The sequence below is a fragment of the Kitasatospora sp. NPDC101176 genome, assembly GCF_044768035.1.
Classification (GTDB): domain Bacteria; phylum Actinomycetota; class Actinomycetes; order Streptomycetales; family Streptomycetaceae; genus Kitasatospora.
In genome coordinates this window covers 162,659-220,329 of record NZ_JBIWPA010000010.1, presented here as the reverse complement: position 1 = coordinate 220,329, position 57,671 = coordinate 162,659, and the positions used below count along the sequence as shown (strand labels likewise).

The following is a 57,671-nucleotide window of genomic DNA, read 5'->3' as shown; positions in this document are numbered from 1 at the left end:
GCATCGCGATGCGTCTTCTTCGCAGTGAGAGTGCGGGCAGGGAGACGCCGCGCCGGAGTGGCTGCCGGGGTACGCAGTGCGGACCTCGTCGCCGTGTGCCCAGATCGGGCCGCCGGGGGTGCGGGGCGGCCGGTCGGCGGAGGTCCGCCGTCGGGGGCGGTCGGGGTCATCCTCGCACCCCGCGCCGGGCGCCCCGTCGCCGGGTCGGTGGGCGGCCGGTCGGCCTGCCCTCACGCGGGGGCCGGGGCGTCCGGCGGACCTCAGGCCTCGACCCGGTACCAGCCGTCGCCGCTGCGGAACCAGAGCGTCCCGTCCCGGCCGTGGGCGGGCCCCGGGTCGATCCCGCCGGGCAGCCGCAGCCGCCGTCCGCCGGTCCGCTTCCACTGCGTGCCGACCAGCAGGTGCCGGGTCAGCTCGCCGCTCCTGGAGAGGAAGACGCCCTCGCGGCCGCGGACGGCGAATCCGGCCGGCAGCCGCACGGGGCAGGGCACCGTCGTGGCCGAGCCGTCCACCGGGTCGATCCGGGTGAGGTAGCTGCCCGAGGAGCTCGGGTACCAGGCCAGCCAGGCGTGGCGGCCTTCGGTGGCGCCGGCGAGGCCCTCCAGCGGGTAGTCCGGCAGGCGGTCCTGCGGGCGGTCCCGGGGGCTCCACACCGGCCAGCCCCTGGTGTCGGCGGCCCGCAGCCCCGGGATCGCCATCGGGTGGTCGCCGTAGATGCCCTCGTCCCCGTACGCCATCCAGATCCGGCCGTCCCGGTCGGTCACCAGCGCGCGGACGTCGTCGCCGAGGAGCAGTTCGCGGCTCGGCGACCCGTCGGCGCCGTACACCACGCCGTTGGGCAGCCAGTCCTCGCCGTCCCGGCCCGACCGGGCGTCGGTCAGGAGGATCCGGTGGCCCGGAAGGAGCGCCAAGTGGTCCGGCGAGGCCCCGACGCCGGTGAGCGGCACCCGCCACTCGCCGTGCCGGCCCAGCACCACGACCTCGCCGTCGAACGGCAGCCTGATGAACGGCCAGGCCCCGGGCGGCGTCGCGTGCTGCTCCGGCACCACCAGGACGGCCAGTTCGCCGTCCGGCCCGACCGTCCAGGTCAGGGCCCGGCGGCCGGCCCGGCGTTCCGCCTCGGGCAGCCGCCAGACCTCGACCGGGTGCCGGTTCGTCGCCACCGGACCTCCGACCCGCGCCGCGAACGCGCAGGACAGCGGCGGACGGACGCTCATCGGGCGGGTCACCTCTGGCAGTCGGGAGGAGGGTCAGCAGGTCAGCGGGGCGGGAGCCACTGTACCGGGGGGTGCGTCACCGGTCCGACGGCCCTTAGAGTCGGGCCCATGGCCTCGAACGACCGCAGCCGTGCGGCAACCACGCTCGACCCCGCAAAGATGATCGCCGACGCCCGCCGGGCGCTCTTCACCATGGTCGGTGTGCTGGCGGCGATCTGGCTGATCCAACTCGTGAACTGGATGGACGACTACCACCTCGGCCGGCAGTTCGGCGTCGTCCCGCAGGATCCGAGCCGGCTGCCGAACATCGTCACCGCGCCGTTCCTGCACTGGAACTGGGCGCACCTGGAGGCCAACTCGGGCCCGCTGTTCGTGTTCGGCTTCCTGGCGGCCTACCGCGGCGTGAAGAAGTTCCTCGGCCTGACCCTGCTGGTCGCACTGACCAGCGAACTGACCGCCTGGGTCTTCGACAGCCCGGACTCGGTCGGCGCCGGGGCGAGCGGCGTGGTGTTCGGCTACTTCGGCTACGTGGTGCTGCGCGGGGTCGTGGACCGCAACCTGGTCGACACGCTGATCGGCGTCGTCCTCGGCGCCTCGTTCGCCTACATGGTGACCGCCGCCCTGCCCGGCGTCGCCCCGGGCATCAGCTGGTCCGCCCACCTGGGCGGTCTGGTCGGCGGCCTGGCCGGCGCCTGGATCTTCCGCGACCGCGCCCCGCGAACGGCGACCACCCCCGTGCCCGCGCCCGCGTCGGCCTCCCGGGCCGGTTCCGGGGCCGTCGCCGGGCGGGCCGCGGCCGATCCGGGCGGCCCCAACGCCGCCCTGCTCAAGGAACTGGACGACCTCGGCCTCTAGGCCGCGCCTGACGAGTCCCGCCCGGCCCCCCGGTCTCCCGCCCGGTCGTCAGGGGTTGACCGCCAGCACCACGTAAGCGGCCAGCACCGCGAGGTGGACCGCGCCCTGCAACGGGGTGGCCCGGCCCGGGACGACGGTCAGGGTGCCGAGCACCACGGTCAGCGTCAGCAGCACCAGGTGCGCCGGGCCGAGGCCGAGGACGAGCGGGCCGGTGAGCCAGTACGAGGCGATGGCGACGGCCGGGATGGTGAGGCCGATGCTGGCGAGCGCCGAGCCGAGGGCCAGGTTGAGGCTGGTCTGCACCCGGTTGCGCAGGGCCGCGCGCAGCGCCGCGATGGTCTCCGGCAGCAGCACCATCAGGGCGATCACCACACCGACCACCGAGTGCGGCAGCCCGGCGTCGTCCACCGCGGACTCGATGGTCGGTGAGACGCCCTTGGCGAGCCCGACGACGGAGACCAGGGCGACGCCGAGCAGCAGCAGGCTGACGCCGGCGGCGGCGGGGGTCGGCGGGTGGGCGTGGTCCTCCTCCTCCAGCACCCGGCCCTCGGGGGTGACGGGCAGGAAGTAGTCCCGGTGCCGGACGGTCTGGGTGGCCACGAACAGCCCGTACACCACGATCGAGGCGGTGCTCGCGTAGATCAGCTGGGTGGTCGAGAACTGCGGCCCGGGGGTGCTGGTGGTGAAGGTCGGCAGCACCAGGCTGAGCGTCGCCAGGGTGGCGATGCAGGCCAGCGCCGCGCCGGTGCCCTCGGCGTTGAAGACCGCGGTGCGGTGCTTGACCGCGGCGACCAGGATGGACAGCCCGAGGATGCCGTTGCAGGTGATCATCACGGCGGCGAAGACGGTGTCACGGGCCAGGGTGGCGGACTTGTCCCCGCCGTCGGCCATCAGCGTCACGATCAGCGCGACCTCGATCACGGTGACCGCGACGGCGAGCACCAGGGATCCGAAGGGCTCCCCCGACCAGTGCGCGATGACCTCGGCGTGGTGCACGGCGGCCAGGACGGCGGCCACCAGGAAGCAGGCGACCACACCCACCACCCAGCCGGGCAGGTCCCGGTGCCAGGTCAGGGCGAGGACGACGAACGACACCACCGGGACGACGACGGTCCATCGCGCGGAGGCCGCGCGGAGCTGCGTGATCATGCGCCGAGGATCCCAGACCGGGGGCCCGTCACCCGGGTGCCCGCGCCGGGGTACGGGGGGATGTGACCCGGCTCATCCCGCTTCGTCCGTTCACCCGCCGTAGTCGGCCAGGTACCGGAGCACCTTGTCGACGTGCGGGCGGACGCGCTCGGGGACGCCGCCGGCGGTGGCCACCGTCTTGTCGCTGGTCCGGTAGGCCGCGGCGACCAGCGCCGGCAGGTCGCGGGTGTAGCCGCGGTGCTTGAGCTGCTGGTCCAGCCAGCAGACGTAGTTGCCCATGGCCGCGATGGCGTCCCCCGGGTCGAGGTACGACTTCGGGCCGGGGTGGTTCGCGGCCTTCGCCCACGCCTCGAAGACCGCGGGCGTCCACATCGCGATGCCGTACTCGCCGGTCTCCGGCCGCGCCGCGTTCGGGTCGAAGCCGCTCTCGGCCTTCAGCATGGCGGCCAGCAGCGCCGGGGTGATCTCCGGTTCGGGGCAGCGCCGGGCGGCGTCCTCGATCATGCCCCGGTAGGCCTCCGGCACGTCGGAGCCGGCCGGGATCGCCCCGGGGGGTGGCGCGGCCCGGTGGGCGGCCGGGGTGAGCGGCTCCGGCGCCCCGGTCAGCGCGAGCACCGCCACGGCACAGGCCAGCAGGCCGGCGAGGGCGCGCAGGGCGGCGCGGCGGCGGACGGGCGGACGGGCGGCGGCCCGGGCGACCAGCGCCGCGAGGTCGGTGCGGGCCCGTTCCTCCCTCCCGGGCGCCAGGCAGGCGGTGACCACGGCCCGCCACGGCCGGGGCAGCGACGCGTCCAGCCGCAGCGGCGCCGCACCGCGCGCGTACGCCTGGGCGGCCAGCGAGCGGGCCCGGGCGGTGGCGCCCAGGAAGGGGTGCAGGCCGCCGGTGAGCAGCTGGTGGGCGATCACCCCGAAGGCCCAGACGTCGGCGCTGGGGCGCAGCGCGACGCCGCGCGCCCCGGTGCGCTCGGACCACCACTCGGGCGGGACGTGGTCGGGCGAGCCGAGCGGCGGGGCGTAGGCGTGGGTGCCCTCGAGTTCGGCGGTGAGGCCGAAGTCGGCGATCTTGGCGGTGCCGTCGGCGAGCAGCAGGATGTTGGCCGGTTTGAGGTCCCCGTGCACCCAGCCGGCGCGGTGCATGTGGGTCAGCCCGGCGCAGACCTCGGCCAGCAGGCGCTCGGCCCCGGGGACGGGAACGCCGGGGCGGGCGGTGGCCAGCACGTCCTGCAGGCTGCGGGCGGCACGCTCCATCACCAGGGCGACGGCGCCGTCGAGGCCGGGGTGGTCGGGGTCGTCGACGACCGCGACCGCGAGGGTGCGGATCAGGTGGGGGTGGTCGGCGCGACGACTGAAACGCAGCTCGCTGCGGGCGATCTGGGCCATGGTCCGGCGCTGGCCCGGGCTGAGCCGGGCGGGGCTGAGCAGTTTGACGGCGGCCGGGGTTCCGTCGGGGCCCTCCGCGGCGTAGACGCTGCCCCAGGCACCGGCGCCGAGCAGGGCGCCGGTGCGGTAGCCGGCGAACCGGTAGCCGGCCGGGACTTCGAAGGTCGGGGCGTCGTACGGCTGGGGGTCGCAGGGCTGGGCGTCGCGGGGCTGGGCGTCGGGCGGGCCTCCCTCGGGCGGCGGCGTGTCGGGTTTCACGGCGGGTCGGTCCTCACGGCGGGTCGGTCCTCAGGGGCGCCGGGGCGGGAGCAGGGCCAGGTGCTCCTCCCGGACGAGGTCGAACTTCAGTGCCAGGGCCGCGAGTTCCTCGCGCTTGCCGCCGCCCGGCGCCTCCTCGTAGGGCTCGCGCAGGCGCAGTTTCGTCCACACCAGGTAGTCGATGTGGTAGTTGACCGCCGAGCGGGTCAGTCCACGGCAGGAGGGCAGCGCGCGCAGCCGGGCCAGCACGTCGGTCACCCCGGGGACGGCGGCGGCGGAGGGTGAGCGCAGCCTGGGCTCGCAGAGCGCGAGCAGCACCAGGAAGTACTTGGCGGTCGGGTCGAGGGCGAACGGGCTGACGGTGCGTTCGCCCTCGGAGCCGCCGGCGTCCTCGACTCCGCCGCCCGCCGACCGTCCGGGGGCGGCGCCGCCCGGGCCGGGGGCCAGGTAGGCGTGCTGCGGGGCGAAGACCTTGAACGAGACGGGTTCGCCGAGCGCGGGCAGCAGCACCCGGGAGAACTCGAACGGGACGGGTGCGCCGAGCCGCCCCGGCGCCACCTTGACGTGCTCGCCCGCGCCCTCCAGGTTCTCCACGACGTAGGTGGCCGTGGTGCTGAAGTTGGAGAGCAGCCAGTAGTCCTCGGCGGCGGTGACCTCTCCCGCGCGGCGCGAGACACCCTGGTCCGCGAGCGGGATGGGGGCCGGCCGGCCCGGCTCGCCGCGCCCGAAGACCGCGGCCTCACCGGGCCCCATCCGCAGCAGTTCGGGGGCCCGGCCGGGCGCCACCACCGCTGCCGGGTCGGGAAGTTGGACGATGACCGTGTCCACGCAGACACCTCCGTCGGTCGGGTCGATGGTATCCGCCCTTTCCGCTCCGATGGCAGTTCGCCACCCGGACGGGTGAAGGAGCCGGACCACCGCGACGGGCGGGGCGCCGACGAACTGATCGTTCGTCAGTCGGCGATCTGTCCGCGTGCTGAACACTGCGAGAACGGTTGCAGCACGTAGTTGAATGGTCACCTTGAGTGTGACGTAACACACACGAAACATGTTCACGTTCTGTGCAAGACTCATCCCAAGGAGTGAGACACCCTTAATTTCCAAGGAGGTTCATATCATGCGCGCTCGGATCGCAGCCGTGATGGTGGCGACGGCAGGGATCGCGGGTCTCTCGGCCGGACCGGCCCTGGCGACCCCGACGACGGCCGAGACCGGCACCGTGGCCTGCGCCGCCGTGCTCAACCAGCCGTGCATCTCGCACCAGGCCGACGGTGAGGGCTTCGTCGGCACGGCCCAGGTGTCGGCCGCCCCGGGGCAGTTGACGGTCCTCCGGGTCGAGGTCCGCACCCAGAAGGCCTGGGGCAGCCCGTGGGAGACGGCCACGTCGACCACCGCGGTCCGCCTCGGCTCGGTGAAGGCGACCACCCCGCGCGTCGTCACCAACGACCTGAAGATGATCTGCGCCACCGCCGGCCCCGCGCTGGACGCCGCGCAGCAGGTCACCACCTGTACCAACCCGTTCTGATCCTTCGCCAACCCCCGTTTGGCGAAAGGGATCCGGAACGCGGGGGCGGCACTCGGCCACCCCACGGGCCTCAGGGCCGGCCACCGTACGCGGTGGCCGGCCCGTTCGGCGTTCCGGCCCGCCCCCGGGCCCGTGCGCGTCAGCGCTTGCGGAGCCAGTCCGCGAAGGCCGCCAGGGCCGGGGCCGGGTCGCGGCGGCCGAGGCCGATCCGGAAGCGGTCGACCGGCGTGGGCGTCAGCTCGGAGCGGAAGATCCCGGCGGGCAGCAGCAGGACGCCCGCCTGCTCGACCAGCGCCGTGCAGAACTCCTCGACCCCGTCCGCGCCGAGGTAGCGCGGGTAGGCGACACAGCCGCCGTCCGGGGCGCGCCACTCGAAGAGGTCGGCGAACTCGGCGAAGAAGGCGTCGAACTGCGGGACGTTCTCCGCGATGATCGCGCGGTTGCGCTCCAGGATCCGCTCCCGGTTGTTCAGCGCGATCCGGGCCAGCACCTCGCTCGGGGCGGAGTTGCAGATCGTGGTGTAGTGCTTGGCCCGCTCCAGCCGGGAGCGCAACTCCGCGTCCCGGCAGGCGATCCAGCCGATCCGCAGGCCGGGCAGGCCGAGCGCCTTGGAGGTGACGTTGAGCGAGAGGGCGCGCTCGGAGAGGTCGGCGGCCTGCGGCAGGGCGCGGGCCCGGTCGCGCTCGAGGCCGCGGTAGACCTCGTCGGAGAAGAGCCGGATGCCGTGTTCCTCGCACAGCTGCGCCAGCCGCGTGAAGTCGGCGGCGTCGATCACCTTCCCGGTGGGGTTGTTGGGGAAGTTGACCGACACCACCCGGGTGTTCGGGCGCAGCGCGGCCTCGACGGCGTCCAGGTCGAGCGCCCAGTCCCGCGCCGCGTCGAGGGCGACCCCGGTCACCTCGCAGAGGGAGAGCGGGATGGTCTCGGCGGACTGGTAGTTAGGGGTGAGCACCACGGCGTGGTCGCCCGGTTCGAGGAGCACCTGCATGGCGAGGTTGAGCCCCTCCTGGGCTCCCCCGAAGCAGATCACGTCGTCGGCGTCCACCTGCTCGTACGTCCCGGCGATCGCCCGGCGCAGCCCCGGGTCGCCGAAGGTCTCGGTGTAGCCGAGGGCGAGGGTGTCCCACGCCTCCCGGTCCTCGGGGCCGGCCAGGGCGAGCAGCTCGGCCATCGTCATGGTCTGGGCGTCGGAGGCGGTGAGGTGGTGCCGCGCGGTGAACTCCCAGCGGGAGAAGTGGGTCTCGAGTCGGAAGTCGGGGAGCCTGGTCATGGCTGGTCGCTCGCTCTCGTGCGGTGGTGCGCTGGTGCAGGGGTGTCCCCGGGTCCGGCGTTCCCGGGTTCGGCGTCACGGGGTTCGGCGTTCCGGGATTCGGTGTTCCTGAGTTCGGCGAGCAGGGTGTAGACGGTCGAGCGGGACACCCGGAGCGCGGTGGCGACGGCGGGGGCGGCCCGGCGGACGGCGAGGACCCCGGCCTGGTCGAGTTCGCGCAGCACCGCGAGCCGGTCCTCGCGCCCGAAGCGCTCGAGCGGGCGGCCGTGCGCACGCACGTATCCGCCGATCACGTCGTTCATCCGTTCCGTCCAGTCCCGTTCGAACAGCGGCTCGGGGCGGGGGGCGGTGGGCGCGGCGAAGCCGGCCAGCAGGGCGGCGGCCTGTTCCAGCGGGCCCCGGTCGAGGTTGACGCAGAGCACCGCCGAGGGCCGCCCGGCGTCGTCGCGCAGCACGGCGCTGACGGAGGAGAGCCGGCGGCCGTCGGGCAGCAGCTTCTCGTAGGGGCCGTAGACGTCGGGGGCGGACGGGTCGAGGGCGTCGAGTTCGCCGAGCAGCGACGGGTCTCCGGGGGCGCGTGCGGTCATCGGGTTCCACACGGCCAGCACCCGGTCCGCGGCGGCGTCGTGCAGCACCACCTCGGCGTAGGGGCCGAGCAGCAGGGCCACGGCGCGGCAGGCGGGGGCCCAGGTGCGGATCCGCGGGTCGGCGGCGTCGGCGGCTGCGGCGGGTTCGGCGGTCATGTTCGGACTGTACGTCCAGTCCGGACGTTTCGTCCAGGCGTGCGGGCACGGGCCCCGGGGGTGCGACGGCTGCGGGAACGGCGGAGGGCCCCGCCCGTGGGTACGGGCGGGGCCCTCCGCGCTTCGACGGCGGCCGGTCAGCGGCTACGGGTCAGCGGCAGCCGGCCGGTGGCCGGCGGTCAGCGGCTACGGGTGTCAGCGGCAGGTGATCAGCAGACCGAGGACGGCGGTGCAGCTACGGGTGTCCCGGCTGGTGGCCGGGGACGGGTCGGCGGGCACGCCGGCGGTGCGGGCCACCGTGACGTCGAAGGTGCGGACCAGGCTGAGCAGGCCGACCGAGACCGAGAAGTGCCGGGTGGTGCTCGCGCCCTTGGCCAGCGGGGCGGTCACCGCGCAGGTGAGCTTGGTGCCCGCGACGGTGCAGTCGCTCGAGGTCGCGGCGAGGCCGACGGGGAGGTCGGCGGAGACGGTGGCCGAGGTCAGCGGGTCGGGGCCCTGACCGGTCAGGGTGACGGTGTAGTCGACCCGGCTGCCGAGCAGACCGCTCACCGGGGTCGCGGTGAGGGCGACACCGAGGTGGGCGCTGGGGGCCGTGTAGGTGAACCGGTCGCCGGCGACGGCGGCGCTGGTGCCGCCGGGCGTGGTGACCCGGACGTCCACCGGACCGGTCACCGTGGTGGCGGGGGCGGTGGCGGTGCAGCTGGTCCTGGTGCAGCTGAACCTGGTGGCGGCACCGGCCGCGCCGAAGGTCACCGCGGTGGCGCCGTTGAGGTCGGTGCCGGTCACGGTCACGGCGGTGCCGCCGACCCCGGAGCCGCCGGCCGGGCTGATCGCGGTGACGGCGGGCACCGGCAGCGGGAAGTTCAGCACGTCGACGGCGCTGCCGTTGAAGTCGGCCAGGTAGCCGTGCCGCCCGTCGGGGGCGACGGCCAGGGTGTAGGGGTTCGCCCCGACGGGCACGGTCGCGGTGACGGTCCGGCTCGCGGTGTCCACCACGCTCACGGTGTCGTCGTCGTAGTTGGACACGTACGCGGCGGTGCCGTCCGGGGAGATCGCGACGGCGTACGGGCCGGAGCCGACCGCCACCGTTCCGGTCAGCGTGTTGGCGGCGGTGTCGAGGACGGCGGCGGTGGCGTCGTCGGCGTCGGCCGCCCAGAGCCGGGTGCCGTCCGGGCTGAGGGCGAGCCCGAAGACGCTGTGGCCGACGGGGACGGTGGCGCTCACCGTGCCGGTCGCGGTGTCGACCACGTTCACCGCCTTGGCGCCGGAGGCCGCGACGTAGAGGCGCTTGCCGTCGGCGGAGAGGGCGAGTCCGTGCGGTTCCGCGCCGACCGGGACGGTCGAGGTGACGGTGGCGGTGGCGGTGTCCAGCACGCTGACGGTGCCGGCCCCGGCGTTGCTGACGTAGGCGCGCGTGCCGTCGGCGGACAGGGCCAGGCCCCACGGCTGGGCGCCGACCGGGACGGTGGCGGTGACGGTGTTGCCCGTGGTGTCCACCACGCTGACGGTGCCGTCGAGGTGGTGGGTCAGGTAGGCGCGGTGCCCGTCCGGGGAGACCGCGACCGCGTAGGAGCCGCTGCCCGCGGTGAACGTGCCGGACACCGCCCTGGTCGCGGTGTCCAGCACGCTCACCGTGCCGGTGCTCTGGCTGGTGACGTAGGCCCGGCCGCCGTCCGGCGTGAGCGCGACGCCCGCCGGGTAGTCCGCCACCGCCACGTGGGCGGCGACGGTCGGCGGCGGCGTCACGGCCTCGGCGGTGACGGGCTGCGACAGCAGCGCGGCCGTGGGGGGGGGGGGGGGGGGGCGCCCCCCCCCGCCCGGGGGGGGGGGGGGGGGGGGGGGGGGGCCCGGGCCGGGGGGGGGGGGGGCTGCCCCCGCGGGGGGGCGGGGGCGGGGTTTAGCGCGCCCCCGCCCGTCCGGGTGCGCCGGGGTGCACGGGCTGTTCTCACGGGTCTCTCCAGGATGGTCGGTCAAGGAAACGCAACGCCGGTCGCTCCGGCGCCCCCCGCGGTTCCGGAACCGCACGAAGCGTAGAAGCACCCCTGACCGACCGTCAGGGGCTGATCGGTAATGTCGCCAACTGTTCAGATTCGATCGATTCGACCCACCCGGTCCGACCCCGACCCGATCCTGAACCGTTCCCGGTCCGGTCCCGGCGCGATCCCGATCCGCCCCCGCCCGATCCCGCTCCGCCGTCGACCCGGTCGGGATCGTGCAGGAAATTGGAGTTCCGGAATCGCATTCGCTAGCGTTCCGCACGTGAGGCTGACCAAGAGCACCGACATCGCCCTCCGGATCGCCATGCGACTGGCCGTCCTGGGCGAGGAGGCCAACCCGACCACCCGCGAGGTGGCCGCGTCGGTCGGGGTGCCCTACACCCACGCGGCGAAGGTGGTCAGCCGGCTGCAGCACCTCGGGGTCCTGGAGGCCCGACGCGGGCGCGGCGGCGGGCTGATGCTCACCTTCGCCGGACGCACCGGCTCGCTCGGACTCCTGCTGCGCGAGCTGGAGGGGGTCGGCGACGTGGTCGGCTGCGAGGACGACCCGCCGTGCCCGCTGCGGGCCGCCTGCCGGCTCCGCGGTGCGTTGCGGACGGCACAGGAGGCCTTCTTCGCCACCCTCGACCCGCTCAGCATCGACGACCTGGTGGCCTCCCCCACCGGGCCGGTCCTGCTCGGCCTCACCAGCAGACCCACCGACTGATCCGCCCCGGGCCCCGCGCACCCGCGCTCGGCCTTTAATACGCATATCAGATACCAGTTTGGAGCCCGACTGATGCTGTCCGCCAAGTCCGCCGAGGTCGTCGAGGCCACCCTGCCCGCCGTGGGCGGTGCCATCGGGGACATCACCCCGCTCTTCTACGAGCGGATGTTCGCCGCCCACCCCGAGCTGCTGCGCGACCTGTTCAACCGGGGCAACCAGGCCAACGGCACCCAGCGGCAGGCCCTCGCCGGATCGATAGCCGCCTTCGCGACCGCCCTGATCGCCCACCCGGACCAGCGGCCCGACGCGATGCTCGCCCGGATCGCGCACAAGCACGTGTCCGTCGGCATCCGCAACGACCAGTACCGGATCGTCCACGAGCACCTGTTCGCCGCGATCGTCGACGTGCTCGGCGAGGCCGTCACCCCGGAGGTCGCCGCCGCCTGGGACGAGGTGTACTGGCTGATGGCGAACGCCCTGGTGGCCGTCGAGGACCGGCTGCGCGCCGAGGTCGCCGCCGGCGGCGACCCGGCCGACCTCTGGCGCCCCTACACCGTCGTCGCCCGCTACCAGGAGACCGACACCGTCACCACCTTCCTGGTCCGCCCCGCCGACGGCCGGCCCGCGCCCGTCGCCCGCCCCGGCCAGTACGTCTCGGTCCGCACCGAACTCGCCGACGGCGCCCACCAGATCCGCCAGTACAGCCTCTCCGGCACCGCCGACGGCGCGCTGCGCTTCAGCGTCAAGCGCGAGCCCGGCGGCGAGGTCTCCGCCCACCTGCAGGACCACCTGCACACCGGCGGCGCCGTCGAACTCTCCCCGCCGCTCGGCGACATCGCCCTCGCCGACGGCGACGGGCCGGTGCTGCTCGCCTCCGCCGGCATCGGCAACACCCCGATGACCGCGATGCTCCACCACCTCGCCGCCACCGGCTCCCCCCGCACCGTCGTCTCGGTGCACGGCGACCGCGACCAGCTCAGCCACGCCTTCCGCGCCGACCTCGCCCAGCTCACCGCCAAGCTGCCGAACGCCACCGCCCACGTCTTCTACGAGCAGCCGCTCGGCGAGTGGCCGGCCGAGCGCACCGGGCTGGTCGACCTCTCCACCGTCGAGGTCCCGGCCGGCACCACCGCCTACCTGTGCGGACCGCTGCCCTTCCTGCGCACCGTCCGCGAGCAGCTGCTGGCGGCGGGCGTCCCCGCCGCCGACATCCACTACGAGGTGTTCGGTCCGGACCTCTGGCTCGTCTGAGGCCCCGCCGCACGCGGCCCGCTCGGGACGGATCCCGGGCGGGCCGCCGCCGCGCCGCCGGCCGTGCCGCCCCGGACGCCGGGCCGCCCGCGGCCGACGGCGCAGTCGGCCGACGGCGCCCGCGATCACGACGGCCGGAGCTCCAGCGTGCAGCACTTCGCCCCGCCGCCGCCCTTCAGCAGCTCCGAGACGTCCACCGGCACCGGTTCGTAGCCGGCCTCGGCGAGCCGCCCGGCCAGGTTCTTCGCGGTCTCGGGCAGCAGCACCCGGCGGCCGTCCGAGACGGCGTTGAGGCCGAACACCTCGGCGTCGGCCCGGTCGGCGAGGATCGCGTCCGGGTACAGGGTGCGCAGCACGGCCCGGCTGTCCGCGTCGAAGGCCTCCGGGTAGTACATGACGTGGTCGTCGGCGAGCACCGCCAGCGCCGTGTCCAGGTGGTAGAAGCGCGGATCGACCAGGGTCAGGCTGACCACCGGGACCCCGAACAGCGCGCCCGCCTCGGCGTGCGCGGCCCGCGAGGTGCGGAAGCCCGAGCCGGCGAGCACCCGGCGGCCGACCACCAGGTGGTCGCCCTCGCCCTCGTTGACGTGCCCGGCGCGGCGCACCTCCTGGTAGCCGTTCGCCCGGAACCAGGCCTGGTAGGCCGTGGACTCGGCGGCCCGCTCCGGGTACCGGAAGGTCGCGACCAGGGCCCGGCCGTCCAGCACGGTCGCGCCGTTGGCGGCGTACACCATGTCGGGCAGGCCGGGCACCGGGTCGATCAGCTCGACGGTGTGGCCGAGGCGCCGGTACAACCGGTGGAGCCGCTCCCACTGGCGCAGCGCGAGCGCGGTGTCGGTGGGCTGCGCCGGGTCCATCCACGGGTTGATGGCGTAGTCCACGGTGAAGTGCGTCGGCCGGCACATCAGGTAGCGCCGCGGCCGGGCGGTGCGCTCCGGGGTCTGGGTGGGCATTCCTCCACCGTCCTTGGGTGCGGGGGGTTCGGGGCGGTCCGTGGTTCGGAAGACCGTTCGACAGGCGGCTGCCCCGGCGGCGCCGTTCGCACACCCGCGCGGACGCCCCCGGCTGGCGCAACCCCCCGCGCACCCGGCGCGAGCCCCGGCGCACGGGCCGCGGTGACCGGGCCGTCGCGCACGGGCCGCGGTGACCGGGCCGTCGCGCACGGGCCGCGGTGAAGGGGCCGCGACGCGTCAGGTGCCGCGGGCGGACGCACCCCGCCCCACCGCGCGACCTGCACACCGCGCGACCTCCACGCTCTGCACCGCGCTACCAGCGCACCGCGGCGAAGTCCACCGGGGCGGGCCGCAGCGACCGGCAGCGCTCGGCGAGCGCGCGCAGCCGCCGGTCCGCCTCCGCGGCGGGCATCCGGCGCCGCTCACCGTGGCCTGGCAGCAGCCACTCGAAGTGCAGCGCACCCAGGCTGCGGTCCAGCGAGGCGGAGAGCTCCTCGATCGAGTACCAGGTGATGCTCTCGTGCACCTCCATGTCCCCCGTGGTGCGGGACCAGTAGAGGGTGTCACCGGTGAAGCAGTACCGGTCGTCCACCGCGTAGAGCACGCTGCCCCGGGTGTGGCCGGGGAAGGGGCGGGCGGTGACGCCCGGGGCGATCTCCACCGGGTCGAGGCCGCGCAGCACCCGGTCGGCGTCGGGCGCGGCGTCCAGGTCCCCCTCGTGGATCCAGAGCCGGGCACCGAGCCGGTCGGCGTACCGGCGGCCGTGCGCCGCGTGGTCCCGGTGCGTCAGGAGTACGTCGGTGACGGGGCCGAGTGCCTCGTAGCGCGCGGCCAGCGCCTCGGCGAAGCGGGGCGTGTCCACCATCAGCCACCCCGTGGGGCGGCGGCACAGGTAGGAGTTGGCACCCGCGGTGTGACGGGAGTTGTGGCCGAGCAGCAGCACCTCCTCGTCGAGCGCGAGCGGGAAGGGGTCGCCCGCCGGGTCGAGCGGGCCGGCTGCCGGGCGGACGGAACGGGTGGAGCAGGCGTGGGCGGCCGCCAGGAGGCTGCGGTGCTCTGCCTCGTCGCGCGGCTGGCGGACCAGTTCGGAGCGCCCGCGGTGCTCGCGGATCAGCCCGGGGGCGAGCTGCCGGGCGACGTCGCAGTTGGTGCAGCGGTCGTCGACGGTCCAGTCTCCGGGCAGGCCGGAGGAGGCGTTCGGAGTCATGGGTGGATTCCCCTCGTCACGGGACGGCGGCCGGCGACAGGGCCCGGCGGCCGGCGCGATCGCGCTCCTCGAGGATGGTCCGGGCACGCCCGGAAGTGGAAGGGGGCGCGGATCTTGTGCTTTCCGGTGACCGGCGCTCTGGCCGGCGCTCTCACCGGCACGGGGGGTACGTGGCCCATCTCACGCGCCTCCCCGGTCACCTACGGTGGCGTAGGTCACTTGAGAAGGTGAACTATCTACTTCATGCCGAACCTCCAGGAGACCCTTGACCTCAGTTCGTACGCCGCCCTCGGGGACAGCTTCACCGAGGGCCTGAACGACCCCGGAGCGGACGGCGCCTTCGCCGGCTGGGCCGACCGCCTCGCCGGACTGCTCGCCGACGCCCGCCCGCCGGGCGGCTTCCGCTACGCCAACCTGGCGGTCCGCGGCCGACTGCTCGACCAGATCGCCGCCGAACAGGTGCCGCAGGTCCAGCGGCTCCAGCCGGACCTCGCCACCTTCTGCGCCGGCGGCAACGACATCCTCCGCCCCGGCAGCGACCCGGACGAGGTGGCCGAGCGCTTCGAGGCGGCCGTCGTCCGACTCACCGAGGCGGCGGGGACGGTGCTGATCTGCACCGGCTTCGACACCCGGGACGTGCCGCTGCTGAAGCACCTGCGCGGCAAGATCGCCACCTACAACGGGCACATGCGGGCGGTCGCCGACCGCAACGGCTGCCAGGTCGCCGACCTGTGGTCGCTGCGCGCCGTGCAGGACCGGCGCGCCTGGAGCGAGGACCGCCTGCACCTGTCCCCGGAGGGCCACCAGAGGGTCGCCCTGCTCGCCGCCCGCTCGCTGGGGCTGCGCACCGAGCAGGACCCGGAGGCGCCCTGGCCCACCGTCCGGGAGCTGTCCGCCGCCGACCAGCGGCGCGAGAACATCCAGTGGGCCCGCGAGTACCTGCTGCCCTGGGTCGGGCGGCGCCTGCGCGGCGAGTCCTCGGGCGACAACGTCGAGGCCAAGCGGCCCGACCTGCTGCCGCTCTGAGGCTGCGTCAGATCCGGTCGGGTGCTGCGGGCCGCTCGGTCCGCAGCACCCGGCGCCCCCGGTGCGCCCGGCGCCCCCGGAGCGCGCTCAGCGCCCGGTGGACCAGCGCGGCGGACAGCGCGCCGACCAGGTACCAGAACAGGTCCGGCGGGTTGAAGGTCGACCCCAGCACCAGCCGGGCCGGCGTGCTGCGCCGGCCGAGCTCCTCGGGCACGCCGGTGAGCTGCAGGAACTCCACCGCCCAGCTCACCGCGGAGGCCGTCACGGCCGCCCGCCACGGCCGCACCCGCGGCGCGACCAGCACCACCAGCGCGTACACCAGCACCGTGTAGAGCGCGTCCCCGGCGGCCTTCGCGGGCTCCCCGCCGAGCAGCGCCCGCGCCCCCAGCCCGGCCGCCACCGTCAGCCCCGCCGCCGCGCCGGCCGCAGCCCGCACCCGCCCGTCCCCCCGAAGACCGTCCATCCGGCCCACCCTACGGGCCGCCCGCCCCGCCCCTCGACCCCGCTCCCCCGCACGCCGTCAGCACCCCCGCCACGCCCCGGCCGCCACACCTCCACCCACCGGCACCCTCCCCCCAGGAACCACTGCCCCACCCCGGACGTCACTCCCCCTGCACGCCGTCCGCGCAGGTCGCGGACGGGTGGGACGAGAAGGGCGGGCCGGGAGCGGTGACGCAGGTGATAGACGCGGTGGACGGGGTGGGGCTGCCGGGGCGGCGGGCGTTCGCGGTGGCCGGGTTCGCGTCGGGGCAGGACGGCCGGGCCCGCGAGCGCGGGAAGGCGCTGCGGACCAAGGTGCCGCGGGAGCGGCACGCCGAGCTGGTGCCCGTGGCGGGGCGGCCGACGGCCGTCGAGGCGATCGAGGCGTCCAACGCGGGCCGGATCGGCGCGCTGGTGCCGATCCGGGTCGGCCGGATGGCCGCCACGCCGTTCGCGTTCCTGCGCGGTTCGGCCGGTCTGATGGCCGCCGACCTGGTCGGCACGCCGGACACCGGGGTGTCCGCCCAGCTGTGCGGGGACGCGCACGCCGCCAACTTCGGGCTCTACGGCGACGCCCGCGGTCAACTCGTGATGGACATCAACGACTTCGACGAGACCGTGCCCGGCCCGTGGGAGTGGGACCTCAAGCGGCTGGCCGCCAGCCTGGTGCTGGCCGGCCGGGAGACCGGCGCCGGCGAGGGCACCGCGCGCGCCGCCGCCCAGCACGCGGCCGGCTCCTACCGCCGGACCATGCGCACCCTGGCCAAGCTGCCCGCGCTGGACGCCTGGAACGCCGTCGCGGACGAGCAGCTGGTGTCCTTCGCCGACGCCCACGACCTGGCCGACGTGCTGCGCAAGGTCGGCACGAAGGCGCTCGGCAACACCAGTGCCAGATTCGCCGCCCGCAGCACCGAGCGGACGGACGACGGCGGCTGGCGCTTCACCGCCGCTCCGCCGGTGCTCACCGAGGTGCCCGACGCGACCGCCCGGGCCGTCGCCGCCTCGCTCGGCCCCTACGTGTCCACGCTGCCCGCGGAGGTGCGCACCCTGCTGTCCCGCTACCGGGTGCAGGACGTGGCGTTCCGGGTGGTGGGCACCGGCAGCGTCGGCACCCGCTCGTACGTGGTGCTGCTGACCGACCACCGCGACCAGCCGCTGGTGCTCCAGGTGAAGGAGGCCCGGCCCTCCGTGCTGCTGCCCCACCTGCAGCCGGCCGGCCACCCGGCGCCCGGCCGGGACGGGCACGAGGGCCGCCGGGTGGTGCTCGGCCAGAAGCACATGCAGGTGGTCAGCGACACCCTGCTCGGCTGGACGACGGTGGACGGGCTCCCATACCAGGTGCGGCAGTTCCGCAACCGCAAGGGCAGCGTCGACCCCGCCGCGCTGCTGCCGAACCAGCTGGACGACTACGCGCGGATCACCGGGGCCCTGCTGGCCCGGGCACACGCGCACACCGCGGACCCGGCGCTGCTGGCCGGCTACTGCGGCAAGAGCGAGGCACTGGACGAGGCGGTCGCCGCCTTCGCCGTCGCCTACGCGGACCGGACCGAGGCCGACCACGCCGACCTGGTCGCCGCCGTGCGCGCGGGGCGGCTCCCGGCCGAACACGGCGTCTGACGCCCGCTCCGCCGCCCGCGCCCCTCGCCTGCTGACGGCGTCCCGCTGGTGCCGCCCGTCGAGGCCGCCGAAGCCGTCCGGCGCCTCAGCGGGCGAGGAACGGCGCCACCGCCGCGACGAACTCGGCGGGCCGGGCGGCGTGCACCAGGTGCCCGGCCTCGACGGTGACCGACCGGCAGTCCGGGATCCGCCGGGCGAGCTCGACCAGCCCCTCCTGCGGGACGTGGCTGGTCGGGCCGCCGCCGACCACCAGGGTGCGGGCGGTGATCCCGGACAGCCCCTCCCGCCAGGCCGGGTCCGGGCTGTCGATCTGGGCCTTCACGGCGCCGACCACCGCCCAGTCGAAGTGCACCGGGCCGTCCGGCCCGTCCGGCACCGCGGAGGCCGGCCGCGGGTACGGCGCCGGCACGTCCTCCAGGACCAGCCTGGCGACCCGCTCCGGCCGGTGCTGCGCCAGCAGGTGGGCGACCACGCCGCCCATCGAGTGGCCGACCAGGTCGACCCGCGCGAGCCCGAGCGCGTCGAGGAGGGCGAGCACGTCGTCGCGCATCTCCGGCAGCCCGTACCCGGCGGTGCGGCCGCTGTCGCCGTGACCGCGCAGGTCCGGGGCGTACACGCGGTGGCCCGGCGCCAGTGCCGGCAGGACGACGTCCCAGTCGGAGGCGCGCTCGCCGAGCGCGTGCAGCAGCACCAGCGGCGGGCCGTCCACGGGCCCGCTGGTACGGCAGGCGAGTGCCACCTCGGGCAGGTTCACGATCCGGACTTCGTTCATGCCCGCCACCGTACGGGCCGACCGGCCGTCAGCCGACGGCCGTTCGCCCTCGGCGCACCCCGCGTGGTCCGGCCGCGACCTGCGGAGTCGGCTGTCGGACCCTCCGCCTAGGGTGGGTGCAGGTCGACGGTCAATCGGTGATCCGTCGGTGATCAAGGGGGCAGGGCCGTGCGGATCGAACGTCACCGGGTGGACGCGTCGCGGGTGGCTGAGGCGCGCGACGGCTTCGTGAACCGGATCGGGAGGCAGGTCCACTCCTACTCCCGCGCCGGCCTGATGACCACCACCGAGTGGCAGCTGATCGCCGACTCCTTCCTCGACTACCTCGGCGCCCTCTCCACCACCCGGCCCGACCTGGATTCCGCCGAGGCCAAGGCCGTCCTCAAGGACGCCACCGAGGCCGCCGCCGGCGCCGTCTCCTTCGCCGCCTACTACCCGGTCGACGGCTTCCACGTCTTCCTCGACTACCCGAACTTCGGGATGAGCTACGACCGCGAGCACGGGCTCGCGCGCGACCCCCGGCACCTGGTCACCGCCCGGGAGTGGCTGGACGCCTTCTGCCTCGCGATCGTCTCCGACAAGGTCTCCCACCACGGCGAGGCCTTCGGCTGGGCCCGGCAGCTGATGCCGGACGAACCGGTCACCCCCGCCCTCGAACTCGTCGACGGCTTCTTGGCCCACTCCTTCGAGGAAGGCGGCTCCCCGGACTCTGCCGATGCCGACTCCGACTCCGCCGGCGGGGCGCAGCCCGGTCTGCGCGCCCTGCGCGCCCTCACCGACGGGGACCGCGCGGCCTTCGACGCCGCGCTGCTCGCGCTCCTCCAGGACGGCCCGCACGGCACCCGGCCCGCCGGCCTCCTGCCGCTCGTCCCGATCGCCATCGCCGCCCTCGGGTACCGCACCCACGGATGGACCCCGGCCGTCGACACCGACTACCTCCCCCACGCCCTGGTCACCGGGTTCGAGACGCCCGGCCCGCGCGTCCACGGCCTCGGCCGCGACCAGCGCCCCGACGCGGTGGCCCGGCTCGCCGCCGGGCCCGTCGACCTCGACCGTCCGATCCCGGCCCTACCCCTCAGCCCGGACAGCGAGGCGCGGTTCGAGCAGCGCGTCCGGCGGGCGATCACTCCGAAGGAGGGCGAGCCGCTGGACGCGTGGGAGCTCACCGGCGCCCTGCGCTACCAGACCTGGCTCCTCGCGGCACGCGCCTCGGAGTCCGCCGACGCCACCGACGCCCAGCTCGCCGACCTGCGGCTCGGCTCCGGGCTCGGGGCCGCCGCGTTCCGGGCCGCCCTCGCCGAACCGGGCACCGAGGCCGAGGTGAGGGTCGACGGGCGGACGCTCCGCTTCCCCGCCTGCCGGTGCAGCGACTTCGGGCCGGCCTTCTGGGAGACGGCCCTGTCCTACGCGCTGATCACCGGCAGCTCCGAGGACCTCGAACCGCTCGTCCTGGCCGGCCCCACGATCGCCGCCGAGGACCGCTCCCCGTTCGCCTCGTACCGCACCGCCCTGCACGACCACCTGCGCGGCGCGGACCCGCTCCCGGCCACCCGGCGCGCCCTGGAGGAGGTGGAACGCAGCAGGGAGCAGGGCTTCCTCCCGCCCCCGGTCGTCCTGTTCTCCCAGCTCGTCGAGGGCGACGAGAGCAGCTTCAACCTCGCCCTGCTCGACGCGCTGGAAGCCCACCGCGATCACCACTCCGTCGCCGACCGGGCCACCGAGGCCGGTGCCGCGCTCAGCCTCGGGGTCCTCGCCCTCGCCTGCCACGCCCGGCGCAGCCGCGGCTGGTCGATACGCGTCCGGTCGCCCTACCTCCCGCCGCGCCTGCTGACAGCGGCCGGGGCCGGGGCCGTCTGACGCCCCGGGCCGGGCACACCGTCAGCGTCCGAGGCCGGGCAGGAACAGCGGAGAATCCGCCGGGGCCACGGCGTTCAGGGGGCCGGGCGCAGGTCGTCCTGGTCCTTGAGGACGGTCACCTGCTCGCCAGAGTCGACGTACGAGACCACCCCTCGCCACCGGCCGTCGGCGCCTCGCCGCCACTCGGTGAGGAGGCCGCGCACCCACTGCGCGTCCACCCGGACCAGGCAGGGCTTGGCGGTGCTGGTCGGCCGGTACGCGGGGAAGCAGCGGATGCAGGCGCCGCGCCCCTGGGCCATGGCGTCGGCCAGCGCGACGCGGGTGGGCTCGTGCACCTCCTTCCCGAAGCGGGCCGCGCGGGCCTGCCCGTCCGCGAGTGCCTCGCACGCCACCGAGCGGTGGAACACCGAGCCGCCCCGGGTCGTCCAGACGGACGCGGTCAGACCTCGGGGAACCGCTTTGCAGTGACCGCACTGCCCGACTATCAGTCCGTGATCACACCGCTCGTCCGCCATGCCTGCATCGTGCCGCCGGCCCGGCGGAAGATCAATGACACCTCGTCAGGCCACCGTTTCGGGAGCCCGGGCAGGGGTTCGGCGACGGCACGGAAAGAGGTCCCGGCAGCCCCTCGCCCTGCCGGGCGGGGCGCGGGCCGAGCCCGCCGGAGCGGCACGCCCGCATCCGGAGCCCCGGTCAGCCGTCCGGGGTCACCCCGGTCCCGGCCGGCCCGTCCGGGGGCCCGGTGGGCGGCCGTCGGCCGTCGGTCGGGGGCCGGGGCGCGGTCGGCGGTGGGTCCAGGTGCGGGGGCGATCGTATGATGTGCGCGGATCGGGGCCGGTCAACGGCCCACGGGGGCGAGGGGGAACCATGTTCGGCATCATCAGACCGTGCAAGCACCGGCTGTCCGAGCGGCTCCGTGCCTCGTGGATGGCGCACCTGTGCGGGCTCTGCCTCGCCCTGCGCGACGACCACGGCCAGCTCGCCCGCACCGCCACCAACTACGACGGCCTGATCATCTCGGTGCTGGTCGAGGCCCAGGCCGCCCGGGACGACTCCTCCTGGCGGCGCACCGCCGGGCCGTGCCCGCTGCGCGGCATGCGCACCGCCTCCGTCGCCCGGGGCGAGGGTGCCCGGCTCGCCGCCGCCGTCTCGCTCGCCCTCGCCTCGGTCAAGATCCGCGACCACGTCGAGGACCGCGACGGGGTGTTCGCCCGGCGCCCGGTCGCCGCCGGGGCCCGGGCCGTCACCCGCCGGTGGGACCGGAAGAGCGCCGGCAGCGCCTCCGCGATCGGCTTCGACACCGGCGTGCTGCTCGAAGCCGCCTCCCGCCAGGGCGGGTTGGAGCGGACGCTGCGGCCGGGCGGGTCGGTCCTGCTGGTCACCGAGCCCACCGAGACCGCCACCGCGGCCGCGTTCGCGCACACCGCCGTCCTCGCCGGGCGCCCCGGCAACGCCGCCGCGCTCGCCGAGGCCGGGCGGCTCTTCGGCCGGCTCGCCCACCTCCTCGACGCCGCCGAGGACCAGGCCTCCGACGCGGCCAACGGCGCCTGGAACCCGCTCACCGCCACCGGCACCGACCGCGCCGAGGCCGAACGGCTGTGCCGCGACGCCGTCCACGGCATCCGGCTCGCCCTGAGCGAGGTCGAGCTCACCGACCGCGCCCTGGTGCACGCGCTGCTCGCGCACGAGACCGGGCAGGCCGTCGACCGGGTCTTCGGCCCGGCCGCCCACGCCGCCACCTGCCGCACCCGCAACGCCGGCCCCACCGGCGGCGAGCACCCGAACGACGCTCCGTCGCGCCAGGCGCCGCCCGGCCAGGACCCGCTCTCCCCGTGGGTGCCGCAGGGCCCCGGCTTCACCCCGATCGGCGGCAAGCCCCCGCAGCCGCGCAACCTGCTGGCCGGCTGCGCGGTGTGGGCTCTGCTGGCCTGCAGCTGCCAGCTGCTCTGCTGCGAGCACGAGGACCCGTTCAGCCGGGAGCGCCGGGAGGGCTGGTGCCAGCGCAACTGCGACTGCGACTGCGGCGACTGCTGCGACGGTTGTCAGTGCTGCGGTGACTGCTGCGACGGGTGCGACTGCTGCGACGGGTGCTGCTGCGACGGCTGCTGACCCGGCGTCACCCCTTGGTGGTGTGCCGCCCCGACCGCCGGACCGCGCCCGCCACCACGACCGCCGCCGGCCCGGGACGCCCCCGCGGCGCCCCGGGCCGGATCGCTTCCACACCCGTGTCCGTGCCGGCGTCCGAGGCCGCCCCGGCCCCGCACTCCGACCCGAACGGCCCTGGCGACCCGGCCGACCAGGCCGCGGCCTCGCCGCGCACCCAGAGCGGCAGCACCGCGACCGGGCCCCGCGGCAGCCCGTCAGGCGTCACGCCGCGCCGCCTCCCGGTCGGCCGCCAGCGAGCGCTCCAGTCGCGCGAGCAGCTGCCGGAAGCGTTCGGCGTCCTGCTCCGTCATCCGCCCGTCGGGTGCCGCCCCCGGCCACTCTGCCGTGTTCTCGTTCATGCACCCGACGCTAGGCCGCGACGATCAACACACGATAAACACCCGCCCCGGCAGTCCCACCGGGGGCGGACCGGGCCCCTGCCTCCCCCTGCGCAAATTTATTAGGAAAGTTTCCTTACCTTATAGACCGGTGCCCGCCCCGGCACCTACGCTGCTGCCGCGAGCTCGCGCCCCCGCCCCGGCACGCGGTCGACCGTGCCACCCCCCACACACCCTCCGGCGGCTGCGCCCCCCGGAGATCGGAGCACACCCATGCGAGTTTCCCGAACCCGCCGCCTCGCCGCCCTCGCCACCCTGGCCGCGCTGACCGCCGGCCCCGCCTGCACCGCCGGGCCGGCCCAGGCCGCTCCCGCCACCGCCTCCGCCAGCGCCACCGTCACCACCGCCGCCTCAGCGGCCGGCGCGCGGCCGCTCGCGGCCGGAGGCCTCACCGCCGACCAGCGCCGCCGGGCCGACCAGCTGATCAGCATCTTCGAGAACAGCACCACCGAGATCCAGTACGGCTACGCCGAGAACATCGACGACGGCCGCGGCGTCACCGCGGGCCGGGCCGGCTTCACCACCAACGACGGCGACGCGCTCAAGGTCGTCCGCGCGTACACCGCCGTCTCCCCGGACAACCCGCTGGCCCGCTTCATCCCCGAGCTGGAGCGCCTCGCCTCCGCCGGAAGCGGCGACACCAGCGGCCTGCCGGAGGCCGAGTACGTCGCCGCCTGGAAGCGGTCCGCCGAGGACGCCGTCTTCCGGCAGGTCCAGGACGACCAGGTCGAACAGCGCTACTTCACCCCCGCCATGGACCAGGCCGACCGGCTCGGGCTCACCACCGCCCTGGCTCGCGCCGAGCTCTACGACGCCTCCGTCCAGCACGGCAACGGCGGCGAGTACGACGCCCTGCCCGCCCTGATCGCCCGCACCGGCGCAAAGGCCGGCTCCCCCGCCGTCGCGGGCGAGGCCGCCTGGCTGGAGGCCTTCTTCGAGGTCCGCATCGACGACCTGACCAACCCGGCCAACTCCTCCACCGCCGGCGAGTGGCGCAAGTCCGTCGACCGGGTGGAGTGCCTGCGCCGGATCGCCGCCACCGGCAACGTCGACCTGGACGGCCCGCTCGCCGTCACCGCCTTCGGCTCCGCCTACACCGTCGCCTGAGCCACGGACCCGGGGCCCGGTCGTGGGACCGACCCCCCGACCCGCCCGCAGGAACCGAGGCGCAGGCCCTGCCCGGCGGACGCCGGACGGCGGCGGAACGTCGGCTACCCGCGGGTGGCCAGGGCGGCGTCCAGCAGGATGCGCGCGGCCTCCCGGGCGTCCTCGGCCGCGCTCGGGTCGCCGTGCACGGCGGCCGTGGTCATCGCGCCCTCGGCCAGCAGCGCCAGCTGGGTGGCGAGGGCGGGCGGTGCGTCGGCGGCCTCGGCCAGGCCCGCCAGGTAGGCGTTGAACTCCTCCTTGTGGTGCCGGGCGGCCAGCGCGACCGCCGGTGACACGGCACCCAGTTCGCCGAAGGAGTTGACGAACGCGCAGCCCCGGAAGTCGGGTTCGGCGAACCAGCGGCCGAGCCAGTCGAAGACGGCGAGGAGCTGGTCCCGCGGCGTGTCGGCGGCGCCGGCCACGTAGTCGGCGAGGCCGGCCCGCCAGCGGCCGTCCCGCCGTCGCAGGTAGGCGTCGACGAGGTCCCCCTTGGAGGGGAAGTGCTGGTAGAGGCGGCGCATCGTCACGCCGGAGGCGGCCCGGACGGCGTCCATGCCGACCGCCTGGACGCCCTGCCCGTAGAAGAGTTCCTCGGCGGCGTCGAGGATCCGCTCCCGCGCGTCGTCGTGTTCGGTCCGGCGGCCCGGCGACGGCTCCGCCCGCCCGACCGACCGCCCGTTCGCCTGCGCGTCCATCTGCCGTGCCCTTTGCGTGAGAACGATGATTCTCCTAGGGTAGCCACATCGGCGAGAACGCTCGTTCTCACCGATGTCCGCCGACCCGACGTCCGCCGACCCGACGTCCACCCGACCCGAGGAGACTCCCGTGCCCGACCAGCGCCCTCCCCTGCCACCGTTCACCCCGGAGACCGCCCGACAGAAGGTCCGCGCCGCCGAGGACGCCTGGAACACCCGCGACCCCCAGCGCGTCGCCCTCGCGTACACACCCGACAGCCGCTGGCGCAACCGCGCCGAGTTCCTCACCGGACGCGGGCAGATCGCCGAGTTCCTCACCCGCAAGTGGCGCCGCGAACTCGACTACCGGCTCGTCAAGGAACTCTGGGCGCACGACGGCGACCGCATCGCCGTCCGCTTCGCCTACGAGTGGCACGACGACTCCGGCCAGTGGTACCGCTCGTACGGCAACGAGAACTGGGAGTTCGACCGGGACGGCCTGATGGCCCACCGCCACGCCTCCATCAACGACCTGCCGATCGCCGAGGCCGACCGCCGGTTCCACTGGCCGCTCGGCCGCCGGCCCGACGACCACCCGGGCCTCACCGAACTCGGGCTCTGACCGGCCGCGGGCGGCACCCGCGCCCGTCGTAGCCTGGCGGGCATGGCAACGACCGTCATCTACCTCGAAATGACCGACCCCGGAGAACTGCGGGCGGCCCCCGCCGTCGCCGGCCTCGCCCTGGCCCGCGCCGACGGCTCGTCACCCGCCGTCCAGGAGGTCCAGGCCGAGGTCGGCCGGCCGCACGGCTGGCGCAGCGCCCACCGCACCGCACGGGACTGGGCGGCGTACCGCGCCGAACACCCCCGGCGCCAGAGCTGGCTGCTCACCCACCACGGCGGGCCCGCCGGCATCGTCGCCCTGGAACCGCACCCCGACAGGGAGGTGGAGATCACCACCTTCGGCCTGCTGCCCGCGATGGTCGGCCGGGGCCTCGGCGGCTACGCGCTCACCCTGGCACTCCGTCAGGCCTGGGCCACCAGCCCCCTGGGCGGCGGGCCCGCACGCCGGATCTGGCTGCACACCGACTCCGACGACCACCCCAACGCCCTGCCCAATTACCACAAGCGCGGCCTGCGGACCTTCCGGACCGAGGTCCGGGACGCCTGACCGGCGGCCGGGGCCGACCCGCCGGCCGCCCCCTGGGCCGGGCCGGCTGTTCCACGACCGTGACATCCCCCGCACCCGCCCCTGACCCGGCTCTGGGACGCTCCTACTCGAACGCGAACAGCACCCGAGGGGGAACCTGGAATGTCCGTGCGCAACAGATTCGGCACCGCGGCCGCGATCGCCCTGATGACCACCGTCGGCGCCGTGCTGCTCTCCGCCTGCGGCCCCGAGAACTCCGGCTCCGACCCCACCGCCGCCCCCGGCGGCACCGCGTCGGCGACCTCGGCCCCCGGCGGCACGGCGCCGGGCGGCACGGCCCGCCCGAGCAGCACCGCCCCGGGCACCAAGGAGGTCAACGGCACCTCCGCCGCCAACCACCTGACCATCAGCACCGGCACCCGGACCGTCGCGATGAACGGCACCACCGTCGACTTCGGGACGGCCGTGCGGGACCTCGCGTGGTCCCCGGACGGCAAGCGGGCCGCCTTCGTCAACGGCGACGGCGACCTCGTCCTGGCCGGCCCCGACGGCAGCGGGAAGGTCACCCTGGCCCGGAACCCCGGCGGCGAGACGTGGTCCCACCCGACCTGGCAGCACGCCGCGACGAGCCCCGGCGACCTCCCCGAGTCCGCCGCCCGCTTCGACACCGTCGTCTTCTCCGCGGCCAAGGGCGGCGTCCTGCGCCTGGAGAAGATCGCGACCAAGAACGTCGGCGGCACCCCCGAGGTCCTCACCCCGCACAACTCCGAGGGCGGCAACGAGAACATGCCGCAGCCGCCGCAGACCGGCAACACCTGGTCCAACGCGGGTGGCCGGCGCGGCGAGATCGCCTACGCCAACACCCCGGCCGGGGAGGTCTACCTCTACGACGACTACATCCGCCCCGCCACCCGGGACCTCGGCAAGGGCTCCCAGCCCGCGCTCTCCCCCGACGGCGAGCACATCGTCTTCGTCCGTGCCGTGAGCGGGCACGACCACCTGTTCAGCCGCTCCACGCAGTCCGACCAGAAGGCCGAGAAGGACCTCACCCCCGCGGCCACCACCGACTACACCGAGCCCGCGTGGTCCCCCGACGGCCGGACGATCGCGGCCCGCACCCCCGACGGCGTCAGCACCGTCCCCGCCGACGGGTCCGCCGCCCCGGCGCCGGTCTCCACCGTCAAGGGCCTGCCCGCCTACCGCCCCTGAGCCGACCCGTCCGCCTGAGCGGACCCGTCCGCCCCGCCCGGTCCGGTCGCCGAGCCCGTCCCGACCTCCGGGCCCGGCGGAACGACCCGGCCCGACCCGCCGGCCGGACGGCCCGGCCCCGCCAGCTCGGCGCGCAGCGCGGCCAGGTGCTCGTCCGCGGACTCGTGCGGCAGGAACTCGACCACGTCGAGGAAGCGGAACAGCACCCGGGTCTCGGTGACGGCGTACTCGTAGTCGCCGAACCCGACCACCGCGCCCGTGCCGCCCCGCACGGCCCCGCGCACCGCGGCCGCCGTCAGCCCGTCCGGGCCGGCCCCGGTCGTCGCCCGCCGCCGGGCGTTCGGCCGGGCCAGGTACGGGCAGACCATCGCCGCGTACAGCATGCAGGCCCGGTGGCCCGGCCCCTCCATGGTCGGCGCGAGGTTGCGGTACGGCCCGCCCGCGGCGAGCGCCGCGGCGATCGCCGCGCTCTCCGCCGCCCCGACCACCCGCCACACCGGGCCGCGCGGCATGAACCCGCCGCAGACCGAGCAGCGCCGCTGCAGCGCGCAGTCGGCGCTGCGCCCGTGGTCGGTCAGCGCGAACTGCGGCTCGCCCGCGTGCCACGGGGTGATCGCGGGCACCGGGTAGCCCCTGCTGTCCCGGGGCCGTTCCCCCACCGCCGCCGGGATCGGCACAGAATCGAATCGCACCCCCCATCCATACCAGCCCCGCCCGCCGACGGTCGATCCCGCTGCCCGGTGCGGCAAGGAGCGGCGGCCGGGCGCGGGCCTCACTGCGCCCCGGGGGCCTCCTGCGCGAGGAGCACCTTGCGGAGCAGGTCGGACAGGGTGCGGCGCTCCTCCTCGGTCAGCACCCCCAGCAGGCGGCGCTCCTCACGGCCCACCACCTCCAGCGCCTCGTGCCAGGCCGCGCGGCCGGCCGCGGTGAGGACGATGTCGACCTTGCGGCGGTCGGCGGTCGAGGGGGTGCGGACGACGAACCCGCGGCGTTCGAGGGCCTCCAGCCGACCGGTCACGGACGCGGCGGCGAGGTTGAGGTCGGCGCGCAGGTCCGACGGGGCGGCGTGACCCCCGCGGCCGGCGAGGACGTGCAGGGTGTCGAACTCGTGCTTCTGGAGGCCGTAGTCGGCGACGCCGTGCTCGCGGACCCGCCCGAGGTGGCGGGTGAGCTTCGACATCCGGGTGACGGCGGCCTCGATGTCGGGGTCGAGGTGGGGCAGCACCGGGAGCCAGCGTTCGACGTGGCCGTCCGTCCAGTCGCGGGGCGAGGTCGGCTGGTGGTGCGGGTGCTCGGCCATGGGGTGAGTCTACAAAGCGACCCGGGATCCCCCTCCGGGGAGAGTCATGCGGCATCGAAATTTCGGCACAAAAATTTCGTTGCCGAAACTTCGGTACCGAAATACAGTGCTCCGCGTGACCGAACACCCCCTGCGGAACCGTGACTTCCGCCTCCTCTTCACCGGCCGGACGATCTCCACCCTCGGCGACGCCGCCGTCCCCGCCGCACTCGCCATCGCGATCACCCGCGCCACCGGCTCCGCCACGGCGATGGCCCTCGTCCTGGGCTGCGCGATGCTGCCGCGGCTGGCCCTGCTGCCGCTCGGCGGGGTGGTCGGGGACCGCTTCGACCCGCGACGGGTCGCCCTCACCACCGACCTCCTGCGCGCCGCCACCCAGCTGCTCGTCGCCGTCGAACTCGCCGGCGGCACACCGAGCCTGGCGCACATCGCCGCCGCGTCGGCGGTCGCCGGCACCGCCTCCGCCTTCGCGATGCCGACGGCCGCACCGCTGGTCGCGGCGACCGTGGAGGGCGGCCTCCGGCTGCGGGCCAACGCCCTGCTCGCCTCGGCCGGCAGCGCCGCCCGGCTCGGCGGGCCGGCCCTCGCGGGTCTGCTGGTGTACACCGCGGGGCCCGGCTGGGCCTTCGTGCTCGACGGCGCCTCGTTCGCGCTGAGCGCCGCCCTGCTGACCCGCCTCACCGTCCGTCACCAGCCCGGGGAGCGCCGCTCACTGCGCCGGGACCTCGCCGAGGGCTGGAGCGAGGTGCGCGCCCGCGACTGGTACTGGACCAGCCTGATCGCGCACGGGGTGTGGAACGGCGCCAGCGCGGTGCTGCTCACCCTCGGGCCGCTGATCGCCACCACCCGCCTCGGCGGGGACGGCGTGTGGATCGCCCTCACCCAAGCCGGTGCGGTGGGCCTGCTGGCGGGGTCGCTGATCGCCGGCCGGGTCCGGCCGCGCCGCCCGGTGCTGGTCGCCAACCTCGCCCTCGCGCTGTACGGACTTCCGCTGGCGGCGCTCGCCGCGGCCGCCCCCGCCGCCGTGACGGTGGCCGCGTACGCGGTGGCGATGGCCGGGCTCGGCTTCCTCAACCCGGTCTGGGCGACGGTCGTCCAGCAGGACTTCCCGCCCGGGGTGCTGGCCCGGGTCACCTCGTACGACTGGCTGCTCTCGCTGGCCGCCGCCCCGCTCGGCTACGTCCTGGCGCCGCTGGCCGCCGACGCCTGGGGCGACGCGGCCCCGCTGCTGGCCACGGCGGCGCTGGTGACGCTGGTCTGCGCGGGCACCGCGGCGGTGCCCGGCGTCCGCCGCGCCGGGACTGCGGCGGCGGACGCGTCGGACGCCCCCGCGGGGGACGCGGCGGCCGCGGAGCGCCCGCCGGCCCGGGCCGGTTCCTCCTGAGCGGAGGGCGTCGCGCAGCACACCGGACACGCCCTCGGCACAGCCGTCACGCCCCCGCTGAGGGGACGTGACGGCCGCTCCCGCTGCCCGGCCCCGGGCAGCGGGGCCGGCCGGGGGTCAGTTCCAGATGCCGGTGATGTCGCTCGCGGTGGCGGCGTTGCCCGCGTGGCCGGTGGCGCCGGCCAGGTCCTCCAGGGTGCGCAGCAGGTTGTAGTGGTTGTAGGTGGTGGCCGAGCTGCTGCCGGGGGCGACGTGGGCGCCGTAGATCACGGTGGGGATCCGGTTGCCGGCCAGCCGGTTGTCCTCGTCGAAGGTCACCACGAGCAGGCTGTTGTGGGTCGTGGCCCACGTGGCGTAGGCGCTGAGGTTGTTCTTGACCCAGGTGTCGCCGGTGCCGACCGAGCAGTCGTGCATGTCGCTGCAGAGGTTGGGCACGACGAAGGAGACGTTGGGCAGGGTGGTGTAGTCGGTCGGGAACTGCGCGAAGGTCTTGGCCGAGCTGAGCGCGACGTTGCCGAAGCCGAACCACGGGTTGTGCTTCTGCGCGTACTTGCCGCTGCTGCAGACGGTGCTGCCCTGGGACGGCAGGGTCTCGTTGTAGCTGGCCCAGGTCTTGCCCGCGGCGGTGACCTCGGAGGCCAGGTTGGCGCCCTGGAGCGCGCCGACGCTGACGCAGCTGTCGTCGGTGATGCCCTGGGTGGAGCCGGAGAACAGGGCGTAGTAGTTGGGCTGGCTCGGGTGGGTGATGCCGAACGACTGGGTGAGGTTGGCGCCGCCGGTGGCCAGGGAGTTGAGGTACGGGGCGCTGCTGCTGCCGATGACCTGGGTGTAGGCGTGGTTCTCCATGACCACCACGATGATGTGGTCGGGCGTCGGCAGGGCGGCGGCGTGCGCGGTCGTGGCGGTGGCGGCCCAGAGGCCGGCGGAGGCGGCCACGAGCGCGGCGGCCGAGCCGAGGGCGGTGGCGGTGCGGCGGGAGCGCGGCTTGGTGGGGTTCACGGGCTGGGTGGGCTTCGTGGGCGAAGTCATGACAAGTCCTTGGGTAGGGAACGGCCGTGGCGGCCGTCCGGCCGGGGAGGGGACCGCGGGACGCCTGGCGGGCTCGGTGGGGCGGGGAGGGCCGAGGTGCCGGAGCACGCTCGGAGCGCCCGAACAGCATCGGGTGGATCCGTCGACGCGGGTAGGCCACGGCAGGTGAAACCTTGGCTCCGGGCCGGGAAACGGTTGGTGCGTCCGGCCCGGTTCACTTTGCCAGCGGCCGCCCCGGCCGGTGATAGTGGATCTTCGAGGACGTGGCCCGACGCCGCGTCAGCTGACGAGAGAACAGAGGACCATGGCGAAGACCAGCCTTCTCCGCCCGCTCGCCGTCGCCGCCGCCGGTGCCGTCCTGGTGGCGACCGGTGCCGCGCACGCCGCCGCCGCCGACCGGGACACCACCGGGGCACCCACCCCCGACACCGCCGCGGTGCTCGCCGCCCTGAGGACCACCGCCGACGCGGGTGCCCCGGGCGCCTTCGCGGTGATCCGCGACCACGGCGCCGGGTCCACCACCCGCTCGCTGTCCGTCGGCAAGGCCGACCTCGACGGGACCCCGATGAACTCCTCGTGGCGGTTCCGCGTAGGCAGCAACAGCAAGATGTTCGCCGCCGTTCTCGTGATGCAGCTGGCGGAGGAGGGCCGGATCGACCTCGACCGGCCGCTGCGCGACTACCTCCCGGCCGGGACGCTGCCCGACGGCTGGACGATGACCGGCCGCCAGGTCATGGAGCACCGCGCCGGGATCTACGACCACACCAACGACCTGCTGGAGCAGGCCGGCGAGGAGACCACCAGCGCCTTCGAGGCGCGCATCCGCAGCACCGTGTACGAGCCGCGCGACCTCGTCGCGATGTCCGTCAAGCACGGCCAGCAGTACACGCCCGGCAGCCGCTACTCCTACTCCAACACCGACTTCGTCCTGATGGGCCTCGCCGTCGAGAACCTGACCGGCCAGCCCTACGCGGAGGTGCTGAACGAGCGGATCATCCAGCCGCTCGGCCTGAGCAGGACCTCCTTCGTCGTCCCCGACCAGGACATCCGGGGCGCGCACGTCACCGGCTACCTCACCAACGACGACCGCACCAAGCCGCTGCTGGACTCGACCCTGGCGAACGGCTCCTGGGTGTGGGCCGCCGGCGCCGTCATCTCCGACGCCGCCGACCTCGACCGCTTCCTCACCGCGCTGGTGGCCGGCAGCAAGGGCGGCCTGGTCACGGACGACTCGCTGAAGCAGATGACCGCCGCCATCCCGACCCCCACCGCGAAGGTGGCCTACGGCCTCGGGCTGCGCCGGATCACGCTCTCCTGCGGCGACGTGTACGGCCACGGCGGCATCGTCCAGGGCTTCCAGACCCAGTCCTTCACCACCCAGGACGGCAAGCGCTCCGTCGTCGTGTTCGCCAACGCCTCCAACAACGGCGCCGTGACGCAGGGCCTGATGGGCGCGCTGGAACCGGCCTTCTGCGGCAAGAAGCCCGCCGCGGCGCGCAACTCCTTCGCCCCGAGCGCCTTCGCCGAGGACGACGTCCTGCCGGTGGTCGAGGACACCCGGATCTGACGCCCCGCCCCCGGCCGGGCCCGCGGCGTCAGCCCGTCCGGCGGTGGCTCTGCCGGGGGCCGTCCGTGCTCAGGTCGGTGAGCGCCTCGGTGAGCAGTTCGCGGGCCTCGTCGGCACGGCCCTGCTCGATCAGGGCCGTGCCGAGCTCGGTCAGCGTCTTGGTCATGCTGTCCGGCCGGCCGATCGCCTCGTAGTGGGTCAGGGCCTGCCGGTACGCCTTCTCGGCGGCCGGCCAGCGCTTCAGCGCGGCGCGGTCCAGGCCCAGTTCGTGCGCCGTCATGGCGGCCATCAGGTGCATCAGCGGCGAGGACCAGCGCTCCACCAGCTCCAGCGCCCCGGCGAGCGCGCGACGGCGGTAGTCCACCGCCTCCTCGGCGCGGCCGGAGTCGCGCAGGCAGTTGGCGGCCCCCCGCAGGGTGACCAGCCGCCCGATCCTGGCCGAGCGGCTGGTCACGGTGCCGAAGGCCTCCCCGGCCCGCCCGTAGGCGTCGATGGCCTCACGGTGGCGGTGCAGGTGGCGCAGGCCCGCGGCGAGGTAGCTGAGCGCCCAGCCCTCCTGCTCGCGGTCGCCGAGCCGGCGGGCCAGTTCCAGCCCCTCGCCGGCGAGTTCGGTGCCGCGCTGGTAGCGGTGCAGGCAGGTCACGTAGGTCCAGGCCAGGTAGTTCACGTGCACCACCTCGGCCTGCCGGTCGCCGCAGGCGCGGGCCGAGTCGACGGAGAGCTGGAAGACCTCCGTCCAGAGGTCCCAGCTCAGCAGCCGGTCCGAGAACCAGTGCATGGCCTCGGCGGTGGCGATCACCTCGCGGTGCCGGCCGGCCGCGAAGGCCTGGTAGAGGGCCGCCAGCCACTCGGTGTGCTCCTCCTCCAGCCAGCGCGCCGCCTCGGTGAGCGGCACCGGCGGGCCGGAGCCCTCCCACGGACCCCCGGAGTGCGGCCCGGCGCCCGCGGCCGCGGCCTGGGCGTGGTCCGGGTCGAACCGCAGGCCGAACTCGGCGGCCCGGTCCAGCAGCCAACCGCCCGCCCTGGTGCGGGCGTCCGCCACCGCGCCGGGCTCCTCGTCGACGCCCAGCCGCTCGCCCGCGTAGAGCCGCACCAGGTCGTGCAGGCGGTAGCGCTCCGGGGTCGCCAGCTGCACCAGCCCCGCGTCGATCAGCTGTTCCAGGACCAGCTCGGTGCGGGCGGCCGGCAGGCCCGCGTAGGCCGCGGCGACGGCGGCGGTGAAGTCGTGCCCGGCGGTCAGCGCGCAGCGGCGCAGCACCAGCTGGGACTCGGCGGGCAGCCGCCGGTAGGACAGCGCGAAGGCCGGGCGGACGGCCAGGTCACCGGTGGCCAGGAGGTCCAGCCGGTGCTCCTCGGCCGCCAGCTGGCGCACCAGGTGGCTCACCGGCTGCTGCGGGCGGGCGACCAGCCGCTGCCCGGCGATCCGCAGCGCGAGCGGCAGGTAGCCGCAGAGCCGGGCCAGTTCGGCGGTGGCGTCGGGCGCGGCCTCGATCCGCTCCCGGCCCGCGATCCGGGCCAGCAGGTCGGCGGCCTCGCCCGGGGAGAGCGCGTCCAGCCGCAGGCGGTGCACCGACTCCAGGCCGGGCAGGACGTTGCGGCTGGTGACCAGGGTGACGGCCGGGCCCGAGCCGGGCAGCAGCGGGCGGACCTGGGCCTCGTCGGCGGCGTTGTCCAGCACCAGGACGAGCCGCCGCTCGCGCACCAGCGCCCGGTAGAGGCCCGCCCGCTCCTCCGTGCCGGCGGGCACCGCCCGGTCCGCGACCCCGAGGGCGCGCAGCACCTGGCCGAGGGCGTCCCGGGCGGAGAGCGGGGTGGCGGACATCCCGCCGAGGTCGAGCGAGAGCTGGCCGTCCGGGAAGAGCGGGGCCAGGGTGTGCGCGGCGTGCAGGGCGAAGGCGGTCTTGCCCAGGCCGGGCTGACCACTGATCAGGACCACCCGGGGATGGGCCGGTTGCGCGTCCCCGGCGAGGTCCGCGAGCAGCGCGAGGGCGTCCTCACGGGCGGTGAAGTCGGCGATGTCGCGGGGCAGGGCGAGGGCGCCGGGGGCGAGCGGGGCGGCGGCCTCCGGCTCGGCCGGGGGCCCGGTCACCCCGGCGGCGACGGGCTCCGCACCGCGGTCCGGCGACGCGGCGGGGGCGGTGGTGGCGCTGGGGCCGGCGGTCGCCGTCGACCGGGTGCCCCGGGGGCGGCCCGACTGGGCGGCCCGGTCCAGGGTGGCGGCGCGCGCCGCGTCCAGCCCCAGCGCCTCGGCCAGCGCCCGGACGGTCCGCCGCTGCGGCCCCCGGGTGCGGCCGCGCTCCATGTCGCCGACGGCGCGCAGGCTGACCCCGGCCGACGCGGCGAGCTCCTCCTGGGTGAGGCCCGCCGCCACCCGGTGGCCGGCCAGCAGGCGGCCGAACTCGCCGCCCCCGTCGGCGCCCGAACCTGCCACCGTGTCGCTCGCAGCCGTCATGTCCCGCCCCTGATCGCACCGTTACTTCTGCCTGCTGTCGTGCCTGCCGGGCAGCCCCCGGCAGAAGTATGCCGGGCAGAAGTATGCCTCGTACCCGACCCTTTCCCCGCATCGGGCGCCCGGCGGGCGCACCGCCCGGGCGGGCGGCAGCGGGCCGCCGGGCGGTCGGGCCGGTCCGCCGCACGGGTGGTCGCGCCCACCACTTCCGCCCACGGTTCTGCCTGTGGTTCTGCCTGTGCGGTCGTGGCCCGGCGCGGGGGACCACCGGTGCGGGAGCGCCCGGCCCGGGCGCCGTCCGCGCGTCGACCGCCGGTCCGGGACGGCCCCGGGCCCGCTCAGCGCCCGCCCGCGGCGAGGGCCTGTGCCTGCCGCCGTTCGGCCGTGCCCTCGGCGGTGCGGCCCAGTGCGCAGAGCAGGTCGGCCAGCAGCCCGTGCGAGCGGGCCTCCAGCGTGACGTCCCCGACGGTGCGCCCGAGGGCGACGGCGAGCCGGGCGGTGGACAGCGCGGCGTCGCCGCGGCCGAGGGCGTGCAGGGCGCGGGCCCGGCTCTGGGTGGCGAGGACGGCCTCGGCGTCGGCGGAGCGGCCGGTGGCGATCCGCACCGCCTCGTCGGCGTGGCCGAGGGCCGGCTCCGGGGCACCGGCCAGCACGAGGGCGTCGGCCAGGTCGGTGAGCGCGCCGACCAGCAGCTCGTCGACGGCCGGGACGCGGGCGGCGGTGACCAGGTCGGTGAACAGCACGAGGGCCTGGTCGTAGCGGCCGGCCCGCTGCAGCGCGCCGGCCACCCGGCCGCGGCAGCGGTGGCGCAGCAACGGGTCGCCGGCCCGGTCCGCGGCGGCGACGGCCCGGTCCAGCTCCTCGGCCGCGGTGCGGTGGGCGGCCCGCTCGACGTGCAGGACGGCGAGGTCGGTGGCCAGCCGGGCGACGGCCGCCTGGTCCGCGCAGGCGTGCGCGGCCCGCAGTCCGGCCTCGACGACGGCCCGCCAGTGCGTCCGGTCGTGGCCGGTGGCCTCGTAGAGCAGGCTGGTGCGGTGCGCGAGCTGCCAGGCCTCCGTCGTCCGGCCGAACTGCTCGGCGCAGACCACCACGGCGTGCAGTGCGGCCTCCTCGCGCCCGAACCAGGCGGCCGCCTCGGCGGGCGCCGGCGGGCCCCCGTCCACCGTCCACGCGGCGGTGACCGCGAGGTAGTGGGCGATCAGCCGGTCGAGCGCCACGAACCGCTCGTCGCAGGTGAGTTCGGCGGCCTGGCGGGCCGCGTAACGGCGGACCAGCTCGCGCCGGGCGTACCGGCCGGGGGTGGTCTCCTCCAGGAGGTGGACGGCATCCAGCCGGGTCAGCAGGGTGCGGGTGGTGGCGCGCGGCAGGTCGGCGAGCGCGGCGGCGGTGGCGGTGTCGATGACGGCGCCCGGGTGCAGCCCGAGCAGGGTGAACAGCCGGGCGGGGGCGGGCGGCAGGGTCCGGTAGGTGCGGTCGAGGGCGGCGGTGAGGCCGAGCGGTCCGCGCCCGGTGCCGGCCAGCGTGGAGAGGCCGGTCTGTTCGTCGGCGAGCTCCTCGACCAGGTCGGCCAGCGACCAGCCGGGGTGGGCGGCGAGCCGGCCGGCGGCCAGCCGCAGGGCGAGCGGCAGGTGGTCGCAGGCGGTGGCGAGCTCGGCGGCGGCCTCCGGTTCGGCGGCCACCCGCGCGGTGCCGAGGGCGCGGTCGAGGAGGTCGGCCGCGCCCTCCGCGGTGAGCGGGCCGAGCGGGAGGGCGGTGCCGCCCTCGCGGACCAGCAGGTGGCGCAGCCGGCTGCGGCTGGTGACGACGGTGACGGGTGCGCCGCCGCCCGGTGCGGGCGGGTCGGGCAGCAGCGGTGCGAGCTGCTCGTAGGAGAACGCGTCGTCCAGCACGACCAGCGTCCGACGGTCGGCCAGCAGCTCCCGGTAGCGCCGGGCCCGCTCCTCGGGGCAGGCGGGCAGGGCGTCCGCCGGCTCGCCGAGGGCGAGCAGGAAACCGGCCAGCACCTCGGCGGGCTCCCGCGGCCCGGCCGGGTCGAAGCCGAGCAGGTCGGCGTGCAGGAGGCCGTCCGGGAAGTGCCCGGCCGCGCGCTGCGCCCAGTGCCGGACCAGGCTCGTCTTGCCCGCCCCGGCGGGCCCGGTGACCAGGATCGGGCGGCCGCTGCGGGCGGCGTCCGCCAGGGCCGCGTCCAGCCGGCCGAGGTCGGCGGACCGGCCGGTGAACCGGCGGTCCGGGGGGCCGAGCCGCGCGAACGGGGTGGGGCGGTCGACGTCGTCGGCCGGCCGTTCCGGTCCGCCGGCCAGCAGCTCGCCGGCGCGGCGCAGCTCCGGCCCGGGCGGTCCGGCCAGCCGGGCGACCGCCAGGTCGTACCGGGCCTGCGCCTCGTCCCGGCGGCCGGCCTGCTCGAGGCAGCGGACCAGCCGGGCCGCGAGCGTCTGACGGCTCGGGTGGGCGGCCGCGGCCTCGGCGAGCTCGGCGGCCAGTTCGCCGCCGCGGCCGGCGCCCAGGAGCCCCTCGGCGAGCCGGTCCAGGGCGCGCAGCCGCAGGTCGGTGAGGGAGGGCAGGGTGCGCTCGCGCAGCAGTGCGGAGCCGCAGTCCGCGAGGGCCGGGCCGCGGAAGAGGTCCAGGGCGGTGCGCAGCAGCGGGACGGCCGGGTCGGGCGGGCCGGTCCCGGCGTGCCCGGCGGGCGGCGGCGGGGTGGGCAGCAGCACTCCCGCGCGGTCGCAGAGCAGGCCGAAGCGCAGCAGGTCGACGCGGTCCGGGTCGCCGGTGAGCAGGTAGCCGCCGCCGCGGGTGTCGAGGGTCAGCCGGGGGTCGTCGAGGAGTTGCCGCAGGGCCGCGACGTGGCCCTGGAGCGCGGCCCGGGCGGTGGGCGGGGCCTCGCCGTCCCAGACCAGCTCGATCAGTTCGTCGGTGCCGACGGTCTGGTTGAGCCGGATGGCGAGGGTGCTGAGCAGGGCGCGGCGTTTCGGAGCCGAGGGCGTGACCGTCGTCCCGTCGTCCCGTCGTACGGCGACCGGCCCGAGCAGGTCGATGTGCATGCGGCCCTCTCCTCCCCTGTGGCCGGCGGATCCGCCGCCGCCGACAACCGTGGGCGGCCTTCCGGCGTTCTTGAGGATAGGTGCAGGATCCGTCCGCGAACTCCGGGCCACGGGGAGCCGGCCCGCCGCCGTGCCGGGTGGCGCGGGACACGCCCGGCCGTCGCGGGCGGGCGATCTGGCGCGAACAGGACAGTTCAGGGCACTACACTGCACCACCCCGGGGCACGCCCCCGGTGGTCGTGGGGCGGGGGGACGCCCTGGTTCTCGTGGGGTGAGTGGGGGTAACTGGTGCGGATTCGGCTCCTGGGGCCGGTCGAGCTGCGGGCCGGGACGGACGGGTTCGTGTCGCTGCCGGGCGCGCAGCGCCGGGCGATCCTGGCGCTGCTGGCACTGCGGCTCGGCCGGGTGGTCGGGGTGGACGGCTTCTCCGAGCTGCTCTGGGGCGACCGGCCGCCGGCCAGTGCCCGGGCGGCGCTGCAGGGGCACGTGGCCGCGCTGCGCAAGGCGCTCGCCGGCACGCCGTTCGTGCTGCACACCCGCTCGCCCGGCTACCTGCTGGACGGTCCGGCCGACGAGGTGGACGCGCTGCTCTTCGAGTCGCTGACCGGCCGGGCCGGGGAGCGGGCCGGACGCGGCTCCCGGGCGGCGGACGCGGAGGCGATCGCGCTGCTGGAGCAGGCGCTGCGGCTGTGGCGCGGCGAGGCGCTGGCCGACCTCCCGGACACTGCGCTGCGCTCGGCCGCCGTGGACCAGCTGGACCAGGCCCACTCGGCCGCCGTGCTCAGCTGGGCGGGCCTGCGGCTGCGCCAGGGCAGCGGCGCCGCGGCGGTGCCCGCGCTCGAGCAGAACGTGCGCGCCGACGGGCTGCGCGAGGAGATGGTGGCGCTGCTGATGCGCTGCCTGCACCAGGCCGGGCGGCCGGCGGACGCGCTGGCGGCCTACCACCGGGCCCGGCGGCGGCTGGACCGCGAGCTGGGGCTGCGGCCCGGCCCGGCGCTGGAGGCGGCGCTCGCCGAGGTGCTGTCCGGGGACCGCGCGCAGGACGCGGACCCGGCGGGCACCGCCGCGCTCACCGCCCCGGTCTCCCCCGCGGGCCCGGCCGTTCCCGCCGCGGTGCCGCGGGTGCCCCGGCAACTGCCCCGCCGGCCGCTCGACGTCGTCGGCCGGGAGGCCGAGGCGGGCTGGCTGGACCGCGAGTGCGGCCCGGAGCGCTCCGGAGACGGCCTGGCGCTGGTGGTCGGCCCGGCCGGGGCCGGCAAGACCACGCTGGTCGCCTCCTGGGCGCACGGCCGCGCCGCGGACTTCCCGGACGGGCAGCTCTTCGCCGACCTGCAGGGGCTGGCCCCCGAGGGCCCGGTGGACCCGGACACCGCCCTGGACCGCTTCCTGCAGGCCCTCGGGGTCGCGCGGGAGGCCGTGCCCGCGGACCGCGACGGCCGGGCCGCGCTCTACCGCGACCGCACCCGGGGGCGGCGCCTGCTGGTGGTGCTGGACGACGCCGCCGACGCCGACCAGGTCGCCGACCTGCTGCCGGAGGGCCCGGGCTGCGCCACCGTGGTGACCAGCCGGGGCTCGCTGGAGGGCCTGGTGTCCGCCGACGGCGCCGCACTGCTGCGGCTGGAGGCACTCCCCGAGGCCGACGCCCTGCGGCTGCTGGAGGGGGCACTGGGCACCGAGCGGCTGCGGGCCGAACCGGCCGCGGCCGCCGAGCTCGCCGCGCTCTGCGACCACCTGCCGCTGGCGCTGCGGATCGCCGCCGCCCGGCTGGCCACCCGGCCGGACTGGACGATCGCCGAGCTGGCCGCCGAACTCGCCGACGAGGGCACCCGGCTGTCCGTCCTGGACGCCGACGGCGCGACCGGTGTCGCCACCGAACTGCGGCGCACCTTCTGCCGGCTCTCCCCCACCGCGGCCGAGCTGCTCACCCTGCTCGCCGTCCACCCGGGCCGGGAGGTGGACGCCCTGGCCGGCGCCGCGCTGCTCGGGGCCGACGCGGTCGCCGCCCGCCGGGCGCTCGGCGAGCTGACCGCCCACCACCTGCTCACCGGCACCGCCCCGGGCCGCTACGGCCGCACCGAACTGGTCCGGCTGTTCAGCGCCGGGCTGCTCGCCGAGCAGCCCGAGGAGTGCCGGCGCCTCGCCTGGGAGCGCCTGGTGGACTACTACCACGCGGCGCTGCGGCACTGCGGCGCGTACCTCGACCCGGGCCAGGAGGACGACGACGCCCCGGTGCTGCCGCTGCACGCGCTGCCGCCCGCGACGGACATCCGCACCGCCCTGGACTGGTTCCGGGCGGAGGAACCCGCGATCCGCGCGCTGATCGACACCGCCGACAGCACCGCCCCGGACCGGGCCTGGCGGCTCGCCCTGACCTGCGGGTCGCTGTACTACGGCGCCAGCCGCTTCACCGACTGGCTGCGGTGCGCCCGGGTGGGCGAGGCGGCGGCCGAGCGCTGCGGCGACCCGGTCGCGAGCGCGCTGCTGCACGTCAGCCGGGCGCAGGCCCTGGTGGCGCTCGAACGGCGCCACGAGGCGGCCGAGGTGGTGCGCAAGGCCGTGGACGCCACCCGGTCGATGGCCGGCCCGGTGGCCGTGTCGGCGCGCGTCCGGGCGCTCGCCACCCTGGGGCTGGTCACCGCGATGACCGGCAGCGCCGCCGAGGCGGACCGGCTGGCGGCCTCCGCGACCGCGCTGGCCCTGGAGGCCGGGGACCGCCGGCGGCTCGTCGACGCCCTCGTCCACCAGGGCTGGGTGAACCTCGCGGGCGGCGACCGGGAGGGCGCGCAGCGCCGGTCCCGCGAGGCCAGGCAGCTGCTGCCGGCCGTCCCCGTCACCCAGGTCCACATCTGGTCGATGCTGACCGAGGCGCAGTCGCTGCCGCCGACCGTCCACGACCAGGAGGTCGACCTGGCCTGGCACCGACTGCTGGCCGCCTGCGAGGAGGCGGGCCTGCTCTACCTGCACGCGATCGCCGAACAGTCCTACGCCGGGCTGCTGCTGGCGCGCGGCCGGGAGCGCGAGGGGACGAAGCGGCTGCGGCTGGCGCTGGACCGGTTCGACCGCCACGACCGGCTGGCCGGGTTCGTGAGCGAGTTCACCGGCGGGCTGGAGGAGTCGCTGAAGCTGCGCTCGTCCCGGTCGTTCTGACCGGGGGGGCACCGCGCCACGGCCGGGGTCACCGCGCCGCGGCCGCGGTCACTGCGCGACGGCGCCGGAGCGGGCCCCGCCCCGGGCGCCGCGGCCCTCGCCCGGGCCGTAGCCGTGCTCCGCGGACAGCACCGGGCGCAGCGCCCGGATCGCGTAGAAGTTGCGGGACTTGACGGTGCCCGGCGGCACCCCGAGGCGGGCCGCCGCCTCCACCACCGAGCGGTCCTTCAGGTGGAGTTCGACCAGCACCTCGCGGTGGTGCTTCTGCACCCGCCGCAGCGCCAGCGCGATGTCCCGGGCGACGACCACCTGTTCGTACGGGTCGTCGCAGAGCGGGCGGTCCTCCAGGGGTTCGCCGATGACCTCCTTGGCGCGGGCGGCGGCCATCCGGTAGTGGTCGATGGCGATCCGGCGGGCGACGGTGAAGAGCCAGGGGCGGGCCTGCTCGGCTCCGGCGGACAGCGCCTCCGGGTGCTGCCAGGCGCGCAGCAGGGTCTCCTGCAGGATGTCCTCGGCCTTGCCGCGGTCCCCGCCGGTGGCGCGCAGCAGGGCGCGCAGCAGGTAGCCGCCGTGCAGCCGGTGGATCTCGGCCAGGATCTCCGGGTCGAGGGTGGGGCGGGCGTCCCGCGGGGTCCGCTGCGCGGGGACGGCAGCCGTGGCGGCCGACGGGTCCGTGCCGGCCGCCGGGCCGGCGGACGGCTGGGTGACGGACAGGGGCTGGGCGACGGGCTGCTTCGACACGCGCGACCTCTCAGATCGGGCCAGGGGCGGGGCGACCACCGACCGGACGTCCCAGGCGGCTACGGCAGCAGCCTGCCGGGGCCCGCCAAGGCCGCACCAACGATCCGCCAACGCCCCCGGCCCCGGGGGGGGGGGGGGGGGGCCGCGCCCGCGCCCCCCCCCCCGCCGGGGGCCCCCCCGGGGGGGGCGCGGGGGGGGGGCGCGCCCCCCCCCCCGGCCCGGGGGCCGGGCCCGCACCGGGTCAGGCCGCGTTGAGCGCCCGCACCAGCTCCTGGACGCCGTCCTCGCCGTGGTACTCGATCAGCACCGCGACCCAGGTCGCGAGCCGGTCCCGTTCCGCGGACGACCAGTCGGTCGCCGACGGGTGCTCGTCGACCACCAGCGCCTCGGCGAGCCGTCGCAGGCCGGGCGGCGGCTCCGGCCGCCACCGCTCGGCCGGCAGCGCCCGCAGGGCGAGCCGCCTGGCGACGGCGATCACCTCCTCGGCCGGCCCCTCGGGCACCGCCAGCACGGGCGGCCCGGGCTCGCTCGGAGCGACCTGCCGCACCAGCGCCGCGACGACCTCGCGCACGTCCGGCCCGTCCGGATCCATCGTTGTCCCTCCCCCGTCCCGTTCGCACGGGACTCACGCCGGTTCCTCCTGCATGACACTCGGCGTGCACCGAGTGCCACCCGGAGACGGTATCCACTGACGGCCGGTCCGGCAGAGGGTTTTCCGGTACGGCCGCCCGGCTGCCGCCGGGTCGGCCCCGCCGGTGCGGCTCGGCGGTATCCTGCGGATCCCCGCCGGGTCCGTCAAGATCCACAAGGCGCCGCCGGGGGCGTCCTAGGCCGTGCCCGATGAGCCGTGGCGGGCCCTCGGCCGGGCCGTGGCGCGGATCGTGGGGTGCGGGGTGGTGCGCATACGGGTCCTCCCGGGCCGTCGGGGCGCGCCGCGCGCCCCGACCCGCTCAACGGGCCCCCCGCCGGGGGCGGTTCACGGGCCCCGGGGAGTGGTCCGCACGACACTCCCTACGGTGTGACGATCGGGAAGTCCGGGTCGACCCGGTCGACGACCGAGCGCAGCGCGCTCAGCGCCGTCGGGTCCCCGGCCACGGTGACGCCCTCGGGCTGCCGGCCGGCCAGCAGGACCACCAGCTGTTCCCTGGTCAGCGTGAAGGCCGCGTCCGTCCCGGCGCCGAAGAGGTCGGGGGCGACCGGGGCGTGCACCAGGACGCCGTTCTCCAGCGTGGTGCGGTGGTACTGGTCCAGGTCGGTGACGTGCCAGTCGATCACCGCCCGCAGGTCCCACGCGCGCGGGCCGTCGATCCGGATCGCGATCGCGTCGAAGAGCTGCTCCACGGTCAGCGCGCCGGCCAGGCCGGAGGAGGCGATGGCGGTGCGCTCGACGCCGTGGCGCAGCTCCCTGGCGCCCATCAGGTAGCAGTTGCGCCAGGTCGCGCACTCCGCGCCGTAGGCCAGCCGCTCGAAGGTGTCGGCCAGCAGCTCGCGCGCTGCGGCGTGCTCCGGGTCGGCGAAGACGGCGTGCCGCAGCAGTTGGGCGGCGAAGCGCAGGTCCCCGTCGTCGGCGTAGCCGCGGGCCTTGGCGACCACCGCGTCGACGCCGCCCATGCAGTCCGCGTAGCGGCGGGCGCTCGCGGCCGGCGGGTGCTCCCACAGCGAGGACGGGTGGCCGTCGTACCAGCCCATGTACCGCTGGTAGACCGCCTTGACGTTGTGGCTGACCGAGCCGTAGTAGCCGCGGGTGTGCCAGGCGGCGGCGAGCCGCGGCGGCAGTTCGACCCGCTCGGCGATCTCGGTGCCGGTCAGGCCCTGGTTGAGCAGCCGCAGGGTCTGGTCGTGCAGGTAGCCGTAGAGCTGGCACTGCTCGGCGAGGAAGCGGGCGATCCGGTCGGTGCCCCAGGTCGGCCAGTGGTGCGAGGCGAACAGGACGTCGCTGTCCGCGCCGAACAGGGTCCGCGTCTCGTTCAGGTAGCGCGACCAGACCCGGGCGTCGCGGACCAGCGCGCCGCGCAGGGTCAGGATGTTGTGCAGGTTGTGGGTGGCGTTCTCGGCCGTGCAGAGCGCGCGGTGCGCGGGCAGGTGGAAGTTCAGTTCGGACGGCGCCTCGGTGCCGGGGGTGAGCTGGAACCGGAACGGCACGCCGTCGAGCGTCTCCTCCTGCCCGGTGCGGGTGATCTCCAGGGTCGGCGCGACCAGCCCGGGCTCGCCCTCCGAGGCCGCGAAGCCGAGCCCCATGCCGACCTGCCCGGTCGGGCCGGGCGGCACGGCCGCGCCCGAGTAGTACATGCCGCGGCGCAGCATCGCCGTGCCCGCGTAGACGTTCTCCGCGACCGAGTTCGCCAGGAACCCGGCGGGGGCGAGGACCGGCGTGCCGTCGCCGGGGGCGAGGACCCCGAGGATCCCGCCGAAGTGGTCGATGTGCGAGTGGGTGAAGACCACCCCGGTGACCGGCCGGTCGCCGCGCCGGTCCCGGTAGAGCGCGAGGGCCGCCACGGCCGTCTCGGCGGACACCAGCGGGTCCACCACCACGACGCCGCGCTCCCCCTCGATCAGGGTCATGTTCGACAGGTCGTAGCCGCGGACCTGGTACACGCCCTCGGTGACCTCGTACAGGCCGGCGCGGGCGCACAGCTGGGACTGCCGCCACAGGCTCGGGTGGACGGTCTCCGGGCAGTCGCCCGCCAGGAACGCCGTGCGCTCGAAGTCCCAGACGACCCGCCCGTCGCGACCGGTGACGGTGCCGGACGGGGGCCCGGCCAGGAACCCGCGGTCGGCGTCCTCGAAGTCCGTCCGGTCGGAGAAGTCCAGCGCCGTCATTCCTGCCTCCAGTCGCCAGGGGCGGCGGCGCGGGCGAGGGGGCGCCCCGCCCGTCGCACGACCTTCCCGATTCTTGGCCGCCGCCGGGCCGGGCGCCCGTCCGCCGTGCCGTTCGGGTGGGTTCCGCACCGGTCGGGCGGCGCGGCGCGAACCGGTCCCGCCCCTCCCGGCCGGGCGCCCTCCCCGGGCGCGACCCCGCAGGTGAGCAGGACGCCGCCGTCGGGGGCGTTGAACGCGGTGGCCCCTCCCGTCCGTTGAACGGGTCGGACGGCCCGCGCGCGGTCGGCGTCGGGGGCGCCGGCGACCGCGGCACGAGACGGGGCCGACACGGCGACAGGAGGCGAACAGGTGGCCGCCGACCACACGCACACCGGGCGGGTGCACCGTCTGGCGCAGGGCCCGGACTGGGACCTCGCCCCCGACTACGGCCCTCGCACCACGCCCGCCGGGGCAGCCGCCGGGGTGGCCGCCCCGGTCCTCGCCGGGGCAGCCGTCGGGGGGCCCGCCGGGGCGACCGCGGCGCCGCCCACCGGGCCCGGGCCGGCGACGACGGGGCCGGCAACGGCGCCCTCGCCCGACTGGCGCCGGCCGCTGGACGTCCTCGGCACCGTCCTGGTGCCCCCGGAGGCCCGGCCCGCCCCGAGCCCGGCCCCGTCGGTCCCGGCCGTCCCGGCCGTCCCGCCGCCCTTCGCCCGGCTCGCCCCCGTGCCACCGGCCCTGCCGGTGCCACCGGCGCCACGCTTCGCACCCGCCGCTCACGTCCCGGCGGCGGCCCCGGCGCCGCAGCCTTCAGCCGCCGCGCCCCGGCCCCGGCGGTACCTCGGCCTGCCCGCCCTGTCCGGCGGGCTCGGCCGCGGCCTCGGCCTCGCCCGGGGCGAGCGGGAACACGAACGGGAGCGGCTCACGGCCACCATCCGCACCCCGCTTCACCGCTCCTTCCGGATCGCCGTCGTCGGCCTCAAGGGCGGGGTCGGCAAGACCTCGGCCACCCTGGCGCTCGGCTCCGTCCTCGCCGGGACCCGCGCCGACAAGGTCATCGCCGTCGACGCCAACCCGGACACCGGCACCCTCGGCCGCCGGATCCACCGTGAGACCCCCGCGACCATCCAGGACCTGCTCGCCGCCGCACCCGGCATCTCCGGGTACATGGACGTCCGGCGCTTCACCTCGCTCACCCCCAGCGGGCTGGAGGTCATCGCCAACCACGCCGACCCCGCCGTCGCCAACGGCTTCGGCGGCGAGGACTACCGCCGGCTCGTCGAGCTGCTCAGCCGCCAGTACCCGATCGTCCTCAGCGACTGCGGCACCGGCCTGCTGCACGGTTCCACCCGCGCCGTCCTCGACCTCGCCGACCAGCTCGTCGTCACCGCCACCACCGGCGTCGACGGCGCGAGCAGCGCCGACAGCACCCTGGAGTGGCTCCGCGCCAACGGCTACGCCCACCTCGCGGAGCGCAGCGTCACCCTGATCTCCGGCATCCGGGCCGGTGGCCGGTCCATCCGGGTCGAGGAGCTGGTCGCCCACTTCGAGCGCCGGTGCCGCGGCGTCGTCGTCCTGCCCTTCGACGAACACCTGGCCCTCGGCGGCGAGTTCGACCCCGCCAAGCTCCGCCCGCGGACCCGCCGCAGCTACCTCGAACTCACCGCGCTGGTCGCCGCGGGCATCCCCCTCGTCGCGCCCGCGCCCGCACTCGGGCCCGTGCTCGGCCCGTGACCGCGGAGGTCAGCCGTGGTACCCCCGGCCCTCGATGCAGAAGCGGGCCGCGACCACCCACCTCGAAGCCCGCGCTGCCAACCGGTCGCCGGTCGGCATCAAGCGCGTCACGCCGACCTCCGGATGGTCCTCGACCGGGTGGCCGAACGACGCCGGGCCTCGCGCGGGGCGCCCCGCTGCGGTTGACTGGCCGGGCCGCGGCCCTTCCGGCCCACGGCCCGGCCGGAGTCCGCCCGGAATCCGCCCGGAGAACGCCCGTATCCGCCCGCTCGGAGGCATCCGCATGGCCAGGCAGTACGCGTACACCGCCGAGATCACCTGGACCGGCAATCTGGGTGCCGGCACCAGCGACTACCGCTCCTACTCCCGCGACCACGACGTAGCCGTCGAGGGCCTGCCGACCATCCTCGGCTCCGCCGACCCCGCCTTCCGCGGCGACCCGGCGCGCTGGAACCCGGAGCAGCTGCTGCTCGCCGCGCTCGCTCAGTGCCACCTGATGTCGTACCTGCACCAGTGCGCGGTGAACGGGGTCGTGGTGACCTCGTACGTCGACCGCCCGGTGGGCACCATGACCGTCGCCGCCGGCAGCGGGCACTTCACCTCGGTGGTGCTGCACCCGCGGATCGAGGTCGCCGAGGCGGGCATGGCGGAGAAGGCCTTCGCCCTGCACACGGAGGCGAACCGCGGCTGCTTCATCGCCAATTCGGTCAACTTCCCGGTGCTGCACGAGCCCGAGGTGACGGTCGCGGGCCGGGAGTGACGGGACCGGACCGACCGGACCGGAGCAGTCCGGCCCGGAGCAGCGGGCCGGCCGGGGCGGTCGCCGGCCCCGACCACCGCCCCGGCCGGTCCAGCAGCACGGCGATGTAGCCGGCCACCTCGTCGCACGGTTCCTCCGACGTCGGCACGCACCAGTGACCGCTGCCCGCGGGGCCGTCGATCGCGTGGAGCGTTCCGGCGAGCCCGCAGCGGGTCCGGGCGGCGGCGAGCCGGGCGTCGTCGGGTCGAGGGTCCTCGTCGGTGTTCGGACCTGCCCGGCCGCGGAGGCCGGGCAGGTGCCGAGTCGGGCCGAGGGCGTGTCAGTCCGTGGTGACCGGGAGCAGGCCGCGCTCGGCGAACACCTTCTTGGCGACGAAGGTCGCGTTGAGCGCCTTGGGGAAGCCGCAGTAGGCGGCGGAGTGCAGCAGCGCCTCGACGATCTCCTCGGGGGTGAGGCCGACGTTGAGCGAGGCGTTGACGTGCACGTCCAGCTGGGGCTCGCAGCCGCCGAGCGCCGTCAGCATGCCCAGGGTGACCAGCTGCCGGTCCCGCGGCGCCAGCCCGGGGCGCCGGTAGATCTCGCCGAAGCCCCAGGCGACCACCTGGTGGGCGAGCTCGGGGCTGATGTCGGCCAGCGCGTCGACCACCCGCTGCCCGCCCTCGCCGTCGACCCGGGTGAGGACCTCCATGCCCCGGTCGAAGCGGTCCTGGCGGGTCTCGGCGGGGTTCACGGGGGTGTCCATGCGGGTGCTTCCGTTCCGGCCGCGCGGAGGCGGCCCGTCGTCCTGTCCGGTGCGGTCCGACCGGCGGCGTCCGACCACCGGGCCGGGCGGCCCGCGGTCATGACAGGACGTTAGACGTTGGAGTGCACTCCAACTCAAGCCCCGCCGTCCGACGGCCCCGTACGCGCACACCCGTGGCGCCGACGGCGGGAGGCGAAAGGGCGGCCGGGGCCGCCGCGCCGGGCAGGCGGTGCGGTGCCGCGGCCGTGACCCGGCGTCAGACGGACCAGCGGCCCGGGCGCCAGGAGCGGCGGCGACCGGCGGTGCCGAGCGCGGCGGCGCCGACCACGAAGGCCACCCCGGCGGTGGTGGCGGCCGCGATGACGACGGCCTGGTGCCCGGAGGGGTCCGCGGGCGGGGGCCGGAGCACGGTGACCGTCGGGGCGCTGCGGGGCGCCGGGTCACCGGCGACGGGAGCGCTGACGGCGGCCAGCGGGTCCACGGTGCCGTAGCCGAGGAGCGGGTCGGGCAGGGCGGTGCCCGGGTGGTAGGCGGTGGTCCGGAGCCGGTCGGCGAGGCGCTCCGGGGTGAGGTCCGGCCGGTAGGCCAGGGCGAGCGCCGCGGCGCCGGCCACCACGGCCGTGGCGAAGCTGGGCCCGGCGCCGGTGAAGTGGCCCTTGCCGCCGGGGCCGACGCTCAGCACGGCGTCGCCCGGGGCCACCAGGTCGACCCTGGCCGGATCCGCGGCGCCGCTCGGCGGGGCGCCGTCGGGGGCGAGGTCGGCCACGGCGAGGACGCCCGGGAGGGCGGCGGGCAGGACGGGGGGCGGCGCCGCACCGGAGGACCCTGAGCCGCCCTGGTCGGGGGCGGCCGGGGCGATCACCAGCGCGCCGCGCTCGGCGGCGTGGCGGACGGCGTCGGCGAGTTCGGCCTCGCCCGTCGACACGGTGACGCCGACGGCGATCACCCGGGCCCCACCGTCGGCGGCGTCCCGGATCCCCTTGGCCAGCGCGGCCGGAGTGGTGTTCCCCGCGTCGTCGGTCACGGCGACGGCGAGGATCCGCGCCTCGGGCGCGATCCCGGCGAAGCCGACGCCGTCCTGGCGGCGCGCGGCGACGAGCCCGGCGAGGAAGGTGCCGTGGCCGACGCAGTCGCGGGTGGAGTCGCCGGTGCCGCCGTACTCGCGCGGCCCGGGGGTGAGGCGGCCCTCCAGGACGCCGGACCCGGGGTCGACGCCCGAGCCGACCACGGCGACCGTCACCCCGGCACCGCGGCTGAGCTCCCAGGCGGCCTCGGGGCGCAGGTAGGCCTGCGCCCAGGGGGTGCGGTCGGTGCCCTTGTCGGAGGGCTTGAGGCAGCCGTCGGGCCGCCCGCTGCCCCGGTTCTGGGCGACCAGCGGCAGGGCGGAGGGCTCGGCCCCGCCGGGGGCGGCGGCGGAGGCGCCCGGGGCGGCCGGTCGGGCCCGGGCCGCCGGCGTCCCGGCGACGGCCGCGGACGTGCCGGCGACGGTGGCGGGCCCGGACGCCCCGGGGGCGGCGGGGGGCGCCGCCGGGGCCGCCAGGGCGGGCCCGGCCGGGAGCAGCACGGCGCCGCAGCAGAGCACGGCCGCGGCCGCGCGGGCCGCCGTGCCCGCCGGCCCCGAAGTCGCCCGTGTCGCCGGTGTCGCCCGTGTCGCCGGTGTCCCGGGCGTTGTCCTCTCCCCCGCCGTCACACCGCGCTCCGCTGCGCCGACCCGGGGATGTCCTGGGGCAGCAGCAGGCTGAGTTCGGAGAGGTCGCCGACGTCGAGCCGGGCGAGGCGGCCGGCCTGCCGGGTGACCATCGACTCCAGGGTCTGCCGGGCGAAACGGCCGTTGCCGAAGGTGCGGTCCCGCGGGACGGCCTCGCACAGCTCGGCGAGCGCGGCCAGCGTCTCGGGCGCGCAGACGTAGCCGGCCTCCTCGGCCTGCATCCGCACGATGGTGACGAGTTCGCCGGTGCTGTAGTGGTCGAAGGCGATCTGCTGGGAGAAGCGGGAGGCCAGACCGGGGTTGGAGCCGAGGAAGCCCTGCATCTCGTCCTGGTAGCCGGCGACGATCACGACGACCTCGTCGCGGTGGTCCTCCATCAGTTTCATCAGGGTGTCCACCGCCTCCTGGCCGAAGTCGCCGCCCGCGGCCGCGCCGCGCGGGGTGAGGGTGTAGGCCTCGTCGATGAACAGCACGCCGCCGCGGGCGCGTTCGAAGGCGTCGCGGGTGAGCTGGGCGGTGTGCCCGATGTAGCGGCCGACCAGGTCAGCCCGGGCGGCCTCGACCAGCTGGCCGCGCGGCAGGACGCCGAGCTCGGCGAGCAGCGCGCCGTACAGCCGGGCGACGGTGGTCTTGCCGGTGCCGGGCGGCCCCGCGAAGACGAGGTGGTGGCTGATCCGGGCGGTCGGCAGGCCGGCCTCCTCGCGGCGACGGGCCTGGGTGATCAGGTTGACGAGGTTCTCGACCTGCTCCTTGGCCGCCGCCAGTCCGACCATCGACCGCAGCCGGTCGAGCAGTTCGCTGCCGCCGCCGGGCCCGCCCGGGCCGGCGGGGCGGGCCGTGGCGGCGAGCTCCGCGCCGAGGTCCTCGGGGAGCAGCCGGGCGAGGTCGGCGTCGGTGATGTCGGGGAGGGCGGCCAGCCGGGACGCCTGGCGGTCGACCATCTCCTCGAAGACCTTGCGGGCGGCGCGGCCGTTGCCGAAGTCGGCGCCCTTGGGCATCCGGGTGAAGTGCTCCCCGAGCACCTCCCGGGTGTCGTCGGCGAGTTCGAAGCCGTGCCCGGCGGCGGCCCGTTCGACGATGGTGACCAGCTCCTCCGCCGAGTAGTTGCGGAACTCGACGCTGCGGCTGAAGCGCGAGGCCAGGCCGGGGTTGGAGCCGAGGAAGGAGCGCATCTCCTCCGAGTAGCCGGCGACGATCACCACCACGTCGTCCCGGTGGTCCTCCATCAGCTTGACGAGGGTGTCGATCGCCTCGCGGCCGAAGTCCGGCCCGGTGCCGCCGGATCCGGCGGCGAGCGTGTACGCCTCGTCGATGAACAGCACTCCGCCGAGCGCCGACTGGAACACCTCGGTGGTCTTGATCGCCGTGCCGCCGACGATGGAGGCGACCAGGTCCGCCCGGGCCACCTCGGTGAGGTGCCCGCTGCGCAGCACGCCGAGCTCGGCGAGGATGGCGCCGTAGAGGCGGGCGACGGTGGTCTTGCCGGTGCCCGGCGGCCCCGCGAAGATCAGGTGGCGGCCCATCGGCAGGGCCGGCATGCCGGCCTGTTCGCGGCGCCGGGCCAGCTTGTTGAGGTTGACCAGGGTGGCGACCTGCTCCTTGACCCCCTCCAGGCCGACCAGCGCCTGCAGCGCGGCCTGCGGGCCCTCGGGCTCGGCCGGCGGAGGGTCGGCGGGCTGCTCCGCCGGGGGCCCGGCTCCGTCGACGCCCCCGGCGCCCGGCGCACCGCCCGGCCGGTCGGCCGCCGGGCCGCTCCCCGCCCCGGCGGTCGCGGTGCCCCCGCCGTCGGCCCGCCCGTTCTCCCGGCTGGTCAGGTCCTCGACGGACAGCCGGTCACCGGACCCGGTCCGGGACAGGCCCGCGCCGCGGTTGCCGGTGACGGTGCAGCCGGTGATCCTGATCGGCTCCTCGGACTCGGCGCGCAGCCCGTCGCGGGCGTTGTCGGCCATCTCGCAGCCGGTCAGTGCGGCCCGGCTGCCCGCGGCCAGCAGGACGCCGTGCCGCCGGTTGCCGTGCGACCGGGAGCGGGCCATGGTCAGTTCGCCGCCGTCCTCGACGACGACGCCGTCGGCGGTGCACCCGGCGATGTCGCAGTCGCGCAGTGAGGCGGTGCCGCCGTGTCCGACCTCGACCCCGGGGACGCCGCCCGGAGCCGCGGCCCCCTTGCCTCCGGTGGCCCGGCCGCCGACCGCACCGGCCGTGCCGGCCGTGCCGCGCACGGTGGTGCCGCCCACCTGGGTGTTGCCGCCGTCGGCGACCCGCAGAGCGGCCAGCCCGGTGGCGGCCAGGACGCAGGACTCCAGCCGGCCGCGCCCCTCCCGCAGCACCTCGACGCCGTGGCCGCGCACCTCGGTGACGTCCAGCCGGCGCAGCAGCGGGTTGGCGCCGTCGCGCACGCTCACCCCCGCGCCGGCCGCGCCGCGCACCTCCAGCCGGTCGAACTCGGCGGCGCTCTCGCCGACCAGCTCGACGCCCGCGGCGCCGCCGTCACGCACGACGGTGCCGGTCAGGGCCGGACTGGAGGCCTCGTCGACCAGGATGCCGGCCAGCTCCGGGGCGAGCACCTCGCACCCCTCGAAGCCGCCCCGGGAACGCCCGGTGACGTGGATGCCGTGGCCCTTGGTGCGCGCGGTGCGGCAGCGCCGCACCAGCGGATCGGTGCCGCCCGCCAGGACCAGGCCGTGGCCGCGGATGTCCTCGACCGTGCAGTCCTCCAGCAGCACCCGGGCGGCGGAGTCGACGAAGACCCCGATCGGCGCGGCGCGCACGGTGGTGCGCAGCACCCGGGTGCTGCTGTGCTCCTCCAGCGCGATCCCCGGTTTGTCGGTGGCGGAGATCTCGCAGTCCTCGATGGTGCCGCGGCCCTCCCCGTTGGCGCAGACGCCGTTGCCGCGGGCGTCGCGCAGGATGCAGTTGCGGACGACGGGGTCGGCCCGCTCGCCGATCACCACGGCGGAGCTGCCGAGGTGCTCGACCACGCAGTCCTCGATCACGCTGGTCCCGGTGGACGTCTCGACGATCCCGGCGCCGGCCGGGTTGACGACCCGGCAGCCGCGCATGGCGAGCGCCCCCTGCTCGCGGGTGAACAGGGCCGTCCACGAGTTGCCGACGACCTCGCAGTCGTCCAGGGCCGCCTGCCCGCGCGGGACGTCGACGGCCGGCAGCTCCTCGTCCCGGCCCTGGAGCACCAGCCCGGTCAGCTGGACCGCCTCGGCCACCACCTGCACCACCGCGCCGCGCCGGGGGGAGATCCGGACGCTGCCGCGGGCCTCCTCGGCGGTGATGGTCACCATCTTGGTGATCACCAGGTTCTCCTCGTAGCGGCCCGGACGGACGCTGATCACCGTGCCGCTGCGGGCCGCGTCGAGCGCGGCGCCGATGGTGCGGTAGCCGCCGCCGTCGTGCTGCTCCGCGCTGACCGTCAGCACATGGCGGATCATGGTGCGTTCTCCTCCGTCGTTCGTGGCCCGGGGGCCGTGGTGCGGGCCGGGCCGGGTGGCGTCGTGCCGTCGGCCGGGCCGGGTGGCGTCGTGCCGTCGGGCGGGCCGGGTGGCGTCGTGCCGTCGGGCGGGCCGGGTGGGCGGTGCAGGCAGGGCGGGCGGGGCGGGCCGTCCGGGCGGGGCAGGCCGGGGGTCAGCCCGTGCAGGACGCCCGGACCGCGGACGCGGCGTGGTGGGCGTACGTCTTCGTGGAACCCGACCAGTCCAGGCCCCGGGTGTGCAGCATCACGGCGATCTTGCCGCCGCTGAGCGGGAACGTCCCCACCGAGACCCACTGGCCCCGGCTGGAGACCTGGTTGACGGTGAACGAGTCGATCGTCCCGGTGCCGGGCGCCGACTTGTTCTGCACGGAGTAGTACGTCGGGGAGCCGCCGACCGCCTTCACGTCCCCGCTGCCGGGCACGTAGACCGACAGCTTGCAGCTGCCCGTGGTGACCGGCGCGGTGTTGAACGTCCAGACCACCGAGTTGCCGTCGTCCTTGGCGTCGCCCGACATCGGCACCGAGTAGTAGGAGCCGTTGCAGCCGTCGCCCGAGTAGCCGCCGGAGTTGGTGCGCCACCCCGACTGCCCGTTGTCGTACCAGCCGTACGACTGCGTGGTGGTGCTGCCGCCGCACGACGGTCCGGCCACGGCCGCGTAGGTCGGCGGCGGGGGCGGCGCCGGCTGGGCGGGCTTGGCCGCGGGCGGGGCGGGGGCCGGCGGGGCGGGCTGCGGGGCCGCGGGCGGCTGCTGCGCGGCCGGCGGCTGCTGGGGCGCCTGGCCCTGCTGCGGCTGCTGCGGCTGGCTCTGCGGTGCCCCGGCGCCGCCACCGCCCTGCCCCGCCGGGGCTCCACCGGAGGTGCGGGCTGCGTCCGGCTTGCCGGTCGTCGCCGCCGGTGCGGGGCCCCCTGCGGCCACCCGGCCGGCGAACGGCACGGACTGCCCGCCACCGGCGCCCTGGTCCACCGGGGCACCGCCGGCGGCGGCCGCACCACCGGCCGCCGCCGCAGCGCCGTCACCGGGCGGCGGGCCCGCGGCGTCGACCGGCTGACCGGCCGCCACGGGCTGCTCGGCCGGCACGTTCCCGTGCGCGTCGGCACCCGGGACGAACCCGTTGCCGCCGTCCTGCTGCGTGTACCCGGCGGGCGGCGGGCCCTCCGCGCCGGACGGCCCCGGGTCCTCCCCGCCGAACTTCGCGATGCCGAGCGGCACACCGACCAGCACCAGACCCGCGATCACCGCGGCGGCCACCATCGGCCGGGAGATTCGGCGGGGGCCGCCGCTCTCCTCCTCCTCGCCCGGCGCCTCGCCGGGGACGGCGCTCACCCCGGCGGGCGCGCTGGCGGCGGTGGCGACCGCCGCGGCGGGGGACGTCGCGACGGCGGGGGTGGTGGCGGCTCGGGTCGGGGACGCCGTGGCGGCGGCCGGCTCCGGGTCCGGGTCGGGCAGTGCGGGAGCCGCGCCGGAGGCGGGAGCGGCCTTCGCCTCGTTCGCGTTCACCCCGGCCTCGGACGCCTCCTCGGCGACCGCCCCGACCTCCCCGACCGCCACCGCGGCAGCGCCCGCCGCGGAGACCGCCTGACGGGACGCCAGCTCCTCGGGCACGACCCACGCCACGGCGGGCAGCTGGATCCCGGCGCCCTCCGACCCCTCGGTCCGGCTCGCCCGGCCGCTCCGGTCCTTGCCCACCCTGGCCCCCTGGCCCTCGACGACGATGCTCGGCAGGGACCCGCCGCCGGCCCGGACCCGGTCGGGTCGGCCGGAACGACGCGTCCACCCGACTCGACGGCCGGGGCGCACCAGGAGGTTCACCACCCGGCGAACTCGTCAGACGACCGGCGGCTCCCCGCCTCCACCGGTCCCGCCCCGGGCACGCCCACCCCGGCCACCGCCCCGGGGCGCGCCCCGGCCACCACGGCCACCGCCGCGCGGAACGTCGCCACCGGTCGGGGGCCGGACGGGCGTCGGGGTCGGTACCGGTGCCGGGGACGGCTGACCGGTCGGGGTGTCGTCGGCAGCGGTGTCCTCCGCTGCGGGCTCCTCCGTCGTGGTGTCCCCGGCCGTGTTCTCCTCGCGCTGTTCCCCGGTGTCCTGCCCCTCGCTGTCCGTGCCCTCCGCGTCCGACTCCTCGCTGACCTCCCCCGGCTCGGAGTCCGACAGGTACGGCTCGTCGTGCTGCCCCAGTGGCGGTGTGTAGCCCTCCGGAGCAGTGATCCTCCCGTCCGTACCGAACAGCAGGGACTCCTGCTTGCCCTTCACCTGCACCGAGGTCCCGGTGATCTTCGCCGTCAGTGCCGCCCGCGCCTGCTCGTGCTTCATGAGGCACTCCGGCGCGGCCCAGTTGCCGAAGATCTTCCCGTGCGTGCCGCCCGTCACGACGACGAAGCCCAGATCCTTGGCGATGTACTCGTTGAAGACGGCGTGGGCCCAGTGGCAGGCCATGCAGTCGCGTTTGCGGCCGCCGATCGGCCAGGGCTTCAGCCTCGGCTCCTCCGCACGCTGCTTGCCCTTGTCCCGGGCCCGTGACGTGCCGCTGCTGCTCCCGGCGGCCGGGTCGTCCTCGTGGGTGGAGCTCTCGTCGCCGGACTCCCCGGCCGTCTCCTCGGTCTCCTCCCCGGGCTCCTGCTCCGACTCGGCCTCCCGCTCCGCGGTCTCCTCCGCCTCCTTCGTCCTGCGCTCCTCCTCCGCCTTCCTCGCGGCTTCGAACTCCTTCCGCATCTGCTCCTGCACCACGTTCAGGAGGTCCATCTCTCCGTGCACGCAGCCGGCTTCGGCGCGTTCGTTGGGCCTCCAATTGATGCGGCTCGGGTCGATCAGCGCCCTGCGCACCGCGTCCAGGCCCGCGGCGTCGTCGACGTCGTCGCCCTTGCGCCGGTACCGACCGTCCCTGATCGCGCGGAGCTTCCCCAGGTCGTGGTTCATGGCCGGGTTCGGAACGTCGTCCAGACTCAACAGGCGGTTCCTCGCACTGTCCTGCTTCTCCTTGGACATGCCGGAGTTGCCCGCGACGTGGACCACCCCGTCGATGACGGTCAGGGCGATGTGCGGTGTTCCGGTCACCTTGAACGACAGGCCGACACCGAACCGGTCCGCGCCCATCATGACGCGGGACATCCGGTCCAGGGCCCGGCCGAAGGCGCCGCGCAGCGAGTCCGTCTCCTCCCCGAGCCGGGCGTCCAGGCTGGGCGGGCGCAGCTCCAGCGGGAACGCGGTGTGACCCGCCGCACCCGGCGTGCCCTTGACGACGTAGGCCACGCCGTTCCGGTCCTCCACCCGTGCCATGTGGTCCTGGTTCGTCAGCGGACGGCTCCCGCCACGTGCCACGGTCCCCCCGCCCCGGCCGCCGCGACCGCGACCGCGCGTCGACGGCGCCGACGCGGGGTGGCCGGTGTTGCCGGTGCCGACGTCGGCCCCGCGGCCCCGGCCGCGACCGGCGCCGGACCCGCCTCGGCCGCCGCGCGTCGTCTCGGTCGGTGCCGGCGGACCCGCGTCGTTCCCGCGATGTCCCCGGCCCCGGCCCCGGCCCCACTCCTGGCCCTGGCCCTGGCTTTGGCCCTGGCCCTGCGGACGCCCGCCCCGGGAGGCCGGGTGCGCCGAGGCGCCCACGACCGGGTTGAGCGCCTGCTGCACCAGATCGGCCATCGACGCCGGGTGGTCCGGCGCCTCCGGGGCCGCGTCCGGATCGTCCCCGAGCGGCTGCTCCTCCGGATGCCCCGCGCCCTCGACACCGTGCACGAACTCGCGGAAGCCACGCAGCATCGCGTCGTCCGCGGAGGTCTCGCGGACCGGGTTCGCCGGTACCGGGCGGCCACTGTCCGGACGCTCCCCGTACAGCCGTTCCAGGACCGGCAGGAGGGTGGGCAGGTGGTCGCGCACCCACCCGGCGCCGTTGTTGCGCGGCCGGCCGGTGTCCGGGTCGTGGCCGTGGTTCGTGCCGAGGTAGGCGTTGGTCAGCTGGGCGAAGAACTCGTGCTCGTCCGTCGACGAGTAGTTGCCGACCAAGTGGCCGCCCAGGTCGTGCACCGGCCCGTCGGGCCAGGCCGCCGTCGACTCGGCGTCGAACAGCCCGCTCAGGGTGTCGGCCATGTGGTTGTCGAGGAACGCCTCCCGTACGCGGGCACGCTCCTCGTCGGTGAGGGCGAACGCGTGGAGGGCGTGGGCGAACTCGTGGGTGGCGGTGGAGTAACCGTCCTCGAAGCCCGCCGCCGCGCCGACCGAGGTGTCCTCACCGAGCAGGTTCTCCACGGTCACCGCGACGTACCGGCCCTCGGTCGCGCCCCGCACGTCGTGCCAGCGGCGGAACGCTCCCGCCGCGCCCCCGGCGGCCCCGCCGGCCAGATGGCGGAAGCCGTCGACCTCGGTGACCGGGACGTCGTTCGGCACGACCACCACCCGCACCCCTCGCCTCAGCAGACCCGCGGCGGCGTCGGGGTTCCCCAGCATCCGCTCCAACTGGGCGTGCGCGGCCTGCCGGGCGGCCACCGGCCGGTGCACCCCGGGGTCCACGTCCACCAGCAGGCGGGCGGCGACCACCGCGAACTCCTCCGGCAGCAGGCGCTCCCGGAGGGTCCCGACGAAGTCGGGGTCGGCCGCGAGTTCGCGGCGTGCCCCGGGCGCGAGCGAGTCCAGCGTCAGCAGACGGTCCTGCGGACCCAGCGCCAGGAAGGCCTCCGCCGGAGTCTCCTGAACCAGCGTCGGCGGAACCGGATCGGGCTCGGGAAGCGGCTTGAGCTCGGACTCGGGAAGCGGCTTGAGCTCGGACTCGGGAAGCGGCTTGAGCTCGGACTCGGGAAGCGGCTTGAGCTCGG

The 57,671-nt window shown here is 76.3% G+C and carries 43 protein-coding genes and 1 pseudogene; 17 read left to right on the top strand and 27 right to left on the bottom strand.

Annotated elements, in window-relative coordinates; translation table 11 throughout:
• Positions 1-260: 260 nt before the first annotated feature.
• Positions 261-1,217 (bottom strand): hypothetical protein, encoded by a 957-nt coding sequence (locus ACIRS1_RS17330; RefSeq protein ID WP_402840423.1) that lies wholly within the window; start codon positions 1,215-1,217, stop codon positions 261-263.
• A 108-nt stretch (positions 1,218-1,325) separates the two neighbouring features.
• Between ACIRS1_RS17330 and ACIRS1_RS17325 the strand changes: the two genes are divergently transcribed.
• Positions 1,326-2,072, top strand: coding sequence for a rhomboid family intramembrane serine protease (locus tag ACIRS1_RS17325; protein ID WP_402840421.1), 747 nt, complete (start codon positions 1,326-1,328; stop codon positions 2,070-2,072).
• Between the two features lie 48 nt (positions 2,073-2,120).
• Here ACIRS1_RS17325 and ACIRS1_RS17320 read toward each other — a convergent pair whose 3' ends face one another.
• The 3 genes from ACIRS1_RS17320 to ACIRS1_RS17310 form a co-directional block, all read right to left on the bottom strand.
• Positions 2,121-3,221: a calcium:proton antiporter gene (locus tag ACIRS1_RS17320; RefSeq protein WP_402840418.1), complete on the bottom strand. Its 1,101-nt coding sequence runs from the start codon at positions 3,219-3,221 to the stop codon at positions 2,121-2,123.
• A 90-nt stretch (positions 3,222-3,311) separates the two neighbouring features.
• On the bottom strand, positions 3,312-4,859 hold the full coding sequence (locus tag ACIRS1_RS17315; RefSeq protein WP_402840415.1) for a serine/threonine-protein kinase: 1,548 nt from the start codon (positions 4,857-4,859) through the stop codon (positions 3,312-3,314).
• A 30-nt stretch (positions 4,860-4,889) separates the two neighbouring features.
• The gene (locus tag ACIRS1_RS17310) at positions 4,890-5,687 is read right to left on the bottom strand and encodes a serine/threonine protein kinase (RefSeq protein WP_402840413.1); all 798 of its coding nucleotides are present in this window, start codon (positions 5,685-5,687) and stop codon (positions 4,890-4,892) included.
• Between the two features lie 289 nt (positions 5,688-5,976).
• Here ACIRS1_RS17310 and ACIRS1_RS17305 point away from each other — a divergent pair, with 289 nt between their 5' ends.
• Positions 5,977-6,384: a hypothetical protein gene (locus tag ACIRS1_RS17305; protein ID WP_360221471.1), complete on the top strand. Its 408-nt coding sequence runs from the start codon at positions 5,977-5,979 to the stop codon at positions 6,382-6,384.
• A gap of 139 nt (positions 6,385-6,523) precedes the next feature.
• Here the strand turns inward: ACIRS1_RS17305 and ACIRS1_RS17300 are convergent, their stop codons facing one another.
• From ACIRS1_RS17300 to ACIRS1_RS17290, 3 genes are all read right to left on the bottom strand, one after another.
• Positions 6,524-7,654, bottom strand: a complete 1,131-nt coding sequence (locus ACIRS1_RS17300) for an aminotransferase class I/II-fold pyridoxal phosphate-dependent enzyme (protein ID WP_402840410.1) — start codon at positions 7,652-7,654, stop codon at positions 6,524-6,526.
• Positions 7,651-8,397: a transcriptional regulator gene (locus tag ACIRS1_RS17295; protein ID WP_402840407.1), complete on the bottom strand. Its 747-nt coding sequence runs from the start codon at positions 8,395-8,397 to the stop codon at positions 7,651-7,653. The genes ACIRS1_RS17300 and ACIRS1_RS17295 overlap by 4 nt, the downstream gene beginning before the upstream one ends.
• A 195-nt stretch (positions 8,398-8,592) precedes the next feature.
• Positions 8,593-10,143 (bottom strand): beta-propeller fold lactonase family protein, encoded by a 1,551-nt coding sequence (locus ACIRS1_RS17290; protein ID WP_402840404.1) that lies wholly within the window; start codon positions 10,141-10,143, stop codon positions 8,593-8,595.
• 513 nt (positions 10,144-10,656) lie between these two features.
• On the opposite strand from ACIRS1_RS17290, the gene ACIRS1_RS17285 reads away from it, so the two are divergent.
• Positions 10,657-11,100: an RrF2 family transcriptional regulator gene (locus ACIRS1_RS17285; protein ID WP_402840401.1), complete on the top strand. Its 444-nt coding sequence runs from the start codon at positions 10,657-10,659 to the stop codon at positions 11,098-11,100.
• 72 nt (positions 11,101-11,172) lie between these two features.
• A complete protein-coding gene (locus ACIRS1_RS17280) occupies positions 11,173-12,351 on the top strand; it encodes a globin domain-containing protein (RefSeq protein ID WP_402840398.1) in 1,179 nt (392 codons plus the stop codon).
• A gap of 125 nt (positions 12,352-12,476) precedes the next feature.
• Here the strand turns inward: ACIRS1_RS17280 and ddaH are convergent, their stop codons facing one another.
• A complete protein-coding gene (ddaH, locus tag ACIRS1_RS17275) occupies positions 12,477-13,304 on the bottom strand; it encodes a dimethylargininase (protein ID WP_402840395.1) in 828 nt (275 codons plus the stop codon).
• A gap of 313 nt (positions 13,305-13,617) precedes the next feature.
• Positions 13,618-14,511, bottom strand: a complete 894-nt coding sequence (locus ACIRS1_RS17270) for an MBL fold metallo-hydrolase (protein ID WP_402840392.1) — start codon at positions 14,509-14,511, stop codon at positions 13,618-13,620.
• Positions 14,512-14,754: 243 nt separating this feature from the next.
• Here ACIRS1_RS17270 and ACIRS1_RS17265 point away from each other — a divergent pair, with 243 nt between their 5' ends.
• The gene (locus ACIRS1_RS17265; RefSeq protein ID WP_402840390.1) at positions 14,755-15,537 is read left to right on the top strand and encodes an SGNH/GDSL hydrolase family protein; all 783 of its coding nucleotides are present in this window, start codon (positions 14,755-14,757) and stop codon (positions 15,535-15,537) included.
• A gap of 7 nt (positions 15,538-15,544) precedes the next feature.
• Here the strand turns inward: ACIRS1_RS17265 and ACIRS1_RS17260 are convergent, their stop codons facing one another.
• Entirely contained in the window at positions 15,545-16,000 is a 456-nt protein-coding gene (locus tag ACIRS1_RS17260) for a DUF2809 domain-containing protein (RefSeq protein ID WP_402840387.1), read from the bottom strand.
• Positions 16,001-16,206: 206 nt separating this feature from the next.
• Here ACIRS1_RS17260 and ACIRS1_RS17255 point away from each other — a divergent pair, with 206 nt between their 5' ends.
• The gene (locus ACIRS1_RS17255; protein ID WP_402840384.1) at positions 16,207-17,634 is read left to right on the top strand and encodes a DUF2252 domain-containing protein; all 1,428 of its coding nucleotides are present in this window, start codon (positions 16,207-16,209) and stop codon (positions 17,632-17,634) included.
• 85 nt (positions 17,635-17,719) lie between these two features.
• On the opposite strand, the gene ACIRS1_RS17250 is transcribed toward ACIRS1_RS17255, so the two are convergent.
• Entirely contained in the window at positions 17,720-18,406 is a 687-nt protein-coding gene (locus ACIRS1_RS17250) for an alpha/beta fold hydrolase (RefSeq protein WP_402840382.1), read from the bottom strand.
• Positions 18,407-18,574: 168 nt separating this feature from the next.
• On the opposite strand from ACIRS1_RS17250, the gene ACIRS1_RS17245 reads away from it, so the two are divergent.
• Complete coding sequence (locus ACIRS1_RS17245) at positions 18,575-20,263, top strand: Imm49 family immunity protein (protein WP_402840379.1); 1,689 nt, start codon at positions 18,575-18,577, stop codon at positions 20,261-20,263.
• Positions 20,264-20,337: 74 nt separating this feature from the next.
• Here the strand turns inward: ACIRS1_RS17245 and ACIRS1_RS17240 are convergent, their stop codons facing one another.
• Positions 20,338-20,598 carry a hypothetical protein gene (locus tag ACIRS1_RS17240; protein ID WP_363365310.1) on the bottom strand — a complete coding sequence of 87 codons (261 nt, stop codon included), beginning with the start codon at positions 20,596-20,598 and terminating at the stop codon, positions 20,338-20,340.
• A 532-nt stretch (positions 20,599-21,130) separates the two neighbouring features.
• Here ACIRS1_RS17240 and ACIRS1_RS17235 point away from each other — a divergent pair.
• Positions 21,131-22,372, top strand: coding sequence for a DUF5685 family protein (locus ACIRS1_RS17235; RefSeq protein WP_402840376.1), 1,242 nt, complete (start codon positions 21,131-21,133; stop codon positions 22,370-22,372).
• Positions 22,373-22,623: 251 nt separating this feature from the next.
• Here the strand turns inward: ACIRS1_RS17235 and ACIRS1_RS17230 are convergent, their stop codons facing one another.
• Positions 22,624-22,767 carry a hypothetical protein gene (locus ACIRS1_RS17230; protein WP_360221678.1) on the bottom strand — a complete coding sequence of 48 codons (144 nt, stop codon included), beginning with the start codon at positions 22,765-22,767 and terminating at the stop codon, positions 22,624-22,626.
• A 252-nt stretch (positions 22,768-23,019) separates the two neighbouring features.
• On the opposite strand from ACIRS1_RS17230, the gene ACIRS1_RS17225 reads away from it, so the two are divergent.
• Positions 23,020-23,913 carry a chitosanase gene (locus tag ACIRS1_RS17225; protein ID WP_402840372.1) on the top strand — a complete coding sequence of 298 codons (894 nt, stop codon included), beginning with the start codon at positions 23,020-23,022 and terminating at the stop codon, positions 23,911-23,913.
• Positions 23,914-24,017: 104 nt separating this feature from the next.
• Here the strand turns inward: ACIRS1_RS17225 and ACIRS1_RS17220 are convergent, their stop codons facing one another.
• Positions 24,018-24,647 carry a TetR/AcrR family transcriptional regulator gene (locus ACIRS1_RS17220; protein ID WP_402840369.1) on the bottom strand — a complete coding sequence of 210 codons (630 nt, stop codon included), beginning with the start codon at positions 24,645-24,647 and terminating at the stop codon, positions 24,018-24,020.
• Between the two features lie 130 nt (positions 24,648-24,777).
• Between ACIRS1_RS17220 and ACIRS1_RS17215 the strand changes: the two genes are divergently transcribed.
• From ACIRS1_RS17215 to ACIRS1_RS17205, 3 genes are all read left to right on the top strand, one after another.
• Positions 24,778-25,248: a DUF1348 family protein gene (locus tag ACIRS1_RS17215; RefSeq protein ID WP_402840366.1), complete on the top strand. Its 471-nt coding sequence runs from the start codon at positions 24,778-24,780 to the stop codon at positions 25,246-25,248.
• Between the two features lie 42 nt (positions 25,249-25,290).
• Positions 25,291-25,797 carry a GNAT family N-acetyltransferase gene (locus ACIRS1_RS17210; RefSeq protein WP_402840363.1) on the top strand — a complete coding sequence of 169 codons (507 nt, stop codon included), beginning with the start codon at positions 25,291-25,293 and terminating at the stop codon, positions 25,795-25,797.
• Positions 25,798-25,938: 141 nt separating this feature from the next.
• Positions 25,939-26,985, top strand: a complete 1,047-nt coding sequence (locus ACIRS1_RS17205) for a hypothetical protein (protein ID WP_402840360.1) — start codon at positions 25,939-25,941, stop codon at positions 26,983-26,985.
• Here ACIRS1_RS17205 and ACIRS1_RS17200 read toward each other — a convergent pair.
• Complete coding sequence (locus ACIRS1_RS17200) at positions 26,973-27,608, bottom strand: hypothetical protein (protein ID WP_402840358.1); 636 nt, start codon at positions 27,606-27,608, stop codon at positions 26,973-26,975. The two genes, ACIRS1_RS17205 and ACIRS1_RS17200, sit on opposite strands and share 13 nt — an antisense overlap.
• Before the next feature lie 149 nt (positions 27,609-27,757).
• Positions 27,758-28,285, bottom strand: coding sequence for a MarR family winged helix-turn-helix transcriptional regulator (locus tag ACIRS1_RS17195; RefSeq protein ID WP_402840355.1), 528 nt, complete (start codon positions 28,283-28,285; stop codon positions 27,758-27,760).
• Positions 28,286-28,400: 115 nt separating this feature from the next.
• Here ACIRS1_RS17195 and ACIRS1_RS17190 point away from each other — a divergent pair, with 115 nt between their 5' ends.
• Positions 28,401-29,669, top strand: coding sequence for an MFS transporter (locus tag ACIRS1_RS17190; RefSeq protein ID WP_402840353.1), 1,269 nt, complete (start codon positions 28,401-28,403; stop codon positions 29,667-29,669).
• 117 nt (positions 29,670-29,786) lie between these two features.
• On the opposite strand, the gene ACIRS1_RS17185 is transcribed toward ACIRS1_RS17190, so the two are convergent.
• Entirely contained in the window at positions 29,787-30,698 is a 912-nt protein-coding gene (locus ACIRS1_RS17185) for an alkaline phosphatase family protein (protein ID WP_402840350.1), read from the bottom strand.
• Between the two features lie 304 nt (positions 30,699-31,002).
• On the opposite strand from ACIRS1_RS17185, the gene ACIRS1_RS17180 reads away from it, so the two are divergent.
• Positions 31,003-32,265 (top strand): serine hydrolase domain-containing protein, encoded by a 1,263-nt coding sequence (locus ACIRS1_RS17180; protein ID WP_360221645.1) that lies wholly within the window; start codon positions 31,003-31,005, stop codon positions 32,263-32,265.
• 28 nt (positions 32,266-32,293) lie between these two features.
• On the opposite strand, the gene ACIRS1_RS17175 is transcribed toward ACIRS1_RS17180, so the two are convergent.
• Both ACIRS1_RS17175 and ACIRS1_RS17170 read right to left on the bottom strand, forming a co-directional pair.
• Positions 32,294-34,717, bottom strand: coding sequence for an ATP-binding protein (locus ACIRS1_RS17175; RefSeq protein WP_402840347.1), 2,424 nt, complete (start codon positions 34,715-34,717; stop codon positions 32,294-32,296).
• A 335-nt stretch (positions 34,718-35,052) separates the two neighbouring features.
• Positions 35,053-37,752 (bottom strand): BTAD domain-containing putative transcriptional regulator, encoded by a 2,700-nt coding sequence (locus tag ACIRS1_RS17170; RefSeq protein WP_402840344.1) that lies wholly within the window; start codon positions 37,750-37,752, stop codon positions 35,053-35,055.
• A gap of 288 nt (positions 37,753-38,040) precedes the next feature.
• On the opposite strand from ACIRS1_RS17170, the gene ACIRS1_RS17165 reads away from it, so the two are divergent.
• Positions 38,041-40,899 (top strand): BTAD domain-containing putative transcriptional regulator, encoded by a 2,859-nt coding sequence (locus ACIRS1_RS17165; protein ID WP_402840342.1) that lies wholly within the window; start codon positions 38,041-38,043, stop codon positions 40,897-40,899.
• A 48-nt stretch (positions 40,900-40,947) separates the two neighbouring features.
• Here the strand turns inward: ACIRS1_RS17165 and ACIRS1_RS17160 are convergent, their stop codons facing one another.
• The 3 genes from ACIRS1_RS17160 to ACIRS1_RS17150 all read right to left on the bottom strand — a co-directional run bounded on the left by ACIRS1_RS17160 (position 40,948) and on the right by ACIRS1_RS17150 (position 44,460).
• A complete protein-coding gene (locus ACIRS1_RS17160; protein WP_360216909.1) occupies positions 40,948-41,640 on the bottom strand; it encodes a sigma-70 family RNA polymerase sigma factor in 693 nt (230 codons plus the stop codon).
• 241 nt (positions 41,641-41,881) lie between these two features.
• A complete protein-coding gene (locus ACIRS1_RS17155) occupies positions 41,882-42,232 on the bottom strand; it encodes a hypothetical protein (RefSeq protein WP_360216906.1) in 351 nt (116 codons plus the stop codon).
• Between the two features lie 419 nt (positions 42,233-42,651).
• Complete coding sequence (locus ACIRS1_RS17150) at positions 42,652-44,460, bottom strand: alkyl/aryl-sulfatase (protein WP_402840338.1); 1,809 nt, start codon at positions 44,458-44,460, stop codon at positions 42,652-42,654.
• A gap of 348 nt (positions 44,461-44,808) precedes the next feature.
• On the opposite strand from ACIRS1_RS17150, the gene ACIRS1_RS17145 reads away from it, so the two are divergent.
• Both ACIRS1_RS17145 and ACIRS1_RS17140 read left to right on the top strand, forming a co-directional pair.
• Positions 44,809-46,173: a MinD/ParA family protein gene (locus ACIRS1_RS17145; RefSeq protein WP_402840335.1), complete on the top strand. Its 1,365-nt coding sequence runs from the start codon at positions 44,809-44,811 to the stop codon at positions 46,171-46,173.
• A gap of 283 nt (positions 46,174-46,456) precedes the next feature.
• Positions 46,457-46,933, top strand: coding sequence for an OsmC family protein (locus ACIRS1_RS17140; RefSeq protein ID WP_402840332.1), 477 nt, complete (start codon positions 46,457-46,459; stop codon positions 46,931-46,933).
• Positions 46,934-47,252: 319 nt separating this feature from the next.
• Here the strand turns inward: ACIRS1_RS17140 and ACIRS1_RS17135 are convergent, their stop codons facing one another.
• The 5 genes and pseudogenes from ACIRS1_RS17135 to ACIRS1_RS17115 all read right to left on the bottom strand — a co-directional run.
• The gene (locus ACIRS1_RS17135; protein WP_402840329.1) at positions 47,253-47,675 is read right to left on the bottom strand and encodes a carboxymuconolactone decarboxylase family protein; all 423 of its coding nucleotides are present in this window, start codon (positions 47,673-47,675) and stop codon (positions 47,253-47,255) included.
• Between the two features lie 256 nt (positions 47,676-47,931).
• A complete protein-coding gene (locus tag ACIRS1_RS17130) occupies positions 47,932-49,239 on the bottom strand; it encodes a S8 family serine peptidase (protein ID WP_402840327.1) in 1,308 nt (435 codons plus the stop codon).
• Positions 49,240-49,361: 122 nt separating this feature from the next.
• On the bottom strand, positions 49,362-52,823 hold the full coding sequence (locus ACIRS1_RS17125) for a right-handed parallel beta-helix repeat-containing protein (RefSeq protein WP_402840324.1): 3,462 nt from the start codon (positions 52,821-52,823) through the stop codon (positions 49,362-49,364).
• Between the two features lie 193 nt (positions 52,824-53,016).
• Positions 53,017-54,552, bottom strand: a complete 1,536-nt coding sequence (locus ACIRS1_RS17120; protein ID WP_402840321.1) for a hypothetical protein — start codon at positions 54,550-54,552, stop codon at positions 53,017-53,019.
• Between the two features lie 138 nt (positions 54,553-54,690).
• Positions 54,691-57,671 (bottom strand): annotated as a pseudogene (locus tag ACIRS1_RS17115) (hypothetical protein); the annotation flags it as partial.

Coding starts and splice junctions, on each gene's coding strand:
- ACIRS1_RS17205 (WP_402840360.1), top strand. CDS start 25,939: ATGTCCGTGCGCAACAGATTCGGCACCGCGGCCGCGATCGCCCTGATG.
- ACIRS1_RS17265 (WP_402840390.1), top strand. CDS start 14,755: ATGCCGAACCTCCAGGAGACCCTTGACCTCAGTTCGTACGCCGCCCTC.
- ACIRS1_RS17320 (WP_402840418.1), bottom strand. CDS start 3,221: ATGATCACGCAGCTCCGCGCGGCCTCCGCGCGATGGACCGTCGTCGTC.
- ACIRS1_RS17185 (WP_402840350.1), bottom strand. CDS start 30,698: ATGACTTCGCCCACGAAGCCCACCCAGCCCGTGAACCCCACCAAGCCG.
- ACIRS1_RS17175 (WP_402840347.1), bottom strand. CDS start 34,717: ATGACGGCTGCGAGCGACACGGTGGCAGGTTCGGGCGCCGACGGGGGC.
- ACIRS1_RS17195 (WP_402840355.1), bottom strand. CDS start 28,285: ATGGCCGAGCACCCGCACCACCAGCCGACCTCGCCCCGCGACTGGACG.
- ACIRS1_RS17260 (WP_402840387.1), bottom strand. CDS start 16,000: ATGGACGGTCTTCGGGGGGACGGGCGGGTGCGGGCTGCGGCCGGCGCG.
- ACIRS1_RS17125 (WP_402840324.1), bottom strand. CDS start 52,823: ATGATCCGCCATGTGCTGACGGTCAGCGCGGAGCAGCACGACGGCGGC.
- ACIRS1_RS17180 (WP_360221645.1), top strand. CDS start 31,003: ATGGCGAAGACCAGCCTTCTCCGCCCGCTCGCCGTCGCCGCCGCCGGT.
- ACIRS1_RS17235 (WP_402840376.1), top strand. CDS start 21,131: ATGTTCGGCATCATCAGACCGTGCAAGCACCGGCTGTCCGAGCGGCTC.
- ACIRS1_RS17295 (WP_402840407.1), bottom strand. CDS start 8,397: ATGACCGCCGAACCCGCCGCAGCCGCCGACGCCGCCGACCCGCGGATC.
- ACIRS1_RS17150 (WP_402840338.1), bottom strand. CDS start 44,460: ATGACGGCGCTGGACTTCTCCGACCGGACGGACTTCGAGGACGCCGAC.
- ACIRS1_RS17210 (WP_402840363.1), top strand. CDS start 25,291: ATGGCAACGACCGTCATCTACCTCGAAATGACCGACCCCGGAGAACTG.
- ACIRS1_RS17225 (WP_402840372.1), top strand. CDS start 23,020: ATGCGAGTTTCCCGAACCCGCCGCCTCGCCGCCCTCGCCACCCTGGCC.
- ACIRS1_RS17270 (WP_402840392.1), bottom strand. CDS start 14,511: ATGACTCCGAACGCCTCCTCCGGCCTGCCCGGAGACTGGACCGTCGAC.
- ACIRS1_RS17280 (WP_402840398.1), top strand. CDS start 11,173: ATGCTGTCCGCCAAGTCCGCCGAGGTCGTCGAGGCCACCCTGCCCGCC.
- ACIRS1_RS17170 (WP_402840344.1), bottom strand. CDS start 37,752: ATGCACATCGACCTGCTCGGGCCGGTCGCCGTACGACGGGACGACGGG.
- ACIRS1_RS17305 (WP_360221471.1), top strand. CDS start 5,977: ATGCGCGCTCGGATCGCAGCCGTGATGGTGGCGACGGCAGGGATCGCG.
- ACIRS1_RS17155 (WP_360216906.1), bottom strand. CDS start 42,232: ATGGATCCGGACGGGCCGGACGTGCGCGAGGTCGTCGCGGCGCTGGTG.
- ACIRS1_RS17250 (WP_402840382.1), bottom strand. CDS start 18,406: ATGAACGAAGTCCGGATCGTGAACCTGCCCGAGGTGGCACTCGCCTGC.
- ACIRS1_RS17230 (WP_360221678.1), bottom strand. CDS start 22,767: ATGAACGAGAACACGGCAGAGTGGCCGGGGGCGGCACCCGACGGGCGG.
- ACIRS1_RS17220 (WP_402840369.1), bottom strand. CDS start 24,647: ATGGACGCGCAGGCGAACGGGCGGTCGGTCGGGCGGGCGGAGCCGTCG.
- ddaH (WP_402840395.1), bottom strand. CDS start 13,304: ATGCCCACCCAGACCCCGGAGCGCACCGCCCGGCCGCGGCGCTACCTG.
- ACIRS1_RS17330 (WP_402840423.1), bottom strand. CDS start 1,217: ATGAGCGTCCGTCCGCCGCTGTCCTGCGCGTTCGCGGCGCGGGTCGGA.
- ACIRS1_RS17325 (WP_402840421.1), top strand. CDS start 1,326: ATGGCCTCGAACGACCGCAGCCGTGCGGCAACCACGCTCGACCCCGCA.
- ACIRS1_RS17140 (WP_402840332.1), top strand. CDS start 46,457: ATGGCCAGGCAGTACGCGTACACCGCCGAGATCACCTGGACCGGCAAT.
- ACIRS1_RS17300 (WP_402840410.1), bottom strand. CDS start 7,654: ATGACCAGGCTCCCCGACTTCCGACTCGAGACCCACTTCTCCCGCTGG.
- ACIRS1_RS17135 (WP_402840329.1), bottom strand. CDS start 47,675: ATGGACACCCCCGTGAACCCCGCCGAGACCCGCCAGGACCGCTTCGAC.